Source organism: Herminiimonas sp. KBW02 (assembly GCF_003852535.1).
Lineage (GTDB): Bacteria > Pseudomonadota > Gammaproteobacteria > Burkholderiales > Burkholderiaceae_D > Oxalicibacterium.
The window spans coordinates 345,462-389,162 of record NZ_QAJP01000004.1; the positions used below are offsets into that span (position 1 = coordinate 345,462).

Annotated in this window: 37 protein-coding genes and 2 riboswitches (1 of these 39 cut by a window edge); of the genes, 27 read left to right on the forward strand and 10 right to left on the reverse strand. The window is 55.0% G+C overall.

What is annotated here, in order from left to right:
* Positions 1–920 carry the 5' portion of a Na+/H+ antiporter NhaA gene (nhaA, locus tag DBR37_RS06005; RefSeq protein ID WP_124573566.1) on the reverse strand. 442 nt of this gene lie to the left of the window's left edge, so only the first 920 of its 1,362 coding nucleotides appear in the window; it begins with the start codon at positions 918–920; its stop codon lies off the left edge, out of view.
* A 449-nt stretch (positions 921–1,369) separates the two neighbouring features.
* Between nhaA and glnA the strand changes: the two genes are divergently transcribed.
* The 7 genes from glnA (at position 1,370) to DBR37_RS06040 (ending at position 11,824) form a co-directional block, all read left to right on the forward strand.
* On the forward strand, positions 1,370–2,785 hold the full coding sequence (gene glnA / locus DBR37_RS06010) for a type I glutamate--ammonia ligase (protein ID WP_124573567.1): 1,416 nt from the start codon (positions 1,370–1,372) through the stop codon (positions 2,783–2,785).
* A 162-nt stretch (positions 2,786–2,947) separates the two neighbouring features.
* Positions 2,948–3,430 carry a DUF4124 domain-containing protein gene (locus DBR37_RS06015; RefSeq protein ID WP_124573568.1) on the forward strand — a complete coding sequence of 161 codons (483 nt, stop codon included), beginning with the start codon at positions 2,948–2,950 and terminating at the stop codon, positions 3,428–3,430.
* A gap of 61 nt (positions 3,431–3,491) precedes the next feature.
* The gene (gene glnL / locus DBR37_RS06020) at positions 3,492–4,565 is read left to right on the forward strand and encodes a nitrogen regulation protein NR(II) (protein WP_124573569.1); all 1,074 of its coding nucleotides are present in this window, start codon (positions 3,492–3,494) and stop codon (positions 4,563–4,565) included.
* Between the two features lie 68 nt (positions 4,566–4,633).
* Positions 4,634–6,154 carry a nitrogen regulation protein NR(I) gene (gene ntrC / locus DBR37_RS06025; protein ID WP_124573570.1) on the forward strand — a complete coding sequence of 507 codons (1,521 nt, stop codon included), beginning with the start codon at positions 4,634–4,636 and terminating at the stop codon, positions 6,152–6,154.
* Positions 6,155–6,575: 421 nt separating this feature from the next.
* On the forward strand, positions 6,576–8,264 hold the full coding sequence (aspT, locus tag DBR37_RS06030; protein WP_124573571.1) for an aspartate-alanine antiporter: 1,689 nt from the start codon (positions 6,576–6,578) through the stop codon (positions 8,262–8,264).
* Between the two features lie 120 nt (positions 8,265–8,384).
* Complete coding sequence (gene aspT / locus DBR37_RS06035; RefSeq protein WP_124573572.1) at positions 8,385–10,073, forward strand: aspartate-alanine antiporter; 1,689 nt, start codon at positions 8,385–8,387, stop codon at positions 10,071–10,073.
* A gap of 74 nt (positions 10,074–10,147) precedes the next feature.
* Positions 10,148–11,824, forward strand: coding sequence for a bifunctional aspartate transaminase/aspartate 4-decarboxylase (locus DBR37_RS06040; RefSeq protein WP_124573573.1), 1,677 nt, complete (start codon positions 10,148–10,150; stop codon positions 11,822–11,824).
* A gap of 75 nt (positions 11,825–11,899) precedes the next feature.
* Here the strand turns inward: DBR37_RS06040 and DBR37_RS06045 are convergent, their stop codons facing one another.
* Both DBR37_RS06045 and DBR37_RS06050 read right to left on the reverse strand, forming a co-directional pair.
* Entirely contained in the window at positions 11,900–13,747 is a 1,848-nt protein-coding gene (locus DBR37_RS06045) for a chemotaxis protein CheA (protein WP_124573574.1), read from the reverse strand.
* Positions 13,747–14,538 carry a protein phosphatase CheZ gene (locus DBR37_RS06050; protein WP_124573575.1) on the reverse strand — a complete coding sequence of 264 codons (792 nt, stop codon included), beginning with the start codon at positions 14,536–14,538 and terminating at the stop codon, positions 13,747–13,749. The genes DBR37_RS06045 and DBR37_RS06050 overlap by 1 nt, the downstream gene beginning before the upstream one ends.
* 527 nt (positions 14,539–15,065) lie before the next feature.
* On the opposite strand from DBR37_RS06050, the gene cobT reads away from it, so the two are divergent.
* Genes cobT through DBR37_RS06065 form a run of 3 tightly spaced genes read left to right on the forward strand, consistent with a single transcriptional unit; the run spans position 15,066 to position 17,502 of the window.
* On the forward strand, positions 15,066–16,103 hold the full coding sequence (gene cobT / locus DBR37_RS06055; RefSeq protein WP_124573576.1) for a nicotinate-nucleotide--dimethylbenzimidazole phosphoribosyltransferase: 1,038 nt from the start codon (positions 15,066–15,068) through the stop codon (positions 16,101–16,103).
* 23 nt (positions 16,104–16,126) lie between these two features.
* A complete protein-coding gene (locus DBR37_RS06060) occupies positions 16,127–16,939 on the forward strand; it encodes an adenosylcobinamide-GDP ribazoletransferase (RefSeq protein WP_124573577.1) in 813 nt (270 codons plus the stop codon).
* A gap of 8 nt (positions 16,940–16,947) precedes the next feature.
* Positions 16,948–17,502, forward strand: coding sequence for a histidine phosphatase family protein (locus DBR37_RS06065; protein WP_124573578.1), 555 nt, complete (start codon positions 16,948–16,950; stop codon positions 17,500–17,502).
* An 8-nt stretch (positions 17,503–17,510) separates the two neighbouring features.
* On the opposite strand, the gene DBR37_RS06070 is transcribed toward DBR37_RS06065, so the two are convergent.
* A complete protein-coding gene (locus DBR37_RS06070; RefSeq protein WP_124573579.1) occupies positions 17,511–18,302 on the reverse strand; it encodes a hypothetical protein in 792 nt (263 codons plus the stop codon).
* 167 nt (positions 18,303–18,469) lie between these two features.
* A riboswitch (cobalamin riboswitch) is annotated at positions 18,470–18,697 on the forward strand.
* Positions 18,698–18,776: 79 nt separating this feature from the next.
* Between DBR37_RS06070 and DBR37_RS06075 the strand changes: the two genes are divergently transcribed.
* The 14 genes from DBR37_RS06075 to DBR37_RS06140 all read left to right on the forward strand — a co-directional run bounded on the left by DBR37_RS06075 (position 18,777) and on the right by DBR37_RS06140 (position 33,715).
* Entirely contained in the window at positions 18,777–20,729 is a 1,953-nt protein-coding gene (locus tag DBR37_RS06075; protein ID WP_124573580.1) for a TonB-dependent receptor, read from the forward strand.
* 151 nt (positions 20,730–20,880) lie between these two features.
* Positions 20,881–21,095: riboswitch (cobalamin riboswitch) on the forward strand.
* A gap of 144 nt (positions 21,096–21,239) precedes the next feature.
* A complete protein-coding gene (locus tag DBR37_RS06080) occupies positions 21,240–23,219 on the forward strand; it encodes a TonB-dependent receptor (protein WP_124573581.1) in 1,980 nt (659 codons plus the stop codon).
* A gap of 127 nt (positions 23,220–23,346) precedes the next feature.
* Positions 23,347–24,372: an iron ABC transporter permease gene (locus DBR37_RS06085; protein WP_124574173.1), complete on the forward strand. Its 1,026-nt coding sequence runs from the start codon at positions 23,347–23,349 to the stop codon at positions 24,370–24,372.
* Positions 24,372–25,145 carry an ABC transporter ATP-binding protein gene (locus DBR37_RS06090; RefSeq protein WP_124573582.1) on the forward strand — a complete coding sequence of 258 codons (774 nt, stop codon included), beginning with the start codon at positions 24,372–24,374 and terminating at the stop codon, positions 25,143–25,145. Before DBR37_RS06085 ends, DBR37_RS06090 begins: the two co-directional genes overlap by 1 nt.
* Positions 25,138–25,764 carry a cob(I)yrinic acid a,c-diamide adenosyltransferase gene (cobO, locus tag DBR37_RS06095; protein WP_124573583.1) on the forward strand — a complete coding sequence of 209 codons (627 nt, stop codon included), beginning with the start codon at positions 25,138–25,140 and terminating at the stop codon, positions 25,762–25,764. Before DBR37_RS06090 ends, cobO begins: the two co-directional genes overlap by 8 nt.
* Positions 25,765–27,087 (forward strand): cobyrinate a,c-diamide synthase, encoded by a 1,323-nt coding sequence (locus DBR37_RS06100; RefSeq protein ID WP_124573584.1) that lies wholly within the window; start codon positions 25,765–25,767, stop codon positions 27,085–27,087.
* Positions 27,084–27,632 (forward strand): bifunctional adenosylcobinamide kinase/adenosylcobinamide-phosphate guanylyltransferase, encoded by a 549-nt coding sequence (gene cobU, locus DBR37_RS06105; protein ID WP_124573585.1) that lies wholly within the window; start codon positions 27,084–27,086, stop codon positions 27,630–27,632. Before DBR37_RS06100 ends, cobU begins: the two co-directional genes overlap by 4 nt.
* A 1-nt stretch (position 27,633) precedes the next feature.
* Positions 27,634–28,578, forward strand: a complete 945-nt coding sequence (gene cbiB, locus DBR37_RS06110; RefSeq protein WP_124573586.1) for an adenosylcobinamide-phosphate synthase CbiB — start codon at positions 27,634–27,636, stop codon at positions 28,576–28,578.
* Positions 28,571–29,563, forward strand: a complete 993-nt coding sequence (cobD, locus tag DBR37_RS06115; RefSeq protein WP_124573587.1) for a threonine-phosphate decarboxylase CobD — start codon at positions 28,571–28,573, stop codon at positions 29,561–29,563. The genes cbiB and cobD overlap by 8 nt, the downstream gene beginning before the upstream one ends.
* Complete coding sequence (locus DBR37_RS06120) at positions 29,560–30,468, forward strand: cobalamin-binding protein (RefSeq protein WP_124573588.1); 909 nt, start codon at positions 29,560–29,562, stop codon at positions 30,466–30,468. Before cobD ends, DBR37_RS06120 begins: the two co-directional genes overlap by 4 nt.
* 23 nt (positions 30,469–30,491) lie before the next feature.
* Positions 30,492–31,922 (forward strand): cobyric acid synthase, encoded by a 1,431-nt coding sequence (locus tag DBR37_RS06125; RefSeq protein WP_124574174.1) that lies wholly within the window; start codon positions 30,492–30,494, stop codon positions 31,920–31,922.
* A gap of 210 nt (positions 31,923–32,132) precedes the next feature.
* Positions 32,133–32,747 carry a ParA family protein gene (locus tag DBR37_RS06130; protein WP_124573589.1) on the forward strand — a complete coding sequence of 205 codons (615 nt, stop codon included), beginning with the start codon at positions 32,133–32,135 and terminating at the stop codon, positions 32,745–32,747.
* A complete protein-coding gene (locus tag DBR37_RS06135) occupies positions 32,744–33,259 on the forward strand; it encodes a DinB family protein (RefSeq protein ID WP_124573590.1) in 516 nt (171 codons plus the stop codon). Before DBR37_RS06130 ends, DBR37_RS06135 begins: the two co-directional genes overlap by 4 nt.
* Positions 33,260–33,304: 45 nt before the next feature.
* On the forward strand, positions 33,305–33,715 hold the full coding sequence (locus tag DBR37_RS06140; protein WP_124573591.1) for a PilZ domain-containing protein: 411 nt from the start codon (positions 33,305–33,307) through the stop codon (positions 33,713–33,715).
* 33 nt (positions 33,716–33,748) lie between these two features.
* Here DBR37_RS06140 and panC read toward each other — a convergent pair whose 3' ends face one another.
* Genes panC through DBR37_RS06155 form a run of 3 tightly spaced genes read right to left on the reverse strand, consistent with a single transcriptional unit; the run spans position 33,749 to position 35,739 of the window.
* Positions 33,749–34,588, reverse strand: coding sequence for a pantoate--beta-alanine ligase (panC, locus tag DBR37_RS06145; RefSeq protein ID WP_124573592.1), 840 nt, complete (start codon positions 34,586–34,588; stop codon positions 33,749–33,751).
* A 59-nt stretch (positions 34,589–34,647) separates the two neighbouring features.
* Entirely contained in the window at positions 34,648–35,505 is an 858-nt protein-coding gene (locus DBR37_RS06150; RefSeq protein WP_124574175.1) for a ScpA family protein, read from the reverse strand.
* Positions 35,506–35,526: 21 nt separating this feature from the next.
* Positions 35,527–35,739, reverse strand: a complete 213-nt coding sequence (locus DBR37_RS06155) for a DUF3460 family protein (RefSeq protein WP_124573593.1) — start codon at positions 35,737–35,739, stop codon at positions 35,527–35,529.
* Positions 35,740–35,961: 222 nt separating this feature from the next.
* Between DBR37_RS06155 and bamE the strand changes: the two genes are divergently transcribed.
* A complete protein-coding gene (gene bamE / locus DBR37_RS06160) occupies positions 35,962–36,441 on the forward strand; it encodes an outer membrane protein assembly factor BamE (RefSeq protein ID WP_124573594.1) in 480 nt (159 codons plus the stop codon).
* 3 nt (positions 36,442–36,444) lie between these two features.
* Here the strand turns inward: bamE and DBR37_RS06165 are convergent, their stop codons facing one another.
* Both DBR37_RS06165 and DBR37_RS06170 read right to left on the reverse strand, forming a co-directional pair.
* A complete protein-coding gene (locus DBR37_RS06165) occupies positions 36,445–38,142 on the reverse strand; it encodes a SulP family inorganic anion transporter (RefSeq protein WP_124573595.1) in 1,698 nt (565 codons plus the stop codon).
* Positions 38,143–38,273: 131 nt separating this feature from the next.
* A complete protein-coding gene (locus DBR37_RS06170) occupies positions 38,274–39,074 on the reverse strand; it encodes an SDR family oxidoreductase (protein WP_124573596.1) in 801 nt (266 codons plus the stop codon).
* Between the two features lie 201 nt (positions 39,075–39,275).
* On the opposite strand from DBR37_RS06170, the gene DBR37_RS06175 reads away from it, so the two are divergent.
* On the forward strand, positions 39,276–39,839 hold the full coding sequence (locus tag DBR37_RS06175; protein WP_124573597.1) for a TetR/AcrR family transcriptional regulator: 564 nt from the start codon (positions 39,276–39,278) through the stop codon (positions 39,837–39,839).
* 79 nt (positions 39,840–39,918) lie between these two features.
* Here the strand turns inward: DBR37_RS06175 and metG are convergent, their stop codons facing one another.
* A complete protein-coding gene (gene metG, locus DBR37_RS06180; RefSeq protein WP_124573598.1) occupies positions 39,919–42,027 on the reverse strand; it encodes a methionine--tRNA ligase in 2,109 nt (702 codons plus the stop codon).
* A gap of 225 nt (positions 42,028–42,252) precedes the next feature.
* Between metG and gltX the strand changes: the two genes are divergently transcribed.
* Positions 42,253–43,644: a glutamate--tRNA ligase gene (gene gltX, locus DBR37_RS06185; RefSeq protein ID WP_124573599.1), complete on the forward strand. Its 1,392-nt coding sequence runs from the start codon at positions 42,253–42,255 to the stop codon at positions 43,642–43,644.
* The last annotated feature ends 57 nt before the right edge of the window (positions 43,645–43,701 follow it).

Here is a 43,701-nt window from a genome sequence, read left to right on the forward strand (position 1 = left end):
AACAAGGTGAGCTGTGCGTGTTTCAATTGCTTCAAGGGTTGGGCCAGATGGTGCGGATCGGGTTTGTCGTCTTCAGTGTGGTGCAACAAATCCTTGACTGCCTTGCTCGCGACTTCCAGCGGATGTGCGCGGGTTCGTGGTGCGAATACTGGTGTCATCAGGCCGAGTACCACACCGGCCAGGGTCGGATGCGCACCGGTTTGCAATAAGCCCAGCCACAGCACGACGCCGGGCACGACGTAAGGGTAGGCGGAGACTATGCCTATGCGCTGCATGCCCAGCACCAGCAGGATGCCTAGCGCGGCGATGAGGAAGCCGCTGTAATCCATACCGCCGGAATAAAAGATCGCGATGATGAGGACGGCGACGATGTCGTCGATGATGGCCAGCGCCAGCAGGAAGACACGGACGTTGGATGGGATAGAGCGCCCCAGCAAGGCCAGTACGCCGACAGCAAATGCGATATCGGTCGCAGTCGGTACGGCCCAGCCATGTGCCTGCTCGCCACTCGGATTGAGTGCGAAGTAAATCAGCGCCGGAGCCACCACGCCGCCGACGGCTGCCGCCAGTGGCAGCGCAGCCAGGCGCATGCTGGCGAGTGCGCCTTCATGTATCTCGCGGCGGATTTCCATGCCGACCACCAGGAAGAAGATAGTCATCAAGCCATCGTTGATCAGGAAGTGCAGGCTTTGCGAAATACTCCAGCTACCGACCGAGACGGCAATTGTCGTATGCCAGAAGTGATGATAGCCATCGGCATAAGAAGAGTTGGCCCAGATCAGCGCGGCGGCAGCGGCGAGCAGCAGGACGACGCCACTGAAGGCTTCGATGTGCAGGAATTTTTCTAAAGTGGAGAAAGCGCGTTCGGCAAGGAGTTGCGCGCGCGGCAGGGTCGAGCCAGTAGACGTCTTTGGAGTCATGTTCGTAAGTATCCCCGCGTGGCGGCCCGACCGACGCGTTACCTGTCCGCTGCGATATGCAGCGCAAACACCCTGGGGCATATTTTACACCAGCTGATACCGGCCGGCAATTTGAGTGCGGCCCGAAAAAGCCAGAAAGCCATCATTTCGCACCAACTTGGCGCGAAAATGAGGCGCGGCACAAAAAATGAATTATTTTGGTGCAAATTGACTCGTTTGCACATGTTTGGTGCGCCAGATTCGGGCTCCTTTGATGCAGAAAAATCGTGATGTGGCATCTGTTGCCTAGGGCGCTCCGTTGCAGTGCGGTTGCGCGAATTTTTGAAAGGCGGTGGCATGGAATCTGCTATCATTTCGGGCGAGTTATGGACGCATGCTGTTTGTTGACGCAGGCCTCACAACCCATTTACCAATTCTGTATTACTTTGCTCAAATTTTAGGAGATTCGCATGGCAATGACGGCCGCAGAGGTCTTGAAGATGGCGAAAGACAACGAAGTTAAATTCGTTGATTTTCGTTTTGCTGACACAAGAGGCAAGGAACAGCACGTCACGGTGCCAGTTTCGCATTTCGACATGGATAAATTTGAATCCGGTCATGCGTTCGACGGTTCCTCCATCGCTGGCTGGAAAGGTATCGAAGCATCCGACATGTTGCTGATGCCGGATCCAAACACCGCGAATATCGATCCGTTCTTCGAAGAAACCACTTTATTCATGCAATGCGACGTGATTGAACCGTCGGATGGCAAAGGCTACGATCGTGACCCACGTTCGATCGCTAAACGTGCAGAAGCTTATTTGAAATCCTCGGGCCTGGGCGACACCGCTTACTTCGGTCCAGAACCAGAATTCTTCATTTTCGACGGTATCCGTTGGAAAATCGGCATGGACGGTTGCTTCGTCAAGATTGATTCGGAAGAAGCAGCATGGAGCTCCGGCGAGAAACTCGAAGGCGGCAACACCGGTCACCGTCCGGCAGTAAAAGGCGGCTACTTCCCAGTGCCACCAGTCGACAGCTTCCAGGACATGCGTTCGGAAATGTCCCTGATCCTCGAATCCCTGGGCATCCCTGTCGAAGTGCATCACCACGAAGTTGCTGGTCCTGGCCAAAACGAACTGGGCACCAAATTCTCGACTCTGGTTGAGCGCGCTGACTGGACACAAAACCTGAAATACGTGGTCTGGAACGTTGCCCACACCTACGGTAAAACCGCAACCTTCATGCCTAAACCTATCGTTGGCGACAACGGTTCGGGTATGCACGTGCACCAATCGGTATGGAAAGACGGTAAAAACCTGTTCGCTGGCGACGGCTATGCAGGCTTGTCGGATTTCGCGTTGTACTACATCGGCGGCATCATCAAACATGCTAAAGCACTGAACGCGATCACCAACCCAGGTACCAACTCGTACAAACGTCTGGTTCCAGGTTTTGAAGCTCCGGTTAAACTGGCTTACTCGGCACGTAACCGTTCCGCTTCGATCCGTATTCCACACGTTGCGAACCCTAAAGGTCGCCGTGTTGAAGCACGTTTCCCGGATCCACTGGCTAACCCATACCTGTGCTTCTCGGCATTGCTGATGGCAGGTCTGGACGGCGTACAGAACAAGATCCACCCAGGCGAAGCAGCCTCGAAAGACTTGTACCACTTGCCACCAGAAGAAGACGCACTGATCCCAACCGTTTGCGTATCGTTGGAAGAAGCGCTGGAAAACCTGAACAAAGACCGCGAGTTCCTGACCCGTGGCGGCGTATTCAGCGATTCGATGATCGATGCTTACATTGAATTGAAAATGCAAGAAGTTCAACGCTTCCGCATGACTGCTCACCCAGTCGAATACGATATGTACTACTCGCTGTAATCAATCTCTGATTGTTACTGCAAGATGAAAAGCGGGGAGAGCGTAAGCTTTCTCCGCTTTTTTTGTTGCACAGAGGCAGAAAATAGAGCATCAGTGTTTGTCAGGCTATGATTGTTGCCCTACACTAAGTATCCGATTTAACAGTTTCAACGAAACAAATCCATGAAACGTCAACTCGCTATCCTGCTGCTATCTTCCCTCGCTATTTCCGCGTACGCGCAAAATGATGTCTATCTGTGCATAGACGCCAATGGCAACCGCGAATACAAGAATACCGGCCCTACCAATAAGTGCAAAAAGGTAGACCTGCCCGGCGTAACTACCATCCCTGCGGCGAAGAGACCGGCGACGCCGCAGACGGTCAGCGCCAAGTCTTCGTCTCCCAGCGATTTCCCCAAGGTAGACAATACCGTGCAGAAGGCACGCGACAGTGATCGTCGCCAGATCCTGCAGGATGAAATGAAAACCGAAGAGCAAAAACTCGCCGACATCCGGCGCGAATACAATAACGGTGAACCGGAACGACGTGGTGACGAGCGTAACTATGCAAAATACCAGGAGCGTACGGCGACGCTGAAGGATGATCTGGCGCGTTCCGAGAAGAATGTCGAAGCATTAAAACGCGAACTCAATAATCTGAAGTAACATCGGTATGATGTTTGCTTGAATCAGGCCGCGTATAGCGGCCTTTCTTTTTTGGATTCCTGTGAAAAAAAACCTAATAGCCTTAGATGGTCTCGATTTGCTGGCTTCGGCAGTACTCGTGCTGCGTTCCGATGGTGATATTGCCTATGCCAATCCGGCGGCAGAAATTTTGCTGGAGAGTTCCAGCAAGGCGTTGACCAATCATAAGCTCAATGAATTGTTTATCAACTGCGAGGAGCTGGCGCAGGTATTTCAGGAAGCACTTGAACATCAGTTTGCCGACAAGCGGCTGGACCTGGTGCTGGAACGTCTGGGCCGTGATCCTTTGCAGGTACATGTAGTGGTATCGGCACTGGATAGCGCCGATACGCCGGTCCTGATTGAGTTGCGCGAGAATGTGCAGCAATTGAAGCTGGATCGCGAAGAGCGTCTGATCGATCAAAGCCAGGCCAATAAGGAACTGATCCGCAACCTGGCACATGAGATCAAGAACCCGCTGGGTGGCATACGCGGTGCGGCACAATTGCTGGAACTGGAGTTGCCTGAGCGTCACCTGAAAGAATTCCGCGAATATACGCAGGTCATCATCAAGGAAGCAGATCGCCTGCAAACGCTTGTTGACCGCTTGCTGGCACCGCACCGCAGCCCGCATATCGTGGGTGACGTGAATATCCATGAAGTGTGTGAGCGGGTGCGCAGCCTTATCGTGTCTGAGTTCCCGACCGGACTGAAGATCAAGCGTGACTATGATTTGTCGGTACCGGAGTTCCGTGGCGACAAGGAGCAGCTGATTCAGGCAGTATTGAATATTGCACACAATGCGGCACAGGTGCTGTCCGCCCGTATGAAAACCGGCGATGCCGAGCTCACTTTGCGTACGCGTATTGCGCGACAAGTGACGCTGGCCAAGGTGCGATACAGGCTGGCATTAGACTTGCATATCATCGATAACGGACCGGGCATCCCGCCTGACATCCGCGATCGTATTTTTTATCCTTTGGTCTCTGGCCGGGATGGCGGTAGTGGATTAGGCTTAACGCTGGCTCAGACATTCGTGCAGCAACATATGGGTTTGATCGAATGCGAGAGTCGGCCGGGATGTACGGATTTCAGAATTTTGATTCCATTGCCATGAGCAGCTTGAGCTCGGAATTGGCGATGAGTCTATAAACCTAGCCACATGACGCGGGACACTATAAATATATGAAGCCAATCTGGATTGTTGATGACGACGAGTCTATCCGCTGGGTCCTTGAAAAAGCACTGGCGCGAGAAAATCTTGCCACCAAGAGTTTTTCCAATGCGCGTGATGCACTGGAGGCTTTAAAAACCGGTGCACCGCAAGTTCTGGTTTCCGATATCCGCATGCCGGGTGAATCCGGCCTCGAATTGCTGCAGGCAGTCAAAGCCAAGCATCCGGGTTTGCCTGTCATCATCATCACGGCTTTCTCCGATCTGGATTCTGCTGTGGCGGCGTTCCAGGGCGGCGCGTTTGAATACCTGGCCAAACCTTTCGACATCGATCACGCCGTCGGCCTGATCCGTCGCGCACTGGAAGAAAGCCTGCGCGAAACCAGCGTCGAACAAGTCTCGGCCGAAACACCTGAAATCCTGGGGCAAGCGCCAGCGATGCAGGATGTGTTCCGCGCGATCGGTCGTTTGTCACAATCAAACGTGACGGTACTGATCACAGGTGAATCCGGTTCCGGTAAGGAACTTGTCGCGCGTGCCTTGCATAAACACAGCCCGCGCGCATCACAACCTTTCATCGCATTGAACACTGCCGCGATTCCTAAGGACTTGCTGGAATCCGAATTGTTCGGTCATGAACGTGGTGCCTTTACCGGCGCACAAGCGACGCGTCGCGGTCGTTTCGAACAGGCGGAAAACGGCACGCTCTTCCTCGATGAAATCGGCGACATGCCATTCGACCTGCAAACGCGTTTATTGCGGGTACTGTCCGATGGTCATTTCTATCGCGTCGGTGGCCATCAGCCACTGAAGGCGAATGTGCGCGTGATTGCCGCGACCCATCAGAATCTCGAACATCGTGTACGCGAAGGCCTGTTCCGCGAAGATTTGTATCATCGCCTGAATGTCATACGCCTGCGTCTGCCTAGCTTGCGTGAACGTCGTGAAGACATTCCTATCCTGACGCGCCACTTCCTGCAGCAAAGCGCGAAGCAGCTCGGCGTGGAAGTGAAACGCATGTCGGATGGCGCAATGCAGTTCCTCAGCAGCCTTGAGTTGCCGGGTAATGTGCGCCAGCTGGAAAACCTGTGTAACTGGATCACGGTGATGGCGCCGGGACAAACGGTGGAAGCCAAGGATTTACCGCATGAGCTGACTGAAGGACAAGCCTTTGCAGGTGGCGCCTCCAACAGTTTCGCGGGTAGTCCGCCAGCCGCGCATAGTTACGCGACGACAGAAGATGCAGGCAACTCCAACGGTGTAGCTCCGGCAAGCAGCTATCCGGTCAGTGCGCCGGTGGAAGCCGGTAACTGGATTACCTTACTGGAAGCGGAAGCGGCAGCATTGCTGGCAGCCGGTCAGCCGGAAGTCATGGATGCACTGGGTCGTCAGTTTGAATCGACACTGATAAAAACTGCGCTCAAGCATACGCATGGTCGTAAGAACGATGCTGCGGTACGTCTGGGTATAGGGCGCAATACCATCACGCGCAAAATCCATGAGTTGGGTATCGATGGCGCAAAGGATGATTGATCAAGTCAGTTAAATGACTCAGACGAAATGCGTATTGTGCTTATATTTAAAGTCTGCTAACAAGCCGAAACAATCTGGCGTCAACAGACTGGCGCATCAGGGAGAGACGGGCTGCCAATGAGGTAGCCCGTTTTTTTTGTATTTAATTTGTGTGACATCAGCTATCTGATGAAATTTACGTTCGTCAATGCAATATGGTAGGCTTGCCAGAATTGTTTTTTATCTCCGCAGTATTTTGTCGGATATAGCGAGTGAATTCGGCAAGCGTATGTGGAGTTTCAGGTGAGGTATTCAGTACAGATGTAAACACTGTTCCAAGTGCAGTTCTAAGTGCAGCTTTCTATTGATAAAGACGGGACGCCATAGTACAGCGGATGTATAGCTGGATGTCGGAAGCCCGCGGATTTGAAAGACATGGCTTATGCTCGCCTCGATCACTGATCTCTTGCGCCAGGTTCCGGAAATTGCCTTATTCCTTTCGCTTGCGATTGGTTATGCGATAGGGCAAATCAGGTTTGGCCCCATTCAGCTGGGTGGGGTGTGCGGTACCCTGATTACGGCACTCTTTATCGGACAGCTCGGCGTCACCCTGGATGCCAGCGTCAAAAATGTTTTCTTCATGTTGTTCATCTTCGCCCTTGGTTATGCCGGTGGCGCCCAATTTTTCTCCAATCTGAATCTCAAAGGCTTGCGCCTGGGTTTGCTGTGCCTGATCGAAGTGGTCGTGGTACTGGTGCTGGTCATGATCGCGACCAAAGTCATGAACCTCGATGCCGGTACCGCTGCAGGCTTGATGGCCGGTGCGGCGACTGAGTCTGCGGTGGTCGGTACCGCGACTGATGCAATCTCCAAACTCGCATTACCCGCTGCAGAGATACAGCAGTTGCAGGCGAATGTGGTGACTGCTTATTCGATCACTTATATCTTCGGTTTGATCACGATCGTGATTGTGACGAGTCAGATATTTCCTTTGTTATTGCGCGTCAACCTGCGTGAGGAAGCGGACAAATTATGGGCGCAGATGGGCGGCAAGGAAGCCGCACCGGATGAAGTCAATGCGATACGTGAAATGGCCGGACGCGTGTACCTGATCGATGTGGGTGCCGGTCGCAGTATAGAGTCGCTGCATGCATTGTTTTCCGGTCAGGCCAGTGTGGAGCGCGTGGTACGCGGCGGTGGCAAGCTGGACGTCACACCCGGACTGAAGCTGCGCCGCGATGATCGTGTGCTGGTAATCGGCCATAGACGCGCATTGCTGACAGCGAGCAGCATACTGGGGCCGGAGTTTGCCGACACCGATCAACTGAATATGGTGGTGCAAACCGTCGAAGCGATGTTGAAGAACAAGGCTCTGATGGAACGCCAGCTGGGCGAAATCAGTTTGCCGCTGGGTGTGCATGTATCCGGCATCAAACGTGGTGAGCATGCCTTGCCACCTTTGCCGCATGTGCAATTGCTGCAGGGTGACGTGCTGCAGCTCTACAGTTCAGCTGAAGCCTATGCTTCTGCGATGGCGGAAGCGGTGGCGCTGATAGGTACGCGCATAGAGCGTACTGATCGCAGCAATATTGTGTACGCCGGGCTGGGTATCGTACTCGGTGTATTCATCGGTACCTTCAGCCTGAAGCTGGGTGGTATTCCGTTTTCGCTGGGCACCGGTGGCGGTGCCTTGCTGACCGGCCTGGTATTTGGCTGGTATCAATCCAAACGTCCGAATCTGATGGGCATACATCCGGATGCCTTGTCCCTGCTCAAGGATATCGGCCTGGCCAGTTTTATCGCTTGCGTCGGCCTCGCTTCCGGGCCGCAGGCACTGACGCTGATCAAGCAGTATGGCATTGCACTGCCGTTGATAGGCGTCGCCATCGCGGTGCTGCCTGCTTCGATTTCACTGCTGGTCGGACACTTCATCCTGAAACTGGAAGCACCTATTTTGCTCGGTGCGATTGCGGGTCAGCAATGCAGTACTCCGGCCTTGAGCGCGATCCAGAATGCCGCGGGCAATTCAACGCCTTTGCTGGGTTACACGATTACCTATGCTATTTCGAATGTGGTGTTGCCGCTGATGGGGCCGCTGATCGTCGGCCTGGTCGGCTATGTGCATCACTGAGTGTGAGCAGTGTGAGTAAACAATAAGTGCAAACAAGCCGAACTGATTTGGCCGAGACGAGTATCCGATACATAACGCAATTTAAGCAACGCAATTTAAATTTTCACAAAGGTGATTGCTATGGAATGGTTACACGAGTTATTTAAAAAATCTCCCGAGATTGCCCTGTTCCTGTCGTTGGCGCTGGGCTATTACATAGGGAAGATCAAGTTCGGCAAATTTCAGTTAGGCGGCGTCGCCGGCTCGCTGCTAGTGGCGGTGGTGGTGAGCCAGGTCGGGGTGCAGGTTGATCCCGGCGTCAAGGCGGTGCTGTTTGCCTTGTTCATTTATGCAGTCGGCTACGAAAGCGGACCGCAGTTCTTCAATTCCCTCGGCAAGCAATCAATACGTGAAATCATCCTGGCCGCAGTGCTGGCGATTACCGGTTTGATTACGGTTGTGGTCATGGCCAGGCTCTTCGGTCTGGATAAAGGTCTGGCTGCCGGTGTGGCAGCAGGCGGACTGACGCAGTCGGCGATTATCGGTACTGCCGGTGATGCGATTGCCAAACTGGGACTGGCAGCAGAAGAAGTGACGCGCTTGCAGGGTAACGTCGCAGTTGGTTATGCGGTGACTTATGTGTTTGGTTCCTTCGGCGCCATCATCGTCTGCGTGAATATCCTGCCCAAGCTGATGGGGCGCAGCATCAAGGAAGATGCGGTGAAAGCGGAAGCGGCAATGCAAGCCGGCGTGCAGGTGCTGGGACCCGGACAACAGGCGGCAGCACCGGATCTGGTCGGACGAATTTATCAGATCGCGCAGGGCAGCAAGCAAACTGTGCGTGAAATAGAAACGGCGAATCCGGCGGTCTCTATCACTATCGAACGCATTAAGCGTCAGGGGCAGATCATCGAGGTCACACCGCAACTGGCACTGGAAGCCGGCGACATCGTACTGGTGGTCGGACGGCGTGAAGCGATGGTCGGTGTGGCGGCACAACTGGGGCGCGAACTGTATGCAGTCGAAGGCATGGAACTCACCATGCAGCGCAAGGAACTGGTACTGACCAACAAGGATTATCACAACAAAACCGTCGGTGAAATCCGCAGCCAGACTTCACACAGCGTCAGCCACGGCATCTACGTGCTGCAAATCAGTCGTATGGGTCAGGTCTTGCCTATGCTGCCGGATACAGTGGTGCAACTCGGCGACGTCATCACGATCTACGGTTCCGAACAGGATGTGAAACGCATCGCGGCACTGGTCGGTTATGTGATCGTGCCTAGTGTGAAGACTGACTTCGTGTACATGGGGGCCGGTCTGGTGGTCGGTTTGCTGGTGGGCTTGTTGACAGCAAGAATCGGTTCGATTCCATTGACGCTGGGTAGCGGTGGCGGCGCCTTGTTGTCGGGCCTGTTGTTTGGCTGGTATCGCGCCAAGCGCCAGACCTTTGGTGCAATGCCTAGTGGTGCGGTGCAAATCCTGAAAGACCTGGGCCTGGCTGGTTTCGTCGTGGTCGTCGGTTTGTCATCCGGTCTGCAGGCGGTACAGACAGTGAAGGAACATGGCTTCACTATTTTTGGCGTCGGTGTGGTGGTGACCATCCTGCCGTTGATTCTCACCATGTTGATAGGCAAGTATGTACTGCGCTATGACAATACCGCTATCTTCGCCGGCGCACTGAGCGGTTCGCGCAGCGCTAATCCTGCTTTCGGTGAAGTGCTGGACAAGGCCGAAAACTCTATTCCTACCGTACCTTTCGCCATTACCTATGCGCTGGCGAATGTATTCCTGACTTTGCTCGGGCCGCTGATCGTGGCTTTGGTTTGATCGTTTCTTTAATACACAGACTGTTTCGAGGTCGCTCGCACAGGGTTTCTCATCTTTGATAAGGAGTAGCGCACATGGACTTCAGTAACCCAGACAAACTCGCATTGTTAAGCCCTTTTGAATTGAAGGATGCGTTGATACAGACCGCGAAGAAAAGCAACCAGCACATGCTGAACGCCGGCCGCGGGAATCCCAACTTCCTGGCGACCACGCCACGTCATGGCTTTTTCCAGTTCGGCCTGTTCGCGATGACGGAAGCCGAGCGTTCGTATATTTACATGAAGGATGTGGGCGGCTTCCCGCAACGCGACGGCATCGAATCACGTTTTGAAATCTTTGCCAAGCAACATTCGAAAGTTCCGGGCATACGCTTCATCGAAGCTGCGGTCTCGTATGTACGCGACCAGCTCGGCCTGTCGGCGGGCGATTTCATCTATGAAATGTGTGAAGCCATCCTCGGCTGTAACTATCCGGTGCCGGATCGCATGCTGACCCTAAGCGAAAAAATCGTCGGTCAGTACATCCACAAGGAAATGATAGGTACGCATCCGTTTGTCGGTAACTTCGATATGTATGCAGTGGAGGGCGGTACCGCGGCGATGACTTATTTGTTCGCCAGCATGAAGGCGAATCACCTGATCAAGGAAGGTGACACCATTGCGCTCGGTATGCCTATCTTCACGCCGTATATCGAGATTCCACAGCTTAACGATTACAAGCTGGTGCAGATGTCCATCGATGCGCCGCAATCGAATAACTGGCAATTCACCAAGAAGGAACTGGACAAGCTGCTCGATCCGAAAGTGAAAGCCTTCTTCCTCGTCAATCCCAGCAATCCGCCATCAGTCAAAATCGATGACAAGACGCTGGCCTACATCGTCGAGATCGTCAAGAAACGTCCGGACCTGATCATCCTCACCGATGACGTGTACGGCACCTTTGCGGATGACTTCGTTTCGCTGTTTGCACTCTGTCCTTACAACACGATCCTGGTGTATTCCTTCTCCAAATACTTCGGTGCAACCGGCTGGCGTATGGGTGTGGTCGCCACACATGAAAACAACATACTGGATGCGAAGATTGCGAAGCTGCCGGAATCGCTGCGCAAGGAGCTGGACGAGCGCTATCACTCAATCACGACCGAGCCGCGCAAGCTGAAGTTCATCGACCGTCTGGTGGCCGACAGCCGCACCGTGGCGCTCAACCATACTGCCGGTTTGTCGACCCCGGTGCAGGCGCAGATGAGCCTGTTTTCGTTGTTTGCATTGATGGATGAGGCAGACAGCTACAAAGCCGAGATGAAGCGCATCGTCCTGCGTCGCAAGCAGGCGCTGTATCGTGAGCTGGGCCTGCCTATGCAACACGATCCTAACTCAGTGCGTTACTACCATCTGCTGGACATGGAATCGCTGTCCGAGCAAATGCACGGTAAGGAATTCTCGCAATGGTTGCTGAAGCGTCTGAAACCGAATGAAGCACTGTTCCGCCTGGCGGAAGAAACCGGCGTCATCCTGCTGCCGGGCCGCGGCTTCGGTACGACGCATCCGTCCGGTCGTGTCTCGCTGGCCAACCTGAATGAATACGACTATGCGAATATTGGGCGTGCCATTCGCAATATGGCGACTGAATTCTATGAAGTGTTCCTGGCGGAGAAGGGCAAGGGTAAGCCTAAGCCTAAGCCTAAGCCTAAGGCTGCGGTGAAGGCAGTGAAAGCCACCAGCAAGGCCAAGGCGACGAAGAAAGGGCGCTAGCGTTTAACGGCGCGGCTTAAATAAAAAAGGGATGCACATGATGTGCATCCCTTTTTACGTTTCTATTTAACTTTTTTACGCCGCCAGTCGTGGTGTTGATCGACAACCATCCAGCAGGAAGGACAGGCCGACCACCAGCACCAGCTCGCCTTCTGCCGAACGTGCAGTACCGGCGATACCGGGTACCGTAATCGCGGTCATCGGTTTGATGACCAGATCGGCCGTACCTTCGACCATGCCGACCGACAGGATGTAAGGTTGCGGTGCGGCGATAACGATGCCGACCTTTTCCACACCCACTTCGTAGGCGAGGGCGCCAGCCAGCGAACGTACCGGCAATGGACGGCCCTGGTCGCGCAGTACTGGCGCACCGCCGACTTGTTCGAACTCTTCCGGCAACTCGACTACACGCTGTACGACCGCCATCGGCAATGCCAGTGCGGCATCCGAACTACGTACCAGCATGGTAGGAACAATCGACAATTCAATCGGCAAGCGGATCGAGAAGCGGGTACCGGAGCCGAGCACCGAGTCAATGGTGATTGCGCCGCGATGTTTCTCGACGGCGGTTTTCACGACGTCCATACCGACACCACGACCGGAAACGCTGTTCGCCACTTCCTTGGTCGAGAAGCCCGGCAGGAATACCAGTTGCAGCATTTCTTCCGGCGTCTGTGCCGCGTTATCCGAGATCAGGCCTTTGGAGATCGCCTTGGCGCGCAGTTGCTGACCATCCATGCCTTTGCCATCGTCAGACAATTCAATCATGACGCTGCTGGCTTCCTGCCATGCTTTCAGCAGGATGGTGGATTTGGCAGGCTTGCCGGATTTGGCGCGCACTGGGGCTTCTTCGATGCCGTGATCCAGCGAGTTGCGCAGCATGTGCACCAAAGGATCGTACAGGCTGTCGACGACGACGCGATCGACTTCGGTTTCTGCACCTTCGATTTGCAACTCGACATCCTTGCCCAGATCTTTCGCCAGTTCACGTACCAGACGTGGGAATTTCTGGAACAACTTGCCTACCGGCTGCATGCGCGTCGCCAGCGTCGCGCGTTGCAATTCGGTGGAGTAGCGCGAAGCGCGGTTCAGGGTTTCGGCCAGCGCAGCCATCAGGGTAGCGGCATGGCCTTCTACCGGGAACTGCGCCAGTTTTTCCAGCAGTACGCTGGCCTGATTCGCAGCCTGTACCGATTCACCAGCCACTTCGAGCAGGGTATCGAGTTTGACGGCATCAACACGGATGCTGTCTTCCTTGAGTGCGCCACCTTGCTTGTCGCCACCGCCGCGACGGTCTACACCGTCCCACGGTTTATTGGCTGCAGCGTCAGCCGGTTTGGCAGTAGCTGCCGGTGCAGCGACTTCAGCTGCAACAGCAGGCGTTGTGCTGGCGGCAACTGCGGCCAGTTCAGGCGCGGTACCGGCCGGTACCACAGCGAGGTATAAGGCATTCCAGTCCAGGCCGTCAGCCCCGACATTGCTGACAGGTGTTGCGGCAGCAGTCGCGACAGCAGGTGCAGCCGCAGCAGGCGCTTCAGTTTTACCTTCAATCGCGCTGGTCAGGATATCTTCCAGCGAGCTTGGCATCGCCGACAGGCTTTCCGGTTGCGCACCATTCGCCAGTTCATCCAGTTGATCGGCGACAAAGCCGCTGGCTTGCAGCGCTGCTTCAATCGCGATAGGCGTGACCGGAACCTGGCCGGTACGCAGCGCATCGAACAGGTTCTCTGTCAGATGGCAGGCCGAGACCATGGCCGGCAGGTTCATGAAACCGGCACCACCCTTGATCGTGTGGAAGGAGCGGAAAACTGCGTTCAGTGTATTGAGGTCACCTGGATTACGCTCCAGTGTAAGCAGGTGCTCTTCTACATTCGTCGCCAGTTCCAGCGCCTCAACGACGAAATCCTTGAGCATGTCATCCATCAGAACCCCAGATCGGCAAGTAGGCCATCAACATCATCCTGCGCCATCGCAATGGCAGGTGCGGACGGACCGTTCATCAGTTCGACAGGTTTGTTTTCCGGATGGGCGGCCTTGACTTCGGCTGGTGCGTTGTCGCGCAACAGTTGCGCCAGTTCGCTCTCGGCCTTGTGGGTGATGGCCACGATTTTCTTGATCAGTTGCCCGGTGATGTCCTGGAAATCCTGCGCCATCATGATTTCCAGCAGGCGGGCTTTTTCTGCCTCGGTCACTTCGGTGACCTTGCCGGCAAACTGGCGCGAATCATGTGCCAGTGTCTTGAATTCATCGACACTGAGCTTGCCGTCAAATAACTGTGCCCAGCGCGCATCCATATCCTTCGCGTTTTTGGACAGGGCATCCTGCTCCGGCATGCCGACATCGATGGCGTTCAATACTTTGTTGGCCGCTTGTTCGGTCAGGGTCGCGACGTATTCGAGACGACCCTGCGCATCAGTGATCTGTGAAGCAACGTCAGACAGCGAGCGGTCATAACCGAGTTCGCGCAAGGAATCGTGCAGCAGACGGACGATGCCGCCGAGGCGTTCATACATAGGCTTTTCGCCGGCGTCTTCATCGTTGGTCGCTTCAGATGTTGATGCTGTGACTGCAGCGGCAGGTGCGGCGGCAGCAGGTGATGCAGCCGGGGCCGGTGCAACTGCCGGGGCTACAGCAGCAGGCGCAGCTATCGATTCCGCTCGTTGCGCAGAAATCTCTTCAAACAATGCATCAAACTCATCTAAATCGCCGCTCATGTAATACCTTTCCCTGTCTGTTTATCCATTTATATCCATGCCGGTAGTAGGGCGCTCGAATAAACGAGAGGCGCTGCACCCGGTTCGGGGTGCGCAAGGCCCGGCAGATTATGGATTTTGGTACGCGCATTTTGCGCGTTGATCCTAGGCAATAATACCCAGATTTAGGGGGGGCGCATAGTAATTCGGTGGAAGTTGGCGGCTCCTCGCAACACTTGCCAATTATTGTTAAACCGGCCGGATTTGCATGGTCTTTCTGTAACCGACTTGTCATAGCCGTCTGCCATGCTGGTCGAATGGGTTATGTGGCGTTTGAAATGGCAGTGCTGCGCCTGCGGCGGATGTGGTTTGACGCAGCCTGAGCACGCGCCTACACTGCAAGCACTTTTTACGTGCCCGGCATTTGCGGCATAGCCAGCAAGCCTGCTTGCGTGCCGCTAAAGCTGCAAATTATTGTCAAGCTATCAGCGTTTCGCAAGCTTGATGCGCTATTTGGCATACGCGCACAGCAGATTCCTACACCCGACATGACTACACTTTCTTCTACCGAGAACACCGCTTTATCTGCTGCGCTGGCGGCGGCCATCAATAACAAAACCAAACCGCTGGGCAGCCTCGGCATGCTGGAGAAGCTGGCGCGCCAGATCGGCCTGATCCAGCAAACCACGCAGCCGCAGATTATTGATCCTGCGCTCATCGTTTTTGCCGCTGACCACGGCATCGTGGCCGAGAATGTTTCGGCCTATCCGCAAAGCGTGACCTGGCAAATGGTGGAAAACTTCCTGGCGGGAGGGGCGGCAATTAACGTGTTTGCAAGGCAGAATCATTGTGCGCTGCACATCGTGGATGCCGGCGTGAACCATGATTTTGGTGCGCGTGACGGTTTGCTGGATCGCAAAGTGGCTTACGGTACACGCAACTTTGCGCAGGAAGCGGCGATGAGTGCTGAGCAATGCGCACAAGCGATAAGGGCCGGACGCGAGCTGGTCGCAGGGATCAACGGTAATGTCCTGGGTTTTGGTGAGATGGGTATAGGCAACACCACATCGGCGGCCGCCATCATGCATGCGATGACCAGATTGCCTGCGGCCGAATGCGTAGGCGCTGGGACCGGTCTCGCGCAGGCAGGCATACTGCACAAGCAAAAGGTAGTGCAGGATGCCGTTGCGCATCATGCAGCCATCGTTGCGCAGAATGCACCATTGGAGATTCTTGCCACTTTTGGCGGCTTTGAAATCGCCATGATCGTCGGCACCATGCTGGCTGCGGCGGAACGACGCATGGTCTTGCTGATAGACGGCTTTATTATTACCAGCGCCCTGATGGTGGCTGCGCGCATCGAGCCGGCTATCCTCGACTACTGTGTATTTGCGCATTGTTCGGATGAGCACGGACATCGCCAAATGATCAATCACCTCGGTGGTCGTCCGGTATTGCAGATGGGTTTGCGCCTGGGTGAGGGGACCGGCAGCGTGCTGGCTTTGCCGATGTTGCATGCAGCGGTCAACTTCCTGCGTGAAATGGCAACCTTTGAATCTGCTGACGTCAGTCAACAAAACGCTTAAATCTATAAAAATATCAGCACATCATGGAATCAGAGATCGTCCCGCACCAAAGTTTCGCTACACGTTGCCTGCATCAGCTGCGCCTGTTCTTTGTCGCCTTGCAATTCTTTACACGCATCCCGGTGCCGCGCTGGGTAGGCTTTGATGCGCAATGGTTGCAACATGCGTCGCGCTACTTCCCGGCGGTCGGCATCGTGGTAGCGCTGGCGACCGTCGTGGTCTACATCATTGCTTCGTTGCTATGGACGCAGTCGATTGCGGTGCTCTTATCGACCATTGCCGGGATTTACCTGACTGGTGCGTTCCATGAGGATGGTTTTGCTGACACCTGTGACGGTCTGGGTGGTGGCAGTACGCCGGAACGTGCGCTGGAAATCATGAAGGATTCGCGCATCGGTGCTTATGGTGCGATCGGCATCGGTCTGATGCTGGCGCTGAAGTGGATGGCGCTTTCCAGTCTGCCATCACCTGCGGTGGTTTCCGCCTTGCTGATAGCGCATCCACTGTCGCGCCTGGCAGCGATCAGTCTGGTGTGGCGCATGGAATATGCAAAAGAAAACGGGAAAGCGAAACCAATTGCGCAAGAGATGTCTAACCAGGAGTTCGGCATCGCTGCCGGTACTGTCCTGTTGCCTATAGCATTGCTCTGCCTCACCGGTTTACTGCCTGTATCTGGCGTTGCATGCGGGATATTGTTTGCCGCGCTCGCCACACTCTGGCTGGCGCGCATGTTCCAGCGCCGCATTGCAGGTTATACCGGTGACACCCTCGGTGCCGTCCAGCAAGTGACAGAAGTCGCATTTTATCTTGGAGTATTGACTGTCATTACCCATTGAGGAGTGCCATGCATCTTTATCTCGTCCGTCATCCACGTCCGATAGTTGCTGCTAACACTTGTTATGGCAGCACGGATCTGGCTGTTGCCGCGGAAGAGTTGGCATCGGCTCATGCGTCCTTGTTGCCGGTGCTGCCCAAGAATGCGAAGGTATTTTCCAGTCCCTTGCGTCGTTGCATGGACTTATCGGAAAGCCTGGCGCAGACGCTGGGCTGTGCCAAACCGACCTACGATGAGCGACTGGCGGAAATGCATTTTGGTGATTGGGAAATGCGTACCTGGGATGACATTCCGCGCACCGCTATCGATGCGTGGAGCCAGGATATGGTTGACTATCAACCTGGTGGTGGCGAAAGCGTGATGCAGGTCGCACATCGGGTACGCGCATTCCGTGACGAGCTGACTGAGTTGCAAGTCGACCACGCCATCGTCATTTGCCATGCTGGCATCATCCGCCTGCTGGCAGCCTGTGAACATGGTTTGTCGGTGCCGGAAATGGCTTTGTATGCGGCGCAGAAGCCGCACAAAATACGCTACGGAGAATTACTGGTAGTTGACTGCTAAGCGGATGGTTAACGTGATTGCTGGCGCATCAGCTTCACCACTATATGCAGCACTTGCGCTGCAGCCTGCACTGAAACCACATCACGTCCCCATGGCTTGCGTTCTTTGGGCAAGATACGCAACCAGCTAAAAGCGCTCGCCGCACGTTTTACTTCACGCTGCACAGCGACATCATCCTGCAATAAATAATCGAGGTAGATTTGCGCGATCGCTTGCCTGTCCATATGCAGGATGTAGGCGGTCGAATGCAAATAAAGCAACCAGTCGCGCGCTTGCGCTGCCGCCAGCGGCATGACTTTGCTCGGATCGTCTTCAAAGTCGATAAAGCTGATCTTGCCTTCATGCGCAATCATATTGCGGGCGAAACATTGGCTGGCGGTCTGTCCCAGACGGTGCAACTCGAGGATAGCCTGCAAGCCGTTCTTCCAGTATTCCTCTGCTTTTTGCGGTTGCTGGCGCAGCAACTGATCGACCGAATTTGCGCCGAGGAAAGACAGCGCGAACCACTCCGGCGTCACGTGCAGCACTTCGGGTACGGATACGCCTGCCGCAGCCAGTGCACGCAAACGGGCCACTTCAATCGCCTGTGCTTCACTGCCGCCCGGTGCCGGCACTGCGCGCAACATGGGTTGGCCGAGCAGGCGGGCCAGCGTATTCAGGACCGGATAACCCCAGTGTTTGAGCGGTGCTTCCAGTCGCTTGACGATAAGCGGCGTGCCATCCAGCTCCACCAATTGCGTGCGGTCCTGCTTGCGCGCCAGTTGCGTGGTGATGGTTTGCACTTGCTCGGGAGTAAACATGCGTAGGTGTGAGATTGCAGCGAAGCGTGGATTATAGACCAGAGCCCTTGCCAGGTGGCATTCTGCGTGTGTCGGGGGCTGTGGCCATGCCGGCACATCAAAAGCCGTTAAATTGTCGTTAAATTACCGCGAATTTGCTGCAAATTTGCCGATAAATGGCCCCAGTCGTACAATGGCGCAGTTTTGGTGCCCGCGGACATGTCCATGTCCGCAGTTAAACGGGAAACACGATGCCACAGGCTAAGGTGTGCTGCCCCCGCAACGGTAAAACAAGCGTCAGTTCGAAGCATTCGTCCGACTGACAGAGCGTCCCTCAAACCACTGTGCTTTCGCATGGGAAGGTAGGACGTTCAGGCTTGTCAGCCCGGATACCGGCCAGAACAGGTGCAAGCATGCGGATGATCACGTTCATGCTTGCGTTGAACTCGACCCGCGGGGAGGCAGGTCGGGTGCTATCCATTGAATAAAGTAAACATGAAATCCCTGCCATCACATCGCAGCACTGCTGCATGGAAACCGCTCGCGCTGGTTTCCGCACTCGCTACCCTCAGTTTTCCTGCTGTCGCGCAGGTTGAGACTGGTCAGAAGCTGACCCCGGTTACTGTTTCGGCTTCGCGCTTTGAAAATGATCCTTCGCTTGCACCTATCGGTGCGTCAGTCATTACCGCGGAGCAGATTCGTGAAGCGGGCATAGGCAATGTGAACGAGGCTATTCGCAAGATTGGCGGTGTGTACGGCCGCCAGAATCTGAACGGCACTTCAGACTTTGCGCTCGACTTGCGCGGTTTCGGTGGCACCAGTGATAACAATATGGTGGTGTTGGTAGATGGTGTCCGTATATCGGAGAACGAACAAACTGTTGCGCTGATGTCTATGATTCCTATCGAGTCAGTCGAGCGTATAGAAATCGTTCGCGGTGGCAGCAGTGTTTTGTATGGCGAAGGAGCAACTGGCGGCACGATTCAAATTATTACCAAGCGTGGTGCAGCCGACGCAACGCACGGCACCCTTTTCGCAGAAGTGGGCAATCGTAATAGCAAGGAAGTACGCGCATCCTTGTCCAAAGGGTGGGATAAATTTTCTATCAATGCAAATGTAGGTGCTGTACAAACGGATAATTACCGTGACCGTAATTCATTGAAACAAGAAAACTTTAGTGGCGGCATGCAATGGGCGCTGGATCAAGGACGCGTAGGTATGCGGATTGATGCGTCACGCCAGAACTTTGATTTGCCAGGTGGAATTACTTGGGCGCAGTTTTTGCAAAATCCTAAGCAGGCGAAGGACCTGGCTAATTTTAGTTCGATAGACTCGACTCTCTATACATTATTTGGTGAGCGTCGTATCGGCAATTGGGAGCTCGCTGCGGATTTGTCATATCGTGAACGTCAAGGTGACTATTTCTCACCAACATATCAAAGCACTTATGACGGACGTTCTTCTCAATTCTCTCCTCGTGCACGTCATATCTTAAAAGCAGGAAACGTGACGAATGAATTCGTCGTCGGATTTGATATTGGAAGATGGGGGCGAAACACAACGGACAGTGCTGGTGCTGCGGATAATGCCAAGCAGCAGTCCAAAGCACTATATATACGCGATGAAATTCGATTTGGAAAAGCGCGTGTTGCGGCAGGCGTTCGCCATGAGATATTTGATCAGAGTTCGCGTGGTGGAAAAATATACGACAAGAAATTTTCGTTAAATGCCTGGGACCTGCAGGGTAGTTATGAGATCACGCCGATTGTGAGTGTTTTTGCGAAAACGGGACGCAGTTATCGCGTGGCAAACGTCGATGATAATGCGTACACCGTAGGTAATAAATTGCTTGAGCCGCAAAAATCTGAAGATGTCGAATTGGGCGTTTCTTTGGGTGACAAGAGCGATAAGGTAACAGCTAAATTGTTCCGTCATAAATTGAAAAACGAGATTTTTTATGATTCGAACATCTTCAACAATATCAATCTGGATCCGACCAAACGTGAAGGTATAGAGATTGAAGGCAAAAAGCGCCTGACAAGTGATTTTTCTCTTTCCGCGGTACTGCGCCATATGTCTGCCAAGTTTTCTGAAGGACCTTATGCAGGCAATGAAATGACCCTGGTACCAAGAAATACGGCGACCGTGCGCTTAAGCTGGTTGCCAGGTAACGGCCAAAGTGCGGACGTTGGCGTGCAGTGGATTGATTCGCAACGCTATAGCAATGACTTTACTAATGCCTGTAATTCACGGGCCCCATCTTTTACAACCCTGGATGCGCGCTATGCAAAACGCGTTGGAGCATGGGAATTCGCGATTACTGGCGCAAATTTAACGGATAAAAAATACTTTAGCCAAGCGTTTGGAAAATGTATCAATGATACGCAATTAGGTATTTATCCAGACCCTGGTCGTTCGGTAAAGCTATCCGCCCGTATGGATTTTTAGCATAGGGTATAGAGCACATGTTTTTGATGACATGTGCTCTATCTTTTTATTCACGATACATGCAATAGACTTGGCTTTAGAGTTTGTTGCACAAATAGAACGCCACACCCGCTAAATCACCTCCAAAGTTGCGGCTCACCCGCATGGGCCTTACAATGACGCCAGTTTTGGTGCTCGCGGACATGCTCATGTCTGCAGTTAAACGGGAAACACGAGGCCTCAGGCTAACGTGTGCTGCCCCCGCAACGGTAATCAAGCGTCACTTTCGATGACAGATCGTCTCTCACACCACTGTGCCATGTGCATGGGAAGGTGAGACGCTCGTGCTTGCTAGCCCGGATACCGGCCAGGACAGGTGGAAATGCCGCGAACGGGGATGTTCGCGACGCGATTCGTTCATGTGCAGCCTGCTGCTTCCTGTCTGTTTCGGTCGTTAATCGGTTCCGGTATTTCTTTTCAATTCAGCCTGCGGGGAGGTGGGCTGGATGCTGTTTCTACTGAAAAGAATCAATGAAATCCGTATCATCAAATTGCAGCCTCGCTGCATGGAAGCCGCTCGCGCTCGCGTCCGCCTTGGCAACTTTGTCATTCCCTTCTGTTGCGCAAACTGCGCCAGATCAAAACCTTTCGACGGTTACCGTTTCTGGTTCTCGTTTTGCGAATGATCCGTCATGGGCGCCAATCGGAGCTTCGGTAATTACATCGGAGCAAATGCGCGAAGCCGGAGTGAATAACGCAAATGAGGCTATTCGAAAAATTGGTGGTGTATTCGGCCGCCAAAATTTGAATGGAACGTCTGACTATGCTTTGGATCTGCGCGGTTTTGGCTCTGCCAGTGATCAAAACGTAGTGATCATGGTTGATGGCATACGTTTGTCTGAGAACGAGCAGGCGACGGCGCTGATGTCGTCCATTCCGGTTGAGTCGATTGAACGCATTGAAATTGTCCGCGGTGGCAGCAGCGTGATGTATGGCGAAGGTGCAACCAGTGGCACGATTCAAATTATCACCAAAAGAGGTGCCGCAGGGGCAACGAGTGGTTCTTTGGTGGGAATTGTTGGTAGCCGCGAATATCGAGAGATGCGTGCTTCGCTTACCAAGGGCTGGGATAATTTTTCGCTTGATGCAAATTTGAGCGGGTTGAAGACTGATAACTACCGCGATCACAATGCATTGCGTCAGGATAATTTCAGCGGTGGTTTGCAATGGGCCTATAAACAGGGACGGATAGGCGTGCGTATCGATGCAGCGCGCCAGGATTCCCAGTTGGCGGGTAGCCTTTCGAATCTGGACAAGTTTTATCAAAATCCCAGACAGTCAAATAGCATTAGAAATGCCTCCATCGATTCAGATCGATATACCTTGTTCGCTGAGCACCGTATAGGTAAATGGGAACTCGCAGCTGATCTTTCACAGCGTTACAAGAGAGCTGTATCGGGAAATCAAGGTGCTATCCCGAATATCTATGATGGTCGAGTCACTCAGTTTTCCCCGAGAGCGCGTTATTTGACCGGATCCGGTGACTTCAGAAATGAATTGGTATTTGGTTCTGACTTCTCCAAATCTTCGCGCCGCTTGAGTTCGAATGGCATTGTCAGCCGCTCCGGTTCGCAGGATTCCAGCGCTTTCTACATTAAAGATGAAATTAATTCAGGTAAGGCGCGCGTATCGGTAGGCGCACGACGTGAATACTTTGATCAAGGTATGACCGGAACCAGAGCATATGACCAGTCATTTGGTATAAATGCAGCTGACATCCAGGCAAACTATGAGTTCACGCCCTTGCTGAACGTGTTCGCAAAAGTCGGACGTAGCTATCGCGTGGCGAATATTGACGAAAATTCCGGATCAACTAAATCCGGTCGTGCTATCAAGCCGCAAACATCGAATGACTATGAGTTAGGTACTTCGCTGGGGAACGCACAACAGAAGGTTATTGTGAAATTGTTCCGTCATGATCTGAAAAACGAGATCTATTATGACCGTAGCATTCCTTCGGACGCGACTAGCGGCTTTGGCGCAAATACAAATCTGGATCCAACCCAACGGGAAGGTATCGAGCTTGAAGGACGTGCAAAGTTAAGTTCAGCGTTTTCTGTCGTAGCGATATTGCAGCACGTATCAGCCAAATTTACTGAGGGTCCTTATGCTGGCCGTGAAGTAACTTTGGTGCCAAAAAATAACGCAACCATGCGTTTGAACTGGGTTCCTGGCAACGGGCATAGCGCAGATATCGGCGTGCAATGGGTAGACAAGCAACGATACGGTGGCGATTTCAGTAATGCGTGTACAGCACGTATTCCTGCATTTACTACGGTTGATGGACGTTATGCGATACGCTCGGGTGCATGGGAATTTGCCGTCAGCGGTACTAACCTGACCGGTAAGGACTATTTCAGCCAGGCGTTTGGTACGTGCGCGAACAATTCCGCTAGTATTTATCCGGATCCGGGTCGCGCAGTTAAGTTCTCCGCGCGTATGGATTTCTGACCGTAAGGGATAAAAAGCTTTACCATTGTCGCGCATGCGGTACCTGAGTAAATGGTGCCCCATGCGCGAATTTTTATGAGGATGTCCGAATGTCGTTGCGCCCATGAGTACGGTAGTGAATAAAAGCATGCATGTAGCTGCGTTGCAGGGGCGGACGCGCGCGTGGACGGTGTTGTCTGTTTTGTTTGTGTTGGCTTTGCTGAGTTTTGTGGTGGCAGGCGTAATGGGTTCTGTCACTTTGTCTTTGGGCGATATCGCTGATGCGATCCGTGAATTATTGCGCGGTAGCGCTGACACTATGGCGGCAACGCTGGTCGAGCTACGCCTGAGTCGTGCGCTGTCCGCGTTTGTGACAGGTGCAAGCCTGACCCTGGCTGGTGTGATGATGCAAGCATTGCTGCGTAACCCTTTGGCCGAGCCTTATGTGTTGGGTGTGTCAGGTGGTGCTGCAGTGGGTGCTTTGGCTGCGATGCTGGTGTGTACGGTGGCATGGATAGTCGACGTCGCAGCCTTTGGCGGCGCGATTGCAGTTTCCCTGATTTTGTTTTTGCTGGCACGTCGCGATTTGCGCGGTGCGGCTGGTTCGGATGGCAGTGCACCTTTGTTGCTGTTGACGGGCGTGATCCTGGCTTCGGGTTGTGGTGCGCTGGTGACGCTGATGCTGTCGATAGCACCTGACAATCGTTTGCGCGGGATGGTTTTTTGGCTGATCGGTGACTTGTCCGGTACCCAGTTTCGTTGGGTGCCGTGGATGGTTTTGGCGGTGGCTATTTTGTTTGCGGTACGCGCCGCACGCGCGATTAATGTAATTGCCTTACATGCAGAAGCGGCTGCCACCCTTGGTATTAATGTCGCGCGCTTTCGCGCGGGTTTGTTTGTCTGCTCGGCCCTGTTGACTGCGAGTGCTGTGAGCAATGCCGGTAGCATAGGTTTTGTGGGTTTGATCGTGCCGCATGCCTGCCGCTTCGTGCTGGGGCCTGATCACCGCTTGTTATTGCCTGCCGCCACGCTGGTAGGTGGGACCTTCCTGGTACTGGCAGATACTTTGGCCCGCACCATCGTCGCGCCGCAGCAACTGCCGGTCGGTGTGATTACCGCCATCATTGGTGTGCCTGTATTCCTGTTGCAGTTGCATCAGTTGAGGAAGCGCTGATGAAAGCCATTAATCTCAAATTAAGTATTGCTGATCGTGTCCTGGTGGACGGCTTGCAGTGGCAGATCGGGCCGGGCGAGTGCTGGTGTGTTATCGGCCGTAACGGTGCAGGTAAAAGTACTTTGTTGCGCACTCTGGTTGGCTTGCGTGACGCCGATGGCGGCGAGCTGGAACTGAATGGCCGGGCATTAAGCAAATGGCCGTTGCAGGATCTGGCGCGCGAGCGCTCCTATTTGCCGCAAGGGCGCAGCGATGCTTTTGGTTATCGCGTGATTGAAACAGTGTTGACGGCACGTCATCCCTATCATGAGTCGGCGTACTGGGAGTCGGATGCCGATTATGTCGCCGCGCATACCGCGCTACAGACTATGGACGCCGATATGCTGGCAGAGCGCGATGTGCGCTCTTTGTCCGGCGGTGAGCGGCAACGTGTTGCGATCGCCGCCGTATTGGCACAGGATACGCCTTTGATGTTGCTGGATGAGCCGACCAGTGCGCTGGATCTGGCACATCAGGTCAGCGTAATGGCTTTGTTGTCCAGATTATGCCGGGATCAGCAAAAAGCGGTAGTGATGGTCAGCCATGACTTGAATCTGGCACATAGCGTGGCGACCCATGCATTGTTATTGATGGGTGACGGTCGTTGGCATGCCGGACCAGTCGATGAGGTGATGCAGGCGTCGCTCCTCAGTGAATGCCTCGGTCATCCGATCGAGATCGTTAAACACGGCAAGCGCACAATTTACCTGGCAGTTGAGGAAGAAAATGAGTGAAGAAAAGATTAACGACGCTGACGGCCTGAACGAACGGCACAATGCGCGCATGGCACGCAAGAAAGAAGTCGTCGATAAGAAGATAGAAGCGGCCAAGCGCAATGCAGGCGTGCTGGTGATTACCTGTGGCAATGGCAAAGGTAAAAGCTCCAGCGCCTTCGGCATGGCGGCGCGTGCTTTAGGCCATGGCATGAAGGTAGGCGTCGTGCAGTTCATCAAAGGTGCAATCGCCACCGGTGAAGAAAACTTCTTCCGTCGCTTCCCCGATGAAATCAGTTTCCATGTCATGGGCGAAGGCTATACCTGGGAAACGCAGAACCGCGAGCGGGATGTCGCCAATGCCGAGAAGGCGTGGCAGCGTGCGCAAGTCTTGCTGGCCGATCCGGCTGTCGGACTGGTGGTGCTGGACGAGTTGAATATCGCCTTGAAATATAAATACCTGGATGTGCAGCAAGTGATCGCCGACCTGCAGGCACGGCCTGAGATGCAGCACGTTGTGATCACAGGTCGCGGCGCGCCGCCGGAATTGATTGCGGTGGCTGACACGGTAACCGAGATGCAACCAATCAAGCATGCGTTTGCAAATGGCATCGCCGCGCAACAAGGCGTGGAGTGGTAGATGAGTAGTACAGCGAGTAGTGCAGCGCATACGGCCCGCATCGTCCTGATCTCCGGCATCGCGTCCGGGCAGGGTAAGACCACGGTCACTGCAGCACTGGCGCGCAAGCTGATACGCCAGGGTTTGCGGGTGCGTGTGTTCAAGACTGGCCCTGATTACCTCGATCCCATGATCTTGCAGCGCGCCAGCGGAGCGGAAGTGTATGCGCTCGATTTATGGATGGTAGGACTCGACGATTGTCGTCGCTTGCTGGCCAAGGCTGCGAGTGAGGTTGATGTCGTCCTCATCGAAGGCGTGATGGGTTTGTACGATGGCGACCCTTCGTCAGCTGATTTGGCGCGTGCTTTTGGGGTGCCGGTAGTCGTGGTGCTGGATGCGGCCAAGATGGCGCAGACCGTCGGCGCAGTAGTACTCGGTCTGCAACAATACGGCCCGGTCGATTTGGCAGGCGTCATCGTCAATCGTATCGCCAGCGCCTCGCACGCCAAGATGGTGACGCAGGGCATACGCAATGTGCCCATCCTCGCGACCTTGCCTAAGCAGGCGCAAGCTTTACCCGAGCGCCACCTGGGTCTGGTGCAGCCGGATGAAATCGCGCAGGTCGATCAGGTGCTGGATCAGATGGCGGATCAGATCGAGATCGATATGGTGGCCTGGGATGCCATTCCGCCAGTGGTGCTGGATGCCAGCCTGACGGCAACGAGCGCGCCACAGTTATTGGCGGGTAAAACAATCGCGATAGCGCGTGATGCAGCGTTTGCTTTCGTTTATCACGCCAATCTGGAATGCCTGCGCGCAGCAGGTGCGACACTGACATTCTTTTCACCATTGAATGATGAAGCGATCCCGGCTGATGCGGATGCGGTGTATATCCCGGGTGGATATCCTGAGCTGCATTGCGCTACCTTGTCGGCGGCAAAGAACTGGCAGGATTCGATGCGCGCGGCCTATGCGCAGGACGTGCCGATACTCGCGGAATGCGGCGGCATGATGGTGATCGCGGATAGCCTGACCGATGCCGATGGCAAGCAATGGCCTATGGTGGGTCTGATGCCAGGCGAAGTCGTCATGCAGGGCAAACTGGCCGGGCTCGGCATGCAGTCGCTGGCGACTGAAGACGGCGAACTGCGCGGCCATGCCTTCCACTACTCAACGCTGAGCACATCGGTTGAGCCACAGGCACAAACTGTCAAACGCTCGAATGGTGCGCAAGGTGAAGCGGTGTATAAACGCGGCGCGCTGACAGCGACTTATTTCCACGCTTACTTCTCATCCTGTCCTGTTGCAACCGCACGCATATTTGCACCGGAGAAGAAGGCATGACACGCACCCTGATCATCGGTGGTGCGCGTTCCGGCAAGAGTGCGCATGCGGAAGTATTGGCGACGGCCTCTGGCAAGCCGGTGGTGTATATTGCTACTGCACAAGCGGGTGATGTCGAGATGCAGCAGCGCATCGCGCATCACAGGGAGCGACGTGACGGCCTCTGGCAAACCGTCGAAGAAACGCTGGCATTGGGCGCTGTCATAGAAAAATACAGTCGCGCCGACAATCTCTTGCTGGCCGATTGTCTGACGGTCTGGTTGTCGAATCTGCTGTTTTCCGAGCATAAAGAATTCCCCGAGGTCGGCGCGATAGATGCTCCGGCCGCGTTCACCGCGCAGCGCGCGGCTTTTCTGCAAGCGCTGGAAAATGCGCCGGGCGATGTGATCCTGGTTACGAATGAAGTCGGGCAGGGCATCGTGCCGCAAGGTGCGATCTCGCGCTGGTTTGTCGATGAAGCTGGTCGGTTGAATCAGGCGGCTGCAGCGATCTGTGATCGTGCGGTGCTGGTGGTGGCTGGTTTGCCGCTGAGCCTGAAGGGCTGAGATGTTGTTCGGTTTATCTTGTGGCGTGATTGCCATCCTGATGTTGCTGGGCGTGTTGCTGGATATGCGCCTGGGTGAAGCGACGCGCTGGCATCCATTGGTCGGCTTCGGCAACCTGGCGATACGCATGGAAAAGAAACTCAATGACGGCGCGAGCGCGCGTATTGCACGTGGCGCGCTGGCCTGGATGCTGGTCGTCCTGCCTTTCGTTTTATTGACCTGGATACTGACTTTCTGGCTGGCGCAATTCGATGCCTTGCTCGCCCTGGGTGTGCATGCGTTGCTGCTGTACTTCAGCCTTGGTTTGCGCAGCCTGCGCGACCATACCTTACCGATAGCGCATGCCCTGATGGATGGTGATTTGCCACAAGCGCGTTTGTTGACCGCGCGCATCGTCAGTCGCGATACGCAGCAAGCCGAAGAAGCTGACCTCGCAAAAGCCGGGGTCGAGTCCCTGCTGGAAAACGGTAATGACGCGGTGTTCGGTACCTTGTTCTGGTTTGCCGTGGCGGGTGGCCCTGGCGTGGTTTTGTTTCGTCTTGCAAACACGCTGGACGCGATGTGGGGTTACCGCACAGAACGCTATAACGAATTTGGCCGGGTCGCGGCACGCGTCGATGATGTGTTGAATTTCATTCCGGCGCGCCTGACCGCACTGTCTTATGCCGTGCTCGGCAATACCAAGCAAGCCTGGCTATGCTGGCGCGCGCAGGCACCAGCCTGGTCCAGCCCGAATGCCGGGCCAGTCATGTCTGCCGGTGCCGGGGCTTTGGGTATCTCGCTCGGTGGTGCTGCCATTTACGACGGTGAATTGGAAAACCGGCCACCGCTGGGCACTGGTCCCCTGGCTACCGGTAAAGATATCGCCCGTGCATGGCGTCTGGTGCGTATGACTACGGCACTGTGGTTGCTGCTGATCTGTATTGCAGGAGTGATCTATGCTTGAGCACGGCGGCAATATTAACGATGCGATCCGGCGCTATGGACGCGCGCGTGCGGATTGGCTGGATCTGTCTACCGGCATTAATCCGCAGGCTTATCCGGTACCACAACTGAGTGCCGATGTATGGCATCGCTTGCCGGAGCCGAGTACTGCATTGCTGGAAGCGGCGCAAACATATTACGGTGCGCCGCTGTTATTGCCGGTGGCTGGAACACAGGCGGCGATACAGGCTTTACCTCGTTTGCGTACGCGCAGCAGGGTAGTGATCGCGGCGCCTTCCTATGCCGAGCATAGTTATCAATGGCGTCAGGCCGGGCATGATGTGCGGGAAGTGGCTTATGACCAGCTGGAAGCTGAGCTCGATCAGTGCGATGTGATGTCGGTCTGCAACCCGAACAATCCGACCGGTGCGCGTATTGCTCCGGCCGTGTTGCTGGAGTGGGCGGCACGTCTGGCTGCACGCGGTGGCTGGCTGATCGTGGATGAGGCGTTTGGCGATATGACGCCGCAGGAAAGCGTTGCAGCTTATACCGGGCAACAAGGTTTGATCGTGTTGCGCTCGGTCGGCAAGTTCTTTGGCCTGGCAGGTTTGCGTCTGGGTTTTGTCGCGGCGCATACAGACTTGCTACAGCAATTGGCGGATGTGCTGGGGCCGTGGACGGTCAGTGGTCCGGCGCAGCAGATAGGAACTGCTGCTTTGTCGGATACGGCCTGGCAGCAGACGATGCACACGCAATTGCAGGAGAGCGGAACACGCTTGCAGCAATTGCTGGCCGAATATGGCAAGCAGTCGAGTGGTACAGCATTGTTTCAGTATTGGCAGGATGCACATCCGGCGCAGTTTGCCGAACAGATGGCGCAGCACGGGATCTGGATCAGGATTTTTTCGCATGGCGTGCGTCTCGGTTTGCCCGCAGATGAAGCAGGCTGGCAGCGTTTGCAGCAAGCGCTGCAGTCGGTGTCTCAGCATAATCAGGAAATGAAATGAATAAATTTTTCGTATCAGCGGTAGCCATGAGCGTAGCGATGTTCGCTGGCGCGGTACATGCTGCGATCAGCGTCAAGGATGACGGCGGCAATACCGTTACCTTGAATAAACCGGCGCAGCGCATCATCTCGCTGGCGCCGCATGCGACCGAATTGATTTTCGCGGCGGGTGGCGGTGATCGCATCGTTGGCACCGTTGGTTATAGTGATTATCCGGCTGCAGCTTTGAAGATACCGCGTGTCGGTAGTCATCAGCAGGTAGACGTGGAACGCATCATCGCGCTCAAGCCTGATTTGCTGGTGGTGTGGTTGCATGGCAATTCCGAACGTCAGCTTGAGCACGTACGTAAGCTGGGCATCCCTTTCTATTTCAGCGAACCGAAGAAGTTGACCGATATTCCGACCAGCATAGAGCGACTCGGTATGTTGATGGGGACGGAAGCACAAGCGAATAAGGTGGCGGCTGCCGAGCGTACCGAACTGGCACGCCTGACCGAGCAATATCGCAATCGCCCGACGGTACGCATGTTTTATCAGGTGTGGGGCAAGCCTATCTATACGCTCAATGGCGGCAACATCATGAGTGATGTGATTCGTCTGTGCGGCGGTGAAAACGTCTTCGCCAATCTGGCTATCCCTGCGCCTGTGGTGACGACTGAAGCTGTGCTGCTGGAGAATCCGGAAGTGATGATGACAGGTGATCGCCAGGCCGAGAAGTCCGGCGGGCTGGAAATCTGGAAGCAATATAAAAACGTGCTCGCAGTGAAAAACGACAATTTGTTTTCGGTCGATGCCGATCTGGTGAATCGTGCCGGCCCGCGCCTGATCGAAGGTGCGGCGATGGTGTGCGAAAAACTGGAGCTGGCGCGTAGCCGCCGCAGTGCCAAGTCTGACGTCAAACCATAAGCGATATGAAGCTAGACACACTGATGGTGCAAGGCACCACCTCGGATGCCGGTAAAACCACGCTGGTTGCGGCCTTGTGTCGCTTGCTGGCGCAGGAAGGCATCAAGGTCGTACCGTTCAAGCCGCAGAATATGGCGCTCAACAGTGCAGTGACTGCAGATGGCGGCGAGATCGGACGGGCGCAGGCTTTGCAGGCGGTGGCGGCAGGTTTGCAGCCGCATACGGATATGAATCCGATTTTGCTCAAGCCTTCCAGCGATACTGGTGCGCAGGTGATTATTCATGGCAAGGCGCGCAGCGATATGAATGCACGCGATTACCATGCGTATAAGCCGGTCGCGATGCAGGCGGTGCTGGAGTCTTATCAACGTCTGAAAACACAATACGAATCAGTGCTGGTCGAAGGTGCAGGCAGCCCGGCCGAAGTGAATTTGCGCGCACGCGATATCGCGAACATGGGCTTCGCCGAAGCGGTGGATTGCCCGGTGATTCTGGTGGCAGATATCGATAGGGGCGGTGTGTTTGCCCACATCATCGGTACGCTGGCGTGTCTGTCCGAGAGCGAGCGCAAGCGCACCGTTGGTTTTGTGATCAACCGTTTCCGTGGCGATATCAGCTTGCTGGAACCCGGCCTGAAGTGGCTGGAAGAGCAAACCGGTAAACCGGTGCTGGCGGTTCTCCCCTATCTGCACGGTTTATTCCTTGATGCAGAAGATGCGGTGGAAACCACGCAGGCTGCGCGCGGTGCTTTCCGTGTCGTGGTGCCGGTACCGCCGCGCATCAGCAACCACACCGACTTCGATGCCTTGCGTGCGCATCCTGACGTTGATCTGCAACTGGTCGGGCCGGGGCAGCCTATCCCGCCTGCCGACCTGATTATCCTGCCAGGCAGTAAGAACACCCGCGGCGACCTCGACTGGCTGATCGCCAACGGCTGGCGCGAAGCATTGCTGCGCCATGCGCGTTACGGCGGCAAGATCATCGGCATTTGCGGTGGTTATCAAATGCTGGGCATGACGGTGGCTGACCCGCATGGTGTAGAAGGCGCACCTGGTGTATCGCAAGGTTTGGGCTTGCTGGATATCGCCACCGAGTTGACACGTGAAAAGCGTCTGGAGCAGGTCAGCGGTACATGTGCGTTTGCCGATGCCGATGTCAACGGTTATGAGATACACATGGGTACCTCCGAAGGTGCGGCGCGTTCCAATCCTGCTTTCATGATAGACGGGCGCGCAGAAGGTGCGCGTTCTGGTGACGATCATGTGCTGGGTACCTATCTGCATGGTTTATTCGATACTCCGTCTGCCTGCTCGGCCTTGTTGCGCTGGGCAGGACTGGATAGCGATGTGACGGTAGATACCGCACAATTGCGCGAAGCCAGCCTGCAGCGCCTGGCGGATGCGGTGCGCCCTTTATTGGCTGCCTTGCGCGCCTTGCCCGACTACCGGGCCTGATCTGACAGCGATTCCCCGCTGACTGTAGTATTCCTGCTACGCAGGCACTGTCAGGAAAATGGCGTATTGACCTTGCAACACAGCATGATATTCTTGTCTGAAAATCAATTTGCGGGCTGCCGGGACATTAGCCCCACAGCCTGACTTCCAGTCTGGCCTCATCCGAGTGCCAGCAGCAAGTGCGGAATACCACATTAAAAGGGGAAATTCATGCCAGTGATCGTTATCGCCAATCCCAAGGGCGGCGTAGGTAAGAGCACGCTAGCCACCAACGTAGCCGGGTATTTTGCCGCGCAGGGTCATAGTGTGATGTTGGGCGATGTCGACGTACAGCAATCTTCCCGTTCCTGGTTATCGTTGCGACCCGCTACGCTGCCGACTATTCAGGCGTGGGAAATTGATGACGGCCATGTCGCCAAACCGCCCAAAGGTACGACGCATATCGTGCTCGATACGCCAGCCGGTTTCAGTGGCAAGCGCTTTGAGAAAGTCATGCAGATCGCCGATAAGGTCATCGTGCCTTTGCAACCGTCGATGTTCGATATCCTGGCGACGCAGGAGTTTTTGCAAAAGCTGGCAGAACGCAAAGAGAAATTCGATCTGGGCGTACTCGGCATGCGCGTGAATGGCCGTACCCGCGCCGCTGATCAATTGACGCAATACGTCAATGGACTCGGCATATCGGTGCTGGGCTTTTTGCGTGATACGCAAAACTATGTGCAGCTCGCCGCGCATGGTAGCACCGTTTGGGATATCGCACCATCAAGAGTAGAGCGGGACCTGGAGCAGTGGCAGGATCTCGTGCAGTGGCTGGGAAAGAAATGATTACACCTGAATACGCACATTTATTGGCACGTTATAACCGCTGGATGAACGACAAGATTTACACCGCCAGCGAGCAGTTAAGTGATACCGAGCGCAAGGCTGACCGCGGCGCTTTTTTCAAATCCATACACTCGACCCTGAACCATCTGGTATGGGGCGATGCGATGTGGCTGGGACGTTTCACCAAAGGTACGGCGCTGGAACGTGCGATGCCGACCACACCCGGCGGCGTCGATGTACATGCTGACTGGAATGAGTTGAAAGCAGCACGGGCGACGCTCGACCAGGAGTTGCTGGTGTGGGCTGCGAGCCTGGATGCAGACTGGCTGGCACAGGATTTTAGCTGGTATAGCGGCATGACCAAGAGCATGCGCAGCGGCCCGGCCTGGCAATCAGTCACGCATATGTTCAATCATCAGACCCATCATCGCGGACAGGTAACGACCTTGCTGTCGCAGCAGCGCGTCGACATTGGTGCGACTGATTTAATGATGATGCCGAAAGAGGCTTAACGCTCCCGGAGCGCTGTCATCAAGCAGTAATGCGGCATGGGTAGCATGCAGACACTGACTCATCCTGGAGAGTGTGTCTTCATGAATGCGCATGCCGCCCTGCCCAATCCCGAACCCCGTCGCAAGGAACAACGCTTCGTCTTTCGCCGACGCGGGCTGATGACGCGTGGCGCGACGACTACGCAAATTCATACAGTGGATGTGTCCGCGCAAGGCATGGGAGTGATGGGGCAGGAGCCGGTGAGGGCGGGCGAGATTTGCGCGATCATGCTGGATACACTGGTGGGCGGGCGCATGATGCAATTGAAGTTCAACTGCAAGGCGATGGATTGCACCCTTGCAGGGATACAGGGTTTCCGTACCAGCTTATATATCGATGGCAGTGTGGAAGCGCATCAGCAGCAGTTGCAGAAGATTATTGCGACCTGCTCGGCAACGACGCGTGACCTGGGCTGACTATTTGCAGTGTTCCAGGTCAGGCACACATCATTAAATTTCCAGATTGTCGATCAGGCGGGTGACGCCGAGTTTGGCGGCTGCCAGTACCACCAGCTTTTCACCTTGTGCCATATCACCGGCGGATGGTGGTTGCAGATTGTTTTGTTTGCGGATGGAGATGTAATCCGGTTTCCAGCCACGCTTGCTGAGATCAGCCATGGCCTGGCGTTCCAGTTCAAATATATCCAGATGGCCGCTGCGCACTTCATTGGCAACCGCATTCAGGCTTTGGAACAGTGCAGGTGCTTCAGCGCGTTCCTCGGCTGACAAATACACATTGCGTGACGACAAGGCCAGGCCATCTTCGGCACGGTAGGTATCGGCGGCGATGATCTCGGTCGGCAGTGCAAACTGTTTCGACATATTGCGCACGATCATCAACTGCTGGTAATCCTTCTTGCCGAACACGGCGACGCTAGGCTGTACGCATGAGAACAGTTTCAGTACGACGGTGGTGACGCCGGAGAAGAAGCCGGGACGGAATTCGCCTTCCAGCGTATTACCCAGATCATCCGGTGGGCGCACGCGGAATTCCTGCGGTTCCGGGTACAGGTCTTTTTCCGTTGGTGCAAACAGGATGTAGACGCCTTCTTTTTCCAGTTTCTCTACGTCAGCCTGGAAGGTACGCGGATATTTATCGAAGTCTTCATTCGGGCCGAATTGCAGGCGATTGACGAAAATCGACGCGACGACCGGATCACCATGCTTGCGCGCCAGGCGCATCAGGGACAAGTGGCCGTCATGCAAATTGCCCATGGTCGGGACGAAAGCAGTGCGTAATTGTCCGCGCAAATGATCGCGCAATTCTTCGATACAAGAGATGATCTTCATAAATCTGTCTTAGTGAATTGGTCGCCGCTACAGTACTTCAGCGATGAGAGAGCGAGGGCCTAACTAGGTGCGTAAGCCAGTCGTACGTAAATTGGCGCAAACGGTTCTGCCTGCGTGATTTCGATCAGGGTTTCTTTGGCCAGTTCGAGCAGGGCGACGAAGTTGACCACGACCACCGGCACACCGCGCGAGGGGTCGAACAGATCGGCAAACTCAACAAATTTGGTGGATTGCAAACGACGCAGGATAGCGGTCATGTGCTCACGCACCGACAATTCTTCGCGGCTGATCATGTGATGCGCGGTCAGCTTGGCGCGTTTGAGCAAGTCTGCCCAGGCTTGCTGCAGATCGACCACTTCCACTTCAGGCCAGCGCGTGACGATGCTTTGCTCGATGTAAACCTGCGTGCGGACATAATCGCGGCCCAGTTGCGGCAGGGCGTCGATTTGCTGCGAAGCCAGTTTCATTTGCTCGTATTCGAGCAGGCGACGGACCAGTTCGGCACGCGGATCGGCCGCTTCTTCGCCGGTATCAGCCTTGCGTACCGGCAGCAGCATGCGCGATTTGATTTCAATCAGCATGGCCGCCATCAGCAGATACTCGGCTGCCAGCTCCAGATTGTGCAGACGGATCTGGTCGACGTATAGCAGGTACTGCTTGGTAACCTGCGCCATCGGGATGTCGAGGATATTGAAGTTCTGCTTGCGGATCAGGTACAGCAAGAGATCGAGCGGACCTTCAAAGGCTTCGAGGAAGACTTCCAGTGCATCCGGCGGAATATACAAATCCGTCGGCATGCGGAACAAGGGTTCGCCGTATAAGCGTGCATAAGCAACGCCGTCGATGACATCCGGCGTGGTATCCGGCCTGCCTTCGACTACAAGATCAGGCGCACTTGAGGGCAAGTGCGCGAGCATCGTGTTCGGGCTGTTGCTCATTTATTTCAGTTTGTTTTGATACACGTAGGCTTGCTGGCGGACGGCGGACGCCTGGTTACGCGCTTGCTGGTCGAGGTCGATCGGGGTTTTATCCCACAGCAAGGCACGGCCTGCACGCTGGGACTCTTCCAGTTGCGGGTTTTTTTCTTTCAGCGTATTGATGAACTGAGTAATTTCGGACTGGTAGTCGGAGTGCTGTTTGCTAAGTTTCATGAATAAATTGGCAACAAGTTAGAATCAGACGCTATTTTACCTTGTCTTGTCGGCTAAGCTGCTATGGAAACGGTAAGTGTCTCAGATATGTCAAAGCGGCATTATTTTGTTGCCAGCAATCTTGTTATCATGTGTTTTCTGCAATAAGGACGAAAGTCGCCGGGCGGTCGCAGGCTGGCCGCAGTTCAGTGTCGTCGGATGGGCGTAAGAATGGGGAAAATCATGCGTACCTTATTGGGTTTCTTTTGCAGCCTGTTGATGCTGGGCTGCCAGCAATCGGAGTTTGGTTTGGAAAAATTGACGAAGGGCGTCTCCACCGAGGCCGATGTGCGCAGCACGATGGGCGAGCCCGAGGTGGTATGGGAAGAGCACAACGGCTCACGTACGCTGGAATATCCGAAAGGCCCGGCCGGTCATCGCACCTATATGGTCGATATCGATGCGCAGGGCAAGTTGCGCGACTACACTCAAGTGTTGACCAACGATAACTTTGCCACCATCAAGGTTGGCATGACGCGGGATGAAGTGCGGCGCAAGCTGGGCAAGCCGCGCACCGTAGGGAAATTCAACCTGAAGAATGAAGAAGTCTGGGACTGGCGTTACCTCGAAGGGCCATCGATAGAGCGTTTCTTCAACGTGCATTTCGATCTGACTACCGGCAAGGTCACGCGTACTTCGGTCTCCGATCCGACTTACGGCTAAATTCTATTCATTGATTGCGGCACTGACCGTAATCGCCGATTGCAGATTGGGCAGGCAATTCTCTTCGCCCAATCTGTCAAGGAAGCCGCTGCGCCGCATCAAGTCGCGCGGCTGACGGTTCAAGCCGCACAGGATGAGCTGGCTGCCATGCTTCTGTAGTGACTTGCGTATCGTTTCCAGCGCATCCAGTCCGGTCGCATCCAGATTGATCAATTGATGCAGTTCCAGGATCAGCGCCTTCTCCGGCATCGCTTTGGGTTCTATCAAACCTTCCAGCTTGCCGACCGCACCAAAAAACAAGGAACCAAAAATCGAATAGGCATGGACGCCCGGCGGCAGCTCGACGCTGGTTTCTTCATTCGGTATCTGTTCTATCCGCGTCAGGCTGGAGATACGGTAAATAAAGAAGACGCAGGCCAGCACCAGCCCGACTTGTACCGCCACCGTCAGGTCGATGATGACGGTGAGGAAAAAGGTCGAGAGCATCAGGATGCGGTAGTTCATCGAGAAATGCCGCAGCCGCGCAAACTCATGCCAGTCCCCCATGTTGTAAGCGACATAGAGCAGGATCGCCGCCAGCGCTGCGAGCGGGATGCTGTTGGCCAATGGTGCCGCGACCAGCACGATCACCAGCAAGGTCAATGCATGCAGGATGCCGGATACCGGTGACGCGGCACCGGCGCGGATGTTGGTGACGGTGCGGGCTATCGTGCCGGTAGCCGGGATGCCGCCGAAGAAAGGCGTCACGACATTGGCGATACCTTGCGCCATTAATTCCTGGTTCGGATCGTGACGATCACCGGTGATGTTATCGGCGACGCGCGCGCACAGCAGCGACTCTATCGCGCCGAGCAGCGCGATGGTCAGGGCCGGCGCAAATAGGTGCTGCACCAGCGCCCATGAAAATTCCGGCAACTGGAAGTCGGGCACGCCTTGCGGGATGCCACCGAACTTGCTGCCTATGGTGTCTACCTTCAGGTCAAACAGGCTGACCGCCAGTGTCGCCAGCACCAGTACGATGATGGTGCCGGGCAGTGCGCGCAACAGGCGGCGCATGCGATGGTTGCGGCCGTTTAATGGTGATTCGAGTTCTGCAGTCTTGGGTTTGAGCAAGAGCGGCCACGCAAAAATCAGTGCCAGCGAGAGTACGCCTATGACGATGCTGGTCGGATTAAAGCTGGCAAAATTTTGCGCGAGGGTCTGGATTTGTGCGAAGAAATCACCCGGCATCTTCTCTATATGCAGGCCGAAGAAATCCTTCATCTGCGACAGCGCGATCAGCACGGCAATGCCGCTGGTGAAGCCGATGACGATGGGTACGGGGATGTAGCGTATAAGTGAACCAAGGCGGAATACACCCATTGCACACAGCATCATGCCGGCGAATACGGTGGCGATCAGCAGATTGGCAACGCCGTATTTCTCGACGATGCCGTAGATGATGACGATGAAGGCGCCGGCCGGGCCGCCGATCTGTACGCGTGAACCACCGAGTGCGGACACCAGGAAACCGCCTATCACCGCAGTGAAGATGCCGGCCTCAGGTTTAACCCCGCTGGCTATTGCAAACGCCATCGCCAGTGGCAGCGCAACGATGCCCACCGTCAGGCCTGCAGTCAAATCCTGAAAGAACTTGCTGCCATCGTAATCGCGTAAAGCATCAACTAAACGCGGATGGAAGGAGAACTTGAACCGCTTCATGGTCATGCGCCTTCATGAACGATGCGTGCCACGCACGTGGCACAGCAAGGCTCATGTTAGCAGCAGGACCCCGTAGCGACAATACGATTCAGGGCTATTTGCCAGCGCTGCTTCGTACTGCACCCTGGTTTTTAAGACTGGTAGCGCGTCGCTGCGTGGGTTTGCGCAAAGTTGGGCAGCATGGCCTGGCGTGCTGCGTTAAAGCTTTCCCATTGCGCTTCATCCGGCAGTGGAGGGATAGTGATCAGCTCGCCGCGATCAAAACCGACCAGGGCCGCATCCACCAGTTCGCCGACTTCCATGACGCCTTCTACCCCTTCAATATCACGACCCGAGCGCTCCCAGATTTCAGTACGGGTAGCAGACGGCAGCACGGCTTGTACATACAGGCCGCGTGCGCCGAGTTCAGCGTGCAGTGCCTGCGAGTATGCCAATACATAAGCCTTGGTCGCGCCGTACACGCCGAGCGGGAATTCCGGCGCCAGTGCAACGACCGATGCGATGTTGACGATCGCGCCTTGTCCTTGTGCCAGGAAGCGCGGGATGACGGCGGCACCGAGGCGGGTCAGGGCGGTAACATTCAGTTTGATCAGGTTGTCCTGCGCTTCCACGTCTGAAGTTTCAAAGCCGCCAGGTGCTGCCGCTCCGGCGTTGTTGATGAGGATGCCGACGTCGCGCTGGTCGCGCAGGCGGGCTTCGACCCGGGCCAGGTCAGCGGCTCTGGTCAGATCGGCGGCGATGACTTCGATTTCTACACCAGTGTCCTGACGCAGCTTTGCGGCCAGTTCTTCCATGCGGCTGGCGTTGCGTGCCACCAGCACCAGATTGTGGCCGCGATGCGCCAGGCGGTCAGCGTAGACCGCGCCTATGCCGGTGGATGCGCCTGTGATCAGGGCGGTAGTTACTTGGGTATTGCGATCTTGCTGGCTCATATCATTTCCTTGGTGTGTGGGCTGTTGCTGAGACATGTATAGGGGAGATCGGTGCTTACGGTGTTTATAAAATCAGGATTTATTTAATCATGATGATCATAATGAATGTAATGATGATGATGGTCATGTATAATGTCAAGCCTTGGTTTGAAAATAATTTCAAATTAATTTGGAAGTAAGTTCCAGGAAGCAGGAGTTGCCATGAAAATTACCCGTGAGCAGGTTGCTGAAAACCGACAGGCGATACTGGATGCTGCTGCCACGCTGTTTCGCGAGCGTGGCTTTGAGGGCGTGACGGTGGCGGAAGTGATGAAAGCTGCCGGATTGACGCACGGTGGCTTCTACGGGCACTTCGCATCCAAGGATGATTTGATCGCGCAGACTTGTACGCACGTGTTGACGCCGTTCCGGGCCGGGGATGCGCCGGTGGTGGATATGATGGATTTCGCAGCCAGCTATCTCAGTCCCGAGCACAGGGACAATCCCGGTCTGGGCTGTATTTTCCCCAGTCTGGGTACCGAGGCGGTGCGTTCTTCCGAGGCGACGCGCCATGCGTTGAGTGAGAGCGTGAAGGGCAGGATCGAGAGCTTTGCCCAGACTGCGCAAGGTAAAAATGCAGCGGAGCGGCGCCAGGCCGCTACCGGTGCGTGGGCGACGATGGTGGGAGCAGTGATGCTGTCGCGGCTGATGGATGATCCGGTCTTATCTGAGCAGGTGCTGACCGATACGCTTGCCTGGCTGGATAAGACGCAGACTAAAAAATAAGCCCGGAAGTCAGACCGGATACAACAACGGCCATGATCATCGGATGACGATCATGGCCGTTGTTCCTGGTACAGAAGACTTAGCCGACGCGCATGCCTGGCTCTGCGCCTGGCCATGGATTCAGGATGTAAATGCCAGGATGGGCTTTTTCATCCGCAGCAGAAGCAGCCAGCACCATCCCTTCCGAGATACCAAACTTCATTTTACGTGGCGCCAGATTGGCGACCATTACAGTCAGTTTGCCGATCAGGTCTTCCGGCTGGTACGCGGACTTGATGCCGGAGAACACATTGCGCGTGCGGCCTTCGCCGACGTCCAGTGTCAGGCGCAGCAATTTGTCCGAACCTTCGACGTGCTCACAATTGACGATCTTGGCGATACGCAAATCGATTTTTGCAAAGTCATCAATCTTGATTTCCGGCGCGATGCTTTCGATTGCGTGGCCATTGCCATTGCCATTGCCGTTGCTGTCCTTGTTCGACGGCGCAGTCGGTACGCCGACGGTTGCGTCTACCAGTGCCGGCATATCGAACAGCGCATCCAGCATTTTTGGCTCTACACGTGTCATCAGATGAGTGTAAGGATTGATCTGATGGCCATGTGGCAGCGGTGTAACGATGTGTGGCCACTCCAATGCCGGAATATTGAGCTGTGCTTCAACCTGCTTGGCCAATGCCGGCAATACCGGTTTCAGGTAAATGGTCAGGATGCGGAAGGCTTCCAGCAAACGGCTGCAAACTTCCTGCAACGCGCCTTCCTTGGCCGGATCCTTGGCCAGTTCCCATGGCTTGTTCGCATCGACGTAGGCGTTGATCGCATCAGCCTGTTCCATGATGGCGCGCAAGGCTTTGCCGTATTCACGCTGGTCGTACAAAGCCTGGATTTCCGGTGCGACATTGCGCAGGCGGCTGAGGAAAGCATCATCGCTGGTCGCCCAGTCGGTCGCCACGCGGCCATCGAATTTTTTGGTGATGAAACCGGCAGCGCGGCTGGCGATGTTGATGTACTTGCCGATCAGGTCGCTGTTGACGCGTGCGATGAAGTCTTCCGAAGTGAAATCGATATCTTCGACTTTCGAGCTCAGCTTGGCGGCGATGTAGTAACGCAGCCATTCCGGGTTCATGCCGATTTCCAGGTAGCGCAATGGCGAGATGCCGGTGCCGCGCGACTTGGACATCTTTTCGCCGCTGACGGTGATGAAGCCGTGCACGAACACATTGTTCGGTACTTTCATATCGGCGAACTTCAGCATCGCTGGCCAGAACAGCGTATGGAAGTAGGTGATGTCCTTGCCGATAAAGTGATACTGCTCGGTAGTCGGATCGGCCATGAAGGCGTCGAAGTCGCGGCCGGTCTTGTCGAAGTAATTCTTCAGGGTCGCGAGATAGCCGACCGGCGCATCCAGCCAGACATAGAAGTACTTGCCCGGCGCATCCGGGATTTCGATGCCGAAGTAAGGTGCATCACGGCTGATATCCCAGTCGCCGAGGCCGCCTTCGCCTTCCAGCCATTCCTTGGCTTTGTTCGCTACTTCCGATTGCAGGCGTTGACCGTCCAGCGCCCATTCGCGCAGGAAGGCGACGCACTTCGGATCCGACAGGCGGAAGAAGAAGTGGTCTGACGACTTGCGTACCGGTGTCGCACCGGTCAGTGTCGAGTATGGATGCTTGAGGTCGGTCGGCGCGTAGACTGCGCTGCAGTTTTCGCATGAGTCGCCGTACTGGTCCTTGGTGCCGCATTTAGGGCATTCACCCTTGATATAGCGGTCCGGCAGGAACATTTCCTTGACCGGGTCGTAGAACTGCTCGACCGACTTGGTCGTGATCAGCTTGGCATCGTCACGCAGGCGGCGATAGATTTCGCGCGACAGTTCGTGGTTTTCCGGGCTGTCGGTCGAGCTCCAGTTATCGAATTCGATATGGAAGCCGTCCAGGTATTGTTTACGCCCGGCAGCAATGTTGGCAACGAATTGCTGCGGCGTCAGGCCGGCTTTCTCTGCCGCAATCATGATAGGCGCGCCGTGTGCGTCGTCCGCACCGACAAAATGCACCTCATTGCCCTGCATACGCTGGAACCGGACCCAGATGTCAGCCTGGATGTATTCCATGATGTGGCCGACATGGAATGCGCCGTTGGCGTAGGGGAGAGCGGTTGTAACGAATAATTTGCGTGGCAATGGTTTACTCATAAGGCGGTACTTTGCGATCGTTTAGGTAATAAAGACCTAATTTTAGCAGTCACAGCGCCTTAGGCGCAGCCCGCAGTCATAGTTGCTTCTATATATATGCATTTATATATACATTTGCCGGGTAGCCGATATCGTGCGCAAGGCTGGCTCTGACAGGGGCTGCCGAGGTAAAATAGCCTTTTTATACAGGACGGCTTTGGCACTCCAAGGCCGTTTTTATTTGCCATGACAGTACGTACCCGTTTTGCTCCCAGCCCGACCGGCTATCTCCACGTTGGTGGTGCGCGCACCGCACTTTTTTCCTGGGCCTATGCGCGCCACTTCGGCGGCACCTTTGTTTTGCGTATTGAAGATACCGACCTCGAACGTTCGACGCCGGAAGCAGTACAGGCAATTATCGAAGGCATGGAATGGCTGGGCCTGCATCATGACGAAGGTCCGTTCTACCAGATGCAGCGCATGGATCGCTATCGTGAAGTGATCGGTCAGATGCTGGAAGCGGGTACTGCTTACTATTGCTACTCGTCGCCGGAAGAAGTCGAAGCGATGCGCGAGCGTCAACGTGCGGCAGGCGAGAAGCCGCGCTACGACGGTACCTGGCGTCCGGAACCGGGCAAAACCTTGCCGGCTATCCCTGAAGGTCGCAAGCCGGTGGTACGTTTTCGCAATCCGACTGAAGGCGACGTGACCTGGGTCGATGTGGTGAAAGGTTCGATCACGATTTCAAATCGCGAGCTGGACGATCTGGTGATCGCACGTCCGGATGGCACGCCTACTTATAACTTCTGCGTGGCAGTCGATGATTCCGACATGAAGATTACACACGTGATCCGTGGCGATGACCATGTTAACAATACGCCGCGTCAGATCAACATCCTGCAGGCACTGGGCGCAACCCTGCCGCACTACGGCCACCTGCCTATGATCCTGGGTACCGATGGCGAGAAATTGTCCAAGCGGCACGGCGCGGTCAGCGTCATGGATTACCCGGCGCAAGGTTATTTGCCGGAAGCCATGCTGAACTACCTGGCACGCCTGGGCTGGAGCCACGGCGATGACGAAGTATTTTCGATGGAGCAGTTCACGCAATGGTTCGATCTGGATCACCTGACCAAATCGCCTGCGCAATTCAATCCGGAAAAGCTAGACTGGCTGAATAACCATTACATCAAGCAAGCTGACAATACACGTCTGGCCGCTCTGGTACGTCCTGTGATGGAAGGCCTGGGTGCGCAGTTTGAAAATGCGCCGGATTTGACGACTGTCATCGCGCTGATGAAAGAACGCGTCAATACATTAAATGAGCTGGCGGTTGCAGCGATGCTGTTCTATCGTCAACCGGCACCAGATGCAGCTTTGCTGGAGCAGCACCTGACCGATGCAATCAAGCCGGCATTGGCGCAATACGTCGAGCAACTGAAGACAGTGGCGTGGAGCAAGGAAGCTTTGTCCGCGACATTGAAAGAAGTGCTGGCTGCGCACAAGCTGAAGATGCCACAGCTGGCTATGCCTTTGCGTTTGCTAATTACTGGTCAATTGCAGACGCCGTCTATCGATGCAGTGGTCGAATTGTTCGGTCGCGAGGTCGTATTGGCCCGTCTGGGGAAAAATATTTAATATTTTTTCAAAAGGGCATTTACATAGCGAGAAATGCTTTGCTATAATCTCGCTTCT

Bases quoted from the DNA above. Each gene is read 5' to 3' on its own strand.
- DBR37_RS06085 (WP_124574173.1), top strand. From the start codon at position 23,347: ATGCATGTAGCTGCGTTGCAGGGGCGGACGCGCGCGTGGACGGTGTTG.
- DBR37_RS06050 (WP_124573575.1), bottom strand. From the start codon at position 14,538: ATGAGCGGCGATTTAGATGAGTTTGATGCATTGTTTGAAGAGATTTCT.
- DBR37_RS06015 (WP_124573568.1), top strand. From the start codon at position 2,948: ATGAAACGTCAACTCGCTATCCTGCTGCTATCTTCCCTCGCTATTTCC.
- DBR37_RS06150 (WP_124574175.1), bottom strand. From the start codon at position 35,505: ATGCTCGCGCACTTGCCCTCAAGTGCGCCTGATCTTGTAGTCGAAGGC.
- DBR37_RS06170 (WP_124573596.1), bottom strand. From the start codon at position 39,074: ATGAGCCAGCAAGATCGCAATACCCAAGTAACTACCGCCCTGATCACA.
- cobU (WP_124573585.1), top strand. From the start codon at position 27,084: ATGACACGCACCCTGATCATCGGTGGTGCGCGTTCCGGCAAGAGTGCG.
- panC (WP_124573592.1), bottom strand. From the start codon at position 34,588: ATGAAGATCATCTCTTGTATCGAAGAATTGCGCGATCATTTGCGCGGA.
- DBR37_RS06065 (WP_124573578.1), top strand. From the start codon at position 16,948: ATGCATCTTTATCTCGTCCGTCATCCACGTCCGATAGTTGCTGCTAAC.
- cobO (WP_124573583.1), top strand. From the start codon at position 25,138: ATGAGTGAAGAAAAGATTAACGACGCTGACGGCCTGAACGAACGGCAC.
- metG (WP_124573598.1), bottom strand. From the start codon at position 42,027: ATGAGTAAACCATTGCCACGCAAATTATTCGTTACAACCGCTCTCCCC.
- gltX (WP_124573599.1), top strand. From the start codon at position 42,253: ATGACAGTACGTACCCGTTTTGCTCCCAGCCCGACCGGCTATCTCCAC.
- DBR37_RS06120 (WP_124573588.1), top strand. From the start codon at position 29,560: ATGAATAAATTTTTCGTATCAGCGGTAGCCATGAGCGTAGCGATGTTC.
- DBR37_RS06135 (WP_124573590.1), top strand. From the start codon at position 32,744: ATGATTACACCTGAATACGCACATTTATTGGCACGTTATAACCGCTGG.
- cbiB (WP_124573586.1), top strand. From the start codon at position 27,634: ATGTTGTTCGGTTTATCTTGTGGCGTGATTGCCATCCTGATGTTGCTG.
- DBR37_RS06130 (WP_124573589.1), top strand. From the start codon at position 32,133: ATGCCAGTGATCGTTATCGCCAATCCCAAGGGCGGCGTAGGTAAGAGC.
- DBR37_RS06060 (WP_124573577.1), top strand. From the start codon at position 16,127: ATGGAATCAGAGATCGTCCCGCACCAAAGTTTCGCTACACGTTGCCTG.
- cobT (WP_124573576.1), top strand. From the start codon at position 15,066: ATGACTACACTTTCTTCTACCGAGAACACCGCTTTATCTGCTGCGCTG.
- bamE (WP_124573594.1), top strand. From the start codon at position 35,962: ATGCGTACCTTATTGGGTTTCTTTTGCAGCCTGTTGATGCTGGGCTGC.
- DBR37_RS06125 (WP_124574174.1), top strand. From the start codon at position 30,492: ATGGTGCAAGGCACCACCTCGGATGCCGGTAAAACCACGCTGGTTGCG.
- DBR37_RS06165 (WP_124573595.1), bottom strand. From the start codon at position 38,142: ATGAAGCGGTTCAAGTTCTCCTTCCATCCGCGTTTAGTTGATGCTTTA.
- DBR37_RS06090 (WP_124573582.1), top strand. From the start codon at position 24,372: ATGAAAGCCATTAATCTCAAATTAAGTATTGCTGATCGTGTCCTGGTG.
- DBR37_RS06045 (WP_124573574.1), bottom strand. From the start codon at position 13,747: ATGGATGACATGCTCAAGGATTTCGTCGTTGAGGCGCTGGAACTGGCG.
- cobD (WP_124573587.1), top strand. From the start codon at position 28,571: ATGCTTGAGCACGGCGGCAATATTAACGATGCGATCCGGCGCTATGGA.
- glnA (WP_124573567.1), top strand. From the start codon at position 1,370: ATGGCAATGACGGCCGCAGAGGTCTTGAAGATGGCGAAAGACAACGAA.
- ntrC (WP_124573570.1), top strand. From the start codon at position 4,634: ATGAAGCCAATCTGGATTGTTGATGACGACGAGTCTATCCGCTGGGTC.
- DBR37_RS06040 (WP_124573573.1), top strand. From the start codon at position 10,148: ATGGACTTCAGTAACCCAGACAAACTCGCATTGTTAAGCCCTTTTGAA.
- DBR37_RS06080 (WP_124573581.1), top strand. From the start codon at position 21,240: ATGAAATCCGTATCATCAAATTGCAGCCTCGCTGCATGGAAGCCGCTC.
- DBR37_RS06140 (WP_124573591.1), top strand. From the start codon at position 33,305: ATGCAGACACTGACTCATCCTGGAGAGTGTGTCTTCATGAATGCGCAT.
- DBR37_RS06175 (WP_124573597.1), top strand. From the start codon at position 39,276: ATGAAAATTACCCGTGAGCAGGTTGCTGAAAACCGACAGGCGATACTG.
- aspT (WP_124573572.1), top strand. From the start codon at position 8,385: ATGGAATGGTTACACGAGTTATTTAAAAAATCTCCCGAGATTGCCCTG.
- DBR37_RS06075 (WP_124573580.1), top strand. From the start codon at position 18,777: ATGAAATCCCTGCCATCACATCGCAGCACTGCTGCATGGAAACCGCTC.
- DBR37_RS06070 (WP_124573579.1), bottom strand. From the start codon at position 18,302: ATGTTTACTCCCGAGCAAGTGCAAACCATCACCACGCAACTGGCGCGC.
- DBR37_RS06155 (WP_124573593.1), bottom strand. From the start codon at position 35,739: ATGAAACTTAGCAAACAGCACTCCGACTACCAGTCCGAAATTACTCAG.
- aspT (WP_124573571.1), top strand. From the start codon at position 6,576: ATGCTCGCCTCGATCACTGATCTCTTGCGCCAGGTTCCGGAAATTGCC.
- DBR37_RS06100 (WP_124573584.1), top strand. From the start codon at position 25,765: ATGAGTAGTACAGCGAGTAGTGCAGCGCATACGGCCCGCATCGTCCTG.